The following is a 55813-nucleotide window of genomic DNA, read 5'->3' as shown; positions in this document are numbered from 1 at the left end:
CGCAGGTCCTCGGGGACCTCCTCCGCGCCCTCGGGCACGTAGGACTGCAGGACCCCGGCCTCCACGAGCTGTCCGGCGAAGGCGATGCCGGTGTAGGCGACGTCGGCGACGGGCGCGCCCTTCTCGGCCTGGAGCGCGGCCAGGGCCTGCCCGGAGTTCTTCGGGTCGTTGGGGGCCTGGATCCCGGTCTGCTCGGTGAAGGCGGCCAGGACCTCGCCGTAGTTGCCCCACTCGGCGGGGGAGTTGTAGGTGATGACGGTGCCGCCGTCGCCGGTGGCCGCGGCCGGGGGCAGGTCGGCGTTGCCGCAGGCGGTCAGGGCGAGGACGGACGTGATCGCGGCGGCGCTCAGGACGCCGCGTCCGCGGGTGAGGGTCATGGGGACTCCGGGTTCGGGGTCAGCGGTGCCCGCCGGACACCGCTGTGCGGAAGTGTGTGATTAAACGATTAATCAGTGCGGTGACCTGTTGTTTCGCAAACGGTGACCGGAGGCCGAACACCGGTGGAACAGCGTCCCGCGCCCTCGACCCGCCGGTGCCCGCCCCGAGCGGGCGCACGGTACTTTCGAGTCCACGGTCACAGTCCCCCCGAGGAGAGCCATGCCGGAACCGACCAAGCGCGCGACCCTGCGGGACGTCGCGGCGGGGGCGGGCGTCTCGGTCGCCCAGGCCAGCTTCGCCCTCAACGGCACCGGCCGCGTGGCCGCCGCGACCGCCGAGCGGGTCCGCCGGATCGCCGCGGAACTCGACTACCAGGCCGACGGCCGGGCCCGGGCGCTGCGCACCGGTCGGCGCTCCGCCTACGGCGTGGTGATCCGCAACATGCGCAACCCCTTCTTCCTGGACGTGCTGCGCGGCATGGAGACCGTCGCGCACCGCGAGGGAGCGCTCCTGCTGATCATGAGCTCGGACTACGACCAAGAGCGGGAGAGCGCCGCGCTGCGCAGGCTCGCCGCCGAGGCGGTCGCCGGGATCGCCATTGCGCCCATCGGGCGGCGCGACCGCCTCCTGGAGTGGATGGACCGCCACTCCCACGTCCCGGTGGTGGCCTTCAACTGCACCCCCGAACCCGACAGGGAGGGCACCGCCAGCCGCCTGTCCACGGTCGGCCCCGACGACGAGGAGGCCGTCGCCCGGGCCGTTGAGCACCTGGCGCAGCGGGGCCACCGCGAGGCCACGCTGCTGATGGCCCCCGAACACCTGGCCGCCGACTGGGGGCGCGAGGAGGCCTTCCAACGCCACTGCGCCGAGCACGGGGTGGCCGGTTCGGTGGCACGCGGACCCCTGGACTACGAGGCGGTGGCCCGCAGGTCCGCGGAGATGATGGCGCGCCCCGGGCACCGCGCCCTGGTCGTCAACTCCGACCACCTGAGCGCCGCCGTCTACGACGCCGCCCGCTCCCTGGGCCTGCGCGTGGGGCGCGACGTCAGCGTGGTGGGCCACGACGACCTGCCCACCTCGGCCCTGCTGGACCCCGGCCTGACCACGATCGCCGTGGAGCGCGAGGTGCTGGGGGAGCGGATCATGAGCCTGCTCGTGGAGGGCCCCGGCACCGCCGTGCGGCTGCCCGTGCGCCTGGTGGAGCGGGGGTCGGTCGCGGTCCTGGCGTGAGACAGCCGCCGCCCCGCCGTCGCGGACCGCCGACCGCCTTCCGTCCCCCCGCCGTCCGTGCCCACCGTCGCGGACCGTCTCCGCCGACGGCTTCCCGCACCCGTCCGCGGTCCTGCGGCACAGTGGAGGAAGCGGACACCGTGAAATCCGTCGGAAAAAAGTCACCGCGGGATGTCGAGAACCCGCGCGCGGCTCCGTCCCCGGAGTGAACACGGCCCGCGACGGGCCGCACCGCACCCGGCCCGCACGGGCCACGAGAGCGACCCACGGAGGACATCATGGCCAAGTACCTGCTGCTCAAGCACTACCGAGGCGCACCGGCACCGGTCAACGACGTGCCCATGGACCAGTGGACGCCGGAGGAGGTCTCGGCCCACATGCGGTACATGCGGGACTTCGCCGACCGGCTGGAGGGCACCGGCGAGTTCGTCGACGGCCAGGCGCTCTCCCCGGAGGGCGCGTTCGTCCGCTACGACGGCGAGGGACGGCCGCCGGTCACCGACGGTCCGTTCCCCGAGACCAAGGACCTGATCGCCGGCTGGATGGTGATCGACGTCGAGACCTACGAGCGGGCGGTCGAACTGGCCGGGGAGCTGTCGGCCGCACCCGGGGCGGGCGGGAAGCCGATCCACGAGTGGCTGGAGGTGCGCCCGTTCCTGACCGCGCCCCCGACCATCACGGAGTGACACACCATGGATGAGGCCCTTCTGCGGACCCTCACCCCCGCCGTGATCGCCGTCCTCGGCCGCCGCGGAGCGGACTTCGCCGCGGCCGAGGACGCCGTGCAGGAAGCCCTGGTCGAGGCCGTGCGCGTGTGGCCGGACCACCCGCCGCACGACCCCCGGGGCTGGCTGGTCACGGTGGCCTGGCGCAAGTTCCTCGACGCCGCCCGCGCCGACACCTCCCGACGGCACCGCGAGGTGCGCGTCGAGGCCGAACCCGCGCCCGGCCCGGGCGGGGCGGTGGACGACACGCTCCGGCTGTACTTCCTGTGCGCGCACCCGTCCCTGACACCGGCCTCGGCCGTGGCGCTCACGCTGCGCGCGGTCGGCGGTCTGACCACGCGCCAGATCGCGCGGGCCTACCTCGTGCCGGAGGCGACCATGGCCCAACGCATCAGCAGGGCCAAGCGGACCGTCGCGGGTGTCCGGTTCGACCGGCCCGGCGACGTCGCCACCGTGCTGCGCGTGCTCTACCTGGTCTTCAACGAGGGCTACTCCGGAGACGTCGACCTCGCCGGTGAGGCGATCCGGCTCACCCGCCAGCTCGCGGCCGCGATCGACCACGAGGAGGTCGCGGGGCTGCTCGCGCTGATGATGCTGCACCACGCCCGGCGCCCGGCGCGGACCGGACCCGAGGGCGGACTCGTGCCCCTCGCCGAGCAGGACCGGGACCTGTGGGACACCCGCATGATCGCCGAGGGCGTCGGCGTGCTCCAGGCGGCCCTGGCCCGCGACCGCCTGGGCGAGTACCAGGCCCAGGCCGCGATCGCCGCCCTGCACGCCGACGCCCGGACGGCCGAGGAGACCGACTGGCCGCAGATCGTCGAGTGGTACGACGAACTGGTGCGCCTCACCGACAGCCCCGTGGTCCGCCTCAACAGGGCCGTCGCGGTCGGTGAGGCCGACGGCCCGCGGGCGGGTCTGGTCGCCCTGGCGGAGGTGGACCCCTCCGTGCCCCGTCACAGCGCCGCCGCCGCGTACCTGCACGAGCGCGACGGCGACCCGGCCACCGCGGCGCGGCTCTACGCCGAGGCCGCCCGGTCGGCGCCCAACCTGCCCGAACGCGACCACCTCATGCGGCAGGCCGCACGGCTCAACGCGCGGCTGCGCGGTCGAGCGTCCCCCTAGGACGGTGACCCGGCCACCGACCTGGCGGGGGGAGGTCCGCCCAGCCCGTTGTCCGGTCGGGCGGACCGTGCCGTGCGGAGGCGTGGTCAGTCCAGGAGCCGTTCCCGGAGGACGGCCAGGTCCTCCTCCGCGACCCCCGCCGCCAACAGGTAGGCGTGCGCGTCCAGCTCGCGCAGGGCGTCCAGGACGATGTCGCGCAGGGTCAGGCCGCGCTCGGACAGCACGGCCTCGATCACGGGGCCCTGGTCCGGTTGGCCCATCGCGGCGAAGAGCGGGACGAGCTCGGTCGTGGACAGCTCGTAATCGTCGGCGATCGCCTCGGCTCCGACGTCGGCCAGGGCGAGCAGCAGCAGGGCGACCAGTCCGGTGCGGTCGCGTCCGGCCCCGCAGTGGAACAGGACGCCGCCCGGCCCGGCCTGGGCCAGGGCGGTGACCACCGCGGCGCAGCGTTCGGCCTTGCGGTCGAGGAAGGGGCGGTAGTAGAGCGGGCTCCCGTTCAACCGTCGGCGGTTGACCTCCTGCCAGAACCCGACGTCCTCGACATGGTCCAGGGCCACCTCCAGACGCGTCATCCCCGCCGGGAGGGGAGTCGGGGCCGCCTCCGCGGGGAAGGCGGCGGACCCGCCCCGGCTCGTGGGGCCCTCACCCGGAGCCGGACGGATCTCGTCGGGGTTGCGCAGGTCCACGACGGTGCGCACACCCGCCTCGTAGGCGGCCCGCCAGCCCCTGTCGGTGACGAAGCGCGGGTCGGCGGAGCGGATGAAGGCGCCCCGGCGGACACTGCGTCCGTCCCGGCTCGGCAGGCCGCCGAGGTCGCGGGTGTTGAAGAAGCCCTCCCAGGTGATCCTTCTGTCGCTCATGGACGAAGGGGTACTTCACCTGACGGAGGAAGAAAAGTTCCTTGGTCCCTTGCCTGGCGGCGGTCAGGCGGTCGGTGAGGAGGCCCCCGAGGCCGCGATGTGGTCCGCCAGCTGTTCGGCGGCGCTGCGGGGCTCGCGGCCGAGCAGCTCGGTCAGCAGCGGGTGGTGTCCCGCGAAGTACCCGTCGCGGGCGGCCCGCGACATCATGAGCGTCAGCCCGACCACGTGTTCCGGCACGCCGCTCGCGACCTGCTCGGCGCTCCAGCGCTCGTCGTCCACGACGACGCGTTCGATGTCGCGGCCGGTGAGTTCGGAGGCGATCCGGGCGAAGTCGTCGAAGGTGACGGGCTCGGGCGGTGTGAGGGTGACGGGTCCGTCGAAGGAGCGCTCACCGGTGAGGATGACCGCCGCGGCCTCGGCCAGGTCGGCGCGGTCGGCCCAGGGGAGGGGGCCGTCCGCCGGTTGGGCGATAACCCCGGTCCGCTGCCACGGGCCGAGCAGGAGGTCCAGGCTGCCGAAGAACCCGTAGCGCAGCGCGGTCCAGGCGGTTCCCGACCCGGCGAGGATCGCCTCGGTGGCGGCGTGCAGGCGCGCCGGGAGGTAGGGGCTGTCGGCGGCGGCGCCGTGCTGGCTGGTGTAGAGGATCCGCCGGGCGCCGACCGCGACGGCCGCCTCGATCGCGACGCGGTGCTGGCCGACCACGTCGGCCTCCGCGTCGCTGGAGGAGACCAGGAGCACCTGGTCGGCGCCCTCGAAGGAGTCGCGCAGCGCGACCGGATCGTCGTAGGAGCCCTGTCGCACACGCACCCCGCGGTCGGCGAGGTGCCGCGCCCTGGCGACGTCGCGCGCGCTGACGCCGATCCGGTCGGCCGGGACGCGCCTGAGGAGGTGCTCGACGGTGGCTCCGTTGAGGGCGCCGGTGGCGCCGGTGACGACGATCATGCTCGTGGTCCTTTCCACGTGTGTCCGTGCCCGGCCAGGTGGGCGGGTCGCGGCGGTGACGGGGCCCCGAGGCCCCGGTGGGACGCGCGTACGGCGGTCCCGGGCCCGGGCGGAAGCGGCACGGGCCCGGTGGTCGGCCGCCCGAGCTTAAGTTGACCAGGTCGGTCAACTTGGCTCGCGCCGACGACACTAGGTAAACTGACCATATGAGTCAAGTTGTTGTGTCGGCGGTGGGGGACGGTGGGCGGCCATGACCGGTGCGGCGTCTTCGGGGCCCCGCCTGCGGGCCGACGCCAAGCGCAACGCCGAGCAGATCCGCCGGGCCGCGATCGACGCCTTCCGGGGGCGGGGCCTGACCGTGCCGCTGGAGGAGGTCGCCCGGGCGGCCGGGGTGAGCAAGGCCACGATCTTCAACCGGTTCGGCGGCAGGGTCGGCCTCATCGAGGCCGTCGTCGAGGAGGTGGTCGCGGCCGAGCTGTACGCCGCCATCGACCGCACCCGGGCCCTGGACGACGCCGGGGAGCGGATCGCCCACTACGTCACCGCGATGCGCGACCTCCTGTACCGCCAGCCCGCCGCGGTCGACCTCCTGTTGCAGGCGTATCCGCACTCGCGGCGGCTCCTGGAGATCTGCCGGGCCGCGGGGGAGATCAACGGCGAGCTCGTCGCCGCGGGCCGGGCCTGCGGCGCGCTGCGCCCCGAGTTCGAGGCGGACGACCTCCACGCGATCGTCGTCGACACCGCGCTCGTCCTCAAGCACGGGACCCGCCCGCCGCGGGAGGACTACGACCGCCGCACCGCCTTCCTCCTCGACGGGATACGCGGGCGCCGGGAGTCCGCCTGACTCCCGGGGACGCACGCCCCGGGGGTCGGGGGAGCGAAACACCCGAGCGCGGGGTGCGACGCGCCCGGGCGATCCTATGAATCTACGTCGTAAAGGCCACGGTTCCCGACACCCGACTCCATCCGAACTCCCCGTCCCTCACCCCAGAACACCGAAGGCCTGCCCGTCCTCGGGCAGTACCTGGCCCCCGTCGACCACGATGCTCTGCCCGGTGATGAAGGAGGCGCCGGGACCGGCCAGGAACAGGCAGGCCGCGGCGATGTCCTCGACCTCGCCGACGCGTCCCAGCGGGATCGCCGCGCGCATGCGCTCCAGGTAGTCCGGACCCAACTCCTCCAGGCCCTCGGTGCGCACGTTGCCGGGCAGCACCGCGTTGACGGTGATGCCCCGGGGCGCGAGCTCCAGGGCGGCGCTGCGCATGAACCCCAGCTGGGCGGCCTTGGTGGCGCCGTAGTGGGACCAGCCCGCGTATCCGGTCAGCGGTCCGGTGATGGAGGAGGTGATCACCACCCGCCCCCTTCCGGAGGCGGTCAGGGCCTCCACCGCGGCGCGCACCGTCAGCACGGTGCCCTTGAGGTTGGTGTCCACGACCCGGTCGAGTTCGCCGGGGTCCATCGACACCAGCGGGGACGAGGGGAAGATCCCGGCGTTGGCGCAGACCACGTCCAGGCCGCCGGTGCGCCGCACGGCCTGCTCCACGACGCGTTCGCAGTCGTCGTCCCTGGCCACGTCGCCGACCACCCACTCCGCCCCCGGGACGCTCCGGGCGGCCTCGCGCGTCCGGGCCTCGTCGCGGCCGACGATCACCACCCGGTCCCCGGCCTCGGCGAACCCCTTGGCGATACCGAGCCCGATGCCCCGGGTCCCGCCGGTCACCAGAACTGATCTGTCCACGGTCGTCTCCTGCGCTCAGGCCGATCACTGCTCCGTCCCGCCCAGGATTCCGTACGGGGGCGCGCTCTCACCCGGCTTTCCCGGTGAACGGGCGGGGGCCGCGCGGCTACCGACGCCGACCCCCGGCCCCGACCGGCCGCGGTCCGCCGAGGGACGCCTGCGCCACCGACGCCCGGCTTCCGGCACACGGACTCCCGCCACCCCGGCCCACGGCGGGGCGGCCGGTGAACGCCGGGCAGCCGGCCCCCGCGTCAGCCGCGTGCCGCGCGCGGCGGCGCGAGGGAGTCGGTGATGCGCACCTCGGTGGGCAGCCTGCGCCCCCGGGGGCGGGTCCCCGCGGGCCCGTCGACCAGCTCGATCAGCGCCGACACCGCCGCGCGGCCCAGCTCGTCCGCCGGGGCCAGTACCGCCGAGATCGGCGGTCCCGGCAGGTCGGCCAGGGCGATGTCGTCGGCAGCGGCCACGCTGATGTCCTCGGGCACCCGCACCCCCATGCGGCCGAACTCGAACATGGCTCCCAGCAGCAACAGGCTGTTGTAGACCAGCATCGCCGTGCAGCCCGAGTCCACGATCTCCCGCGCCGCCGCGGCCCCCTCGGCGAAGGCCGGTCGCACGGGCCCGAAGACCCGCACCCGCAGCCGGGACCGGGCGGCGTGCTCCACCAGCTCCTCGCGCCTGCGCCGGTCCATCCACGAACTGGGCGGCCCCGCCAGGTAGGCGACGTCGCGGTGACCCAGCTCCACCAGGCGGTCGTAGACGGTGCCCAGGCCGCCGGGGGTGTCCACCGTGAACGAGGTCAGTCCGGGCACGCGGCGGTTGATCACCACCAGCGGCTTGCGCCGGTGCGCCTCCTTCAGGTCGGCGGCCGAGCCCACCGGTGACTGGAGCGCGAAACCGTCCACCTGGCTCTCCAGCTCGCCGAGCACCTCGGCCTCGCGGGCCGCGTCGCCCCCGGTGACGGCGATGATCACCCGGCGCCCGCTCCTGCCCGCCAGCTCCTGCGCGGCGGTGGCGGTGGTGGAGTAGAAGGGGTTGTCCAGGTCGGGGACGAGCAGGGCGAAGAAACCGCTGCGGCCCGTGGTCAGCGCCCGCGCGGCGGGGTTGGCCCGAAAGCCCAGTCTCTCCGCGGCGGCGCGGACCCTGAGCAGGGTGGGCTCGGAGACCATGGACGGCCGCGACAGGGCCCGCGAAACGGTGGACGCCGACACACCGGCCTCCCTGGCCACGTCGTCCAGACTCGCCATTGCAGCTCCTCACGCCCGGTGGTGCCCCCTGTCACACTCGCGACCCGGGGGTTGGCTCATGTCCCCGACACAGGCTACGGTGTGCAAGCGCTTGTGCAAGCGCTTGCAGGTGTTTTTGCAGATGAACCGCTGTTCGGATCAGGCATCGTGCAGGCGAATCCTCGCGTAGACACGGCACCGCGCAGCTCAGGCGCCATGCCGAACCCAGACCGTCCCCTCGACAGCGACCGGGAGTGGAATTGCCCCGCCCGTCACCCACCGTCGGCGCCGACGCGGCCGCTCCGCGCCGCGGCCGCCTCCCACGACCACCCGTCACGGTCCTGCTGGTCCCGGGGCTGGCCGTGGTCCTGTTCGCCTTCTGCTACCCGGTCGTGGCCACCCTGGCCTGGCCGCCCGACGGCGACCCCGCCACGGTCGCGCGCGAGACGGGCGGCCTGCTCACCGACCCCTACCTGCTCCCCGTGGTCGCGCGCACCGTCCGCGTCGCCGTGGTGACCACCGCGCTGTGCCTGCTCATGGGCTTCCCGGTGGCCTACCTCATCTCCCGGGCCCCCGGCCGCTGGCCCGGCCGCCTCCTGGCCCTGGCGATCTTCCCGCTGCTGCTCAACACCGTCGTGCGCACCTACGGCTGGATCATGGTCCTGGGCGGCAACGGCCTCATCAGCGGCATCAGCGAGGCCCTGGGCATGGGCCGGGTCCAGCTGCTCTACACCGAGACCGCCATCGTGCTCGGCCTGGTCCAGCTCTTCCTGCCGCTGATGATCCTGTCCTCCTACTCCAGCCTCGCCCAGCAGGACCACCGCCTGGAGGACGCCGCCCGCGGGCTGGGCGCCTCGCCCGGCCGGGCCTTCCGCACCGTGGTCTTCCCGCTCGCCCTGCCCGGGGTGCTGGTGGGCTGCACGCTCGTCTTCGCGGGCGCGGTCACCGCCTTCACCACGCCCCAGCTGCTCGGCGGGCCGCGCGAACGCCTTCTGTCCACCCTGCTCTACAGCCGGGTCAACGTCAGCCTCGACTGGCCCTCCGCCAGCGCCGTCGCCCTGGTGATGACGGTGCTGGTGCTGGCGGTCAGCGCGCTGTCCGGCCGGCTCGGCAAGATCGGGAGCACCACGTCATGATCCTGAGACGCCCCTTCCTGTCGCTGCTCGCGGCGGCCGCCTTCGTCCTCATGCTCGGCCCCGTGGTGATCCTGGTCGGGGTCGCCTTCACCGCCGGGAGCACCCTGGCCTTCCCGCCCGAGGGCCTGTCCCTGCGCTGGTTCGCCGCCGCCCTGGACTACGGGCCCTTCGTCGACTCCTTCGGCACCAGCGTCGCCGTGGCGCTGGCCTCCACCGCGATCGCCCTGCTCCTGGGCGTTCCGGCGACCCTGGCCCTGCACCGGGGCAACCCGCGCGGGCGCAGGGTGATGGAGAACCTCTTCTTCGCCCCGATCGTGGTCCCCGAACTCGTCCTGAGCCTGGCCCTGTTCCAGCAGCTCATGGTGGGCATGCGCGTCACCGCGCTGGGCGCGCTGATCGTCGGCCACACCGTCCTGCTGCTGCCCTACACCGTCCGCGTCGTGGGCGCCTCGCTGTCGCTGGCCGACGCGCGCCTGGAGGAGGCCGCACGGGGGCTGGGGGCCGGGCCGGTGCGGGCCTTCTTCACCGTGACCCTGCCGGTCATGGCGCCGGGCATCCTGTCCGCCACCATCCTGGCCTTCATCACCTCCCTGAACAACGTTCCCCTGTCCCTGCTGCTCACCGGCCCGGGCGTGGCGACGCTGCCGGTGGAGATGCTCAACTACGTCCAGTCCTCGTTCGACCCGGTGGTCGCGGCGGTCAGCGTGCTGCTCCTGGTGCTCAGCGTCGCGGTCGCCTTCGCCACCGAACGCATGGTCGGTTTCACGAAGGTCTTCGGCCGCTAACCGGGAAGAGAAGGACACACACCACATGACACCCGTCGTCGAACTCGACCGCGTCACCCACCGCTTCGGCGGACGCAAGGGCAAGGACGGCCCCGCCGCCGTCGCCGACCTGGATCTGGCCGTGCAGCGCGGCAGGTTCACCACCCTGCTGGGCCCCAGCGGCTGCGGCAAGACCACCACCCTGCGCATGATCGCCGGGTTCCTCCAGCCCACCTCCGGCAGGATCCTGCTGGAGGGGGAGGACGCCACCCGCACCCCGCCGGAGAAGCGCAACATCGGCATGGTCTTCCAGTCCTACGCGCTCTTCCCGCACATGACCCTGCGCGACAACGTCGGCTACGGGCTGCGCACCCGCAGGATCGCCGCCCAGGAGGTGGCCAGGCGCGCGGGCGAGGCGCTGGACCTGGTGGGCCTGGCCCACCTGGCCGACCGCAAGCCCGCCGAGCTGTCCGGCGGCCAGCAGCAGCGCGTGGCCCTGGCCCGCGCCGTGGCCATCCGACCCTCGGTGCTGCTGCTGGACGAGCCGCTGTCCAACCTCGACGCCCAGCTGCGCGTGCAGATGCGCCGCGAACTGCTGCGGGTCCAGCGCGAGACCGGGCTGACCGCCGTCCTGGTCACCCACGACCAGGACGAGGCGCTGGAGCTGTCCGACACCATGGTCATCCTCAACGAGGGGCGCCTGGAGCAGCAGGGCGCGCCCCGGGAGGTCTTCCCCGCGCCCGCCAACCGCTTCGTCGCCGAGTTCCTGGGCTACGACAACTTCCCGCGGGTGCCCGGGCACGGAGCCGTCACCATCCGGCCCGAACACGTGCGCCTGCTGCCCGCCGGAACCCGCGAGGGCGAGGGCGAGACCGGCCTGGACGGCACCGTCGGCGAGGTCACCTTCCAGGGCAGCAACTGCCTGGTCGAGGCCCGCATCGACGGCGTGGAGGGGCCCGGGGCGGTCCTGCGCTCCCTGCACCCGGCCGACGACCTGCGTCCCGGCGACCCCGTGCGTATCGCCCTGCCCCACCGCCACCTGGTGGAACTCGCCGAGGAGACCGGATGAGCCGCACCGCACGCCCGCGCCGCATGCTCGCCGCGCTCGCCGGGACGGCGGCGCTGGCCCTGGTGAGCGCCTCGTGCGCACCGGTGCGCGAGGACGACCCCGACACGCTGGTGGTGAGCACCTTCGCCTTCGCCACCGAGGAGTTCACCGAGGTGGTGGCCGACCCCTTCGAGGCCGAGACCGGGATCCGGGTGGTCCTGGACACCGGCAACAACGCCGGGCGGCTCACCAAGCTCAGGATCAACGCCGAGACGCCCGACACCGACGTCGTGCTCATCTCCGACTACTACGCCCAGATCGGCAAGGACATGGGGCTGTTCGCCCCCGTCGACCCCGCCGACGTGCCGGGCCTCGACGCCATCCAGCCCTGGGCGGTGGACCCGGACGGGTACGGCCCCGCCTACACCTTCCAGCTCCTGGGCCTGCTCTACCGCACCGACCTCGTCGAGGAGGCCCCCGACTCCTGGGACGACCTGTGGGCCAAGCCCGAGGGAGGGTACGTGCTGCCCGACATCTCGGTCTCGGCCGGTCCGATGTTCGTCCTGGCCGCGGGCGAGCACTTCGGCTCGGGCCCCTCCGACCCCGACGCCGGCTTCGAGGCGATGGGCCGGATCGGCTCGGACGCGCTCCAGTTCTACACCGGCTCCACCGAGCTCACCAGCCTGCTCGAACGCGGTGAGATCGCCATGGCGCCCGGACTGGACAACTTCGCCATGGGCTCGGTGGAGGCCGGGCAGCCGATCGGCTTCGCCGCGCCCGAACAGGGCCGGGTGATGACCGCCAACACCGTCCAGGTGGTCGAGGGGGCGCCCAACGAGGCCGGTGCCCTGGCCTTCGTCGACTTCCTGCTGCGCCCCGAGATCCAGGAGGGGATGGCCGAGGCCCTCTACGACAAGCCCGTGGCGCTGGAGGCCGACCCCACCCCGCTCATGGAGCGGGTGTCGGGGCAGGCCGCCTCCTCCCCGTCCGACAGCGGCTACCACCAGGGCGACCTGGCCCTCATCGCGCAGGAGCGCTCCACCTGGCTGGACCGCTTCACCGAGGAGGTGGCGCGGTGAGCGTGCCCATCGTGATCGACTGCGACCCCGGCGTCGACGACGCCCTGGCCCTGCTGCTCGCGCTGGCCTCCCCGGAGCTGGAGGTGCGGGGGGTGACCACGGTGGCCGGGAACGCCTCCCTCGCCGACGTGGACCGCAACGCCGCGCACGTGCTGGACCTGGCCGGCGCCCCGGCCGACCTGCCGCTGGTGTCGGGGCTGGCCGGGCCGATCTCGCGGACCGCGCGCCTGCGCGACGAGCCCATGCACGGGGTCGGCGGCCTGGGCGGGCTGGTCCCCGCCTCGCCGCCCCGGGCGTTCGGTCCCGGCCACGCGGTCGACTGGCTGGCGGAGCAGGCCCTGCGCTCGCCGGGGGAGCTGACCCTGGTGGCGATCGGCCCGCTGTCCAACGTGGCCGCCCTGCTCGCTCGCCACCCGCAGGCCGGACCGGCGCTGCGCGAGATCGTCGTCATGGGCGGCGCCGCCTTCGCCCAGGGCAACATCACCCCGGCCGCGGAGTTCAACTTCCACGCCGACCCCGAAGCCGCCCGCTACGTCCTGGAATCGGGCCTGCCGGTGCGGATCGTGGGCCTGGACGTCACCCGCGCCGCCCTGTACCCGCTGCGCGAGGCCGAGGAGCTGGCGGCGCTGCCCGGCACCGCCGGGATCGCCGGAGCACTGCTGCGCGACTACGCCCTGCGCTACCTGGACCGCTTCGGCGTCGCCGCCGTGCCGGTGCACGACGCGCTGGCGGTGGCCGCCGTCGCCCGTCCCGGACTGCTGGGCTGGGAGGAGGGCACCGCCTCGGTGGAGTGCGCCGGAGAACTCACCCGCGGCGCCCTCGTGGCCGACCTGCGCACCCCCGGCCGCGCACGGCACGTGCGCGTGGCCCGCACCGTGGACGCCGACGGGTTCGCCGCACGCCTCACCGAGGGCATCGCCGGCTACGCCGCAGAACCGAACGACAGCGCGAGGACGCCGTGAACCGCGACCGCGCACCGGAAGGGGAACCGACTCCGATGCTCACCGCAGACCTGCTCATCCGCGGCGGAGACGTCGTCTCCGTCCACACCGGCCAGGTGTGGCGGGCCGACGTCGCCGTGGTCGGCGACGCGATCCGCGCGGTGCTGCCGCCGGGAACCCCGGTCGAGGCCCGCGAGACCGTCGACGCCGACGGGCTCGTGGTCGCGCCCGGGTACGTGGACGCGCACATGCACATCGAGAGCTCCCTGCTGGCCCCGGCCGAGTTCGCCCGGGTCACGCTCGCGCGCGGCACCACGACCGTGCTCGCCGACGCCCACGAGATCGTCAACGTCGCCGGGCGCGAGGGACAGGCGTGGATGATCGGGCAGGGCGAGGCCACCGGGCAGACCATGCGCTGGGCGGTCCCCTCGTGCGTGCCCGCGCTCGACGGGTTCGAGACGGCCGGCGCCCGCCTGGACGCCGACGACGTCGCCGAGATGCTGGACTGGGAGGGGGTCACCACCCTCGGCGAGGTGATGGACTACCGCGCGGTGGTCTCCGGCGACCCCAGGATGGGCGCCATCATCGCCGCGGCCCGCAGCCGGGGCGTGCGCCTGGACGGGCACTGCCCCAACCTGTCCGGCGCCGAGCTGGGCGAGTACCTGTGGGCCGGTATCGACTCCGACCACTGCAAGAACACCGCCGAGGTGGCGGTGGAGAAGGCCCGCCTGGGCATGCTGCTGATGCTCCAGGAGAAGTGCCTGACCCCCGAGGTCGTGCGGGCCCTGCTGGACCTGCCGCACCTGCCCGACTTCTGCCTGGTCACCGACGACATCGTCGTGGACGCCATCGTGAGCACCGGCCACCTGGACCGGGTGGGGGCGGTGGCCCTCGAACGCGGACTGCCCCCGCTGGCGGTGCTGCGGGCGCTCACGCTCCAGCCCGCGCGCAGGCTCGGCCTCGACGACCGGGGGACCGTCACCCCGGGCAAGCGCGCCGACCTGGTCCTGCTGCGCTCGCTCACCGAGCTGACCCCCGTGGTCGCGATCGCCGGCGGCACGGTCGTGGGCCGCGACGGCGCCCCGCTCACCGGGCCCGGGCCCGCGCCGGAACACCCGTTCGGCGGCACGGTGCGCATCGGCGCGCCCGACGCGCAGGCGGCCCGCTGGCGGGTGGACCTGCCCGACGGCGACCACGCCTTCCGGGCGCTGCGGGTGAACCCGGTGGACACCTACACCGAGCCGGACGAGGTCGTGCTGCCCGTGCGCGGGGGAGTGGTGCACTGGCAGGGCAGGACCGCGGTGGTGGCGGTCTTCGAGCGCCACACCGGGGCGGGCGGGGTGGCGTTCGCGCCGGTCACCGGGCAGGAACTGGGCGCGGGGGCCTTCGCCACCACCTACGCCCACGACAGCCACAACCTCACGGTCGTGGCCACGAGCGAGGACGCGCTGCGCGAGGCCGCCGCGCGGGTGGTGTCCTGGGGCGGGGGCATGCGCCTGGTCCGCGAGGGCGGCGCGGGCGCCGGGATCGCCCTGCCCATCGGAGGGGTCATGTCGGAGAGGCCCGCCGACGAGGTCGCCCGGGCCACCCGGGAGCTGCGCGCGGAGCTGGCGGCGTGGGGCTGGGACAACCGCAACGCCTTCATGAGCCTGTCCACGCTGACCCTGGCGGTGTCCCCGAGCGTGAAGATCACCGACCGGGGCCTGGTGCGCGTGGTCGAGCGCGCCTGGGAACCGGCGACGGTGGGCTGACCCGTTGCGCAGGGCGGAGCCGCGTACCTTCCCCGGGTGCGCGGCTCCTCGTGCGAGCGCGGGTCCGCCACCGCGGCGGGAGCCGAACCGGTCCGGCGGGCCCGTCCGCCGAGGCTGTACCCGAGCGGACGGAACATAAATCTACGCCGTATAGGTGGGCTCTTTGATGGCAACGAATCCTGGACAGACCAGACACTGACAGGCCACCGGTCGCAATCAGCTCCGCCCGGAGAAACCCGCGCCGGGCCGCTGTCCTCGTTCGGGGTGCGATGGAGCCCGGGGTCATGGCGGGAGCCCAACGTCCCCCTGGGCGGGCCGCCCCGCCCTCAGTCGGTGCGGGTGTCCAGGGCCTCCCGGGGGAAGGCCGGAGGGCCCGGAGCCCCCCGCCTCCCGGTGGCCCAGGGCGCGCAGCAGGTAGGGCAGGAGCCGGTCGGCGATGTCGTGGCCGGGGGAGGCGCCGGGCGCGGGCGGCACCAGGAACGTGTGGCTGACCATCGGGCCGATCACCATCTCCGCCACCACCAGGGGGTCCTCCACCGGCGGGATCTCCCCGCGCGCGACGGCGCGTTCCACCACCGCCAGCACCCGTTCCTGGAGCGGCACCACGAAGTCGCCGAAGAGCGCGTCGGCGAGCGCCTGGTTGTGCGCGGCCTCGCCCAGCACCGCGCGCAGCAGCCTCCCGGAGGACCCCTCCAGGGCCGCGGCCTTGTCGTGCAGGAGCCGGGACAGGTCCGAGCGCAGCGCGCCGGTGTCGAGGTCGGGCCCCAGGTTCTCCGCCCAGTCCCGGGCGGCTCCCAGCACCAGGTCCTCCTTGGAGCGCCAGCGCCGGTAGAGGGTGGCGGTGGAGACGCCGGCCCGCCGGGCGACGGCGGCCGTGGTCAGGCCGCCGTACCCGTGCAGTTCGAGCTCGGCGAGGGTGGCGTCCATCAGCGCGCGGTCCCGGGAAGCGTCGCGCGGTCGGCCCCGGTGGGGGGCGCGCGAGGCGTCGGGCAGATGGTCGGTGGTCATGCCCGAATCCTATGTGAGCGAGGCCTAGGGAAACGAAAGCGTTTCGTTTAGTATCGCTCCATGACCGACACCCAAGGCGCCCCCGCCGCCGAGGCCGCCCCCCGGCCCCCCGCCGAGCCGCTCACCCTGACCACCGAGATCCCACCGGTGGTCGCCCGCCTGCGCGCCGCCTTCGCCTCCGGCCGCACCAAGCCCGTCGCCTGGCGCCGCGCCCAGCTGCGCGCGCTGCGCCGCATGCTCACCGAGGAGCGCACCGCGTTCGAACGCGCGCTCGGGGCCGACCTCGGCAAGAGCCCCATCGAGGCCCACACCACCGAGATCGGCTTCGTGGTCAACGAGATCGACCACACCCTCAGGCACCTGGCCTCCTGGCTGCGCCCGCAGCGGGTGCCCGTGCCCGTCGCCCTGGCCCCGGCCAGGGCCCGCCGCGTGCGCGAGCCGCTGGGCACCGTGCTGATCATCGCCCCGTGGAACTACCCGGTGAACCTGTCCCTGGCGCCCCTGGTCGGCGCCCTCGCCGCGGGCAACGCCGCCCTGGTCAAGCCCAGCGAACTGGCCCCGGCCACCTCCGCCGCCCTGGCCGAGCTGCTGCCCCGCTACCTGGACACCGAGGCGGTCGCGGTCGTGGAGGGCGGCATCCCCGAGAGCACCGCCCTGCTCGATGAGCGCTTCGACCACATCTTCTACACCGGCAACGGCGCCGTGGCCCGCATCGTCATGGCCGCCGCCGCCAAGCACCTGACCCCCGTCACCCTGGAGCTGGGCGGCAAGAGCCCGGCCATCGTCGAACCCGGGGTGGACCTGGCCACCACCGCCCGCCGCCTGGCCTGGGGCAAGTTCACCAACACCGGTCAGACCTGCGTGGCCCCCGACTACGTGCTCGCCGTCGGCGACACCGCCGAACCGCTCCAGCGCGAGCTGGCCGCCGCCATCACCGAGATGTTCGGCGAGGACCCCTCACGCAGCGCCGACTACGGGCGCATCGTCAACGAGCGCCACTTCGCCCGGATCACCGCCCTGCTGGACAGCGGCACCGTGGTCACCGGCGGACAGCACGACATCGACCGCCTCTACGTCGCTCCCACCGTCCTTGCCGACGTGGACCCCGACTCCCCGGTGATGTCGGAGGAGATCTTCGGCCCCGTCCTGCCGGTCCTGCGGGTCCCCGACCTGGACGCGGCCATCGCCTTCGTCAACGCACGTGACAAGCCGCTGGCGCTGTACGGCTTCACCGACTCCGAGGAGACCAAGCGCCGCCTGACCACCGAGACCTCCTCGGGCGGCCTGGCCTTCGGTCTGCCGATCGCCCACCTGGCCGTTCCCGACCTGCCCTTCGGCGGTGTGGGGGACAGCGGCATGGGCGCCTACCACTCCGCGGCCTCCCTGGACACCTTCTCGCACACCAAGTCGGTGCTGGACAAGTCGCTGTTCATGGACACCATGCGCATCGCCTACGCGCCCGTCACCGACCTCAAGCAGAAGCTGCTGCGTCGGCTCCTGTGAGTGGGGGAGCGGGGGCGGGCGGCCGTGCCCGCCCCCGCCCGCGCGGGTCAGCTCCTCGGGGCGCTCCCCTCGCGCCCGGCCTCGTCCAGGGCGCGCGCCGCCACATGCGGGTGGTTCAGGTCGAACGCGGGACGCTCGGAGCGGATCCGCGGCAGCGACGTGAAGTTGTGCCGCGGCGGCGGGCAGGACGTGGCCCACTCCAGCGAGCAGCCGTAGCCCCACGGGTCGTCCATCCCCACCTGGGGGGCGTTGCGCGCGGTCACGAAGACGTTCCAGAAGAAGATCAGCGTCGAGGCCGCCAGCACGAACGAGGAGACCGAGGAGATCTGGTTGAGCTCGGTGAAGCCGTCACTGGGCAGGTAGTCGGCGTAGCGGCGCGGGAAGCCGGCGGCGCCCAGCCAGTGCTGCACCAGGAACGTGCCGTGGAAGCCCAGGAAGAGCAGCCAGAAGTGGAACTTGCCCAGCTTCTCGTTGAGCATCTTGCCGGTGAACTTGGGCCACCAGAAGTAGAAGCCCGCGAACATTGCGAACACCACCGTGCCGAACACCACGTAGTGGAAGTGGGCCACCACGAAGTAGGAGTCGGTGACGTGGAAGTCGATCGGCGGGGAGGCCAGCAGCACACCGGTCAGACCGCCGAACAGGAAGGTCACCAGGAAGCCGATGACGAACAGCATCGGCGTCTCGAAGGTGATCTGGCCCCGCCACATCGTGCCGATCCAGTTGAAGAACTTCACGCCGGTCGGGACCGCGATGAGGAAGCTCATGAACGAGAAGAACGGCAGCAGGACCGCGCCGGTCGGGAACATGTGGTGGGCCCACACGGTGACCGACAGGCCGGTGATGGCGATGGTCGCCGCGACCAGGCTCTTGTAGCCGAAGATCGGCTTGCGGCTGAACACCGGGATGATCTCGGTCACGATGCCGAAGAACGGCAGCGCGATGATGTACACCTCGGGGTGGCCGAAGAACCAGAACAGGTGCTGCCACAGGATGGCGCCGCCGTGCTCGGCGTTGAACACCTGCGTGCCGACGATGCGGTCCGCGCCCAGCGCGATCAGGGCCGCCGTCAGCACGGGGAACGCGATGAGCACCAGCACGCTGGTCAGGATGATGTTCCAGGTGAAGATCGGCATGCGGAACATCGTCATGCCCGGCGCGCGCATGCACAGGGCGGTCGTGATGAAGTTGACCGCGCCCAGGATCGTGCCCAGACCCGACACCACCAGCCCCATGATCCACAGGTTGCCCCCCACCCCCGGTGAGTGGACCTCGTTCGACAGGGGCGTGTAGGCGAACCAGCCGAAGCTGGCCGCGCCGCCCGGGGTCAGGAACCCGGCCGAGACGATCAGCCCGCCGAACAGGAACAGGTAGTAGCCGAACAGGTTCATCCTCGGGAACGCCACGTCGGGCGCGCCGATCTGCAACGGCATGATCACGTTGCCGAACCCGACGAACAGCGGGGTCGCGAAGAGCAGCAGCATGATCGTGCCGTGCATGGTGAACAGCTGGTTGTACTCCTCGTTGGACATGATCTGCATGCCCGGGAAGAACAGTTCGGCGCGGATGAGCACCGCCAGGATTCCGCCGAAGACGAAGAAGGCGAAAGCGGTGATGATGTACATGTACCCGATGACCTTGTGGTCGGTCGAGGTCAGCCAGCTCACGATGATCGACCCCTTGGGGGCCTTCACGGAGGAGGACTCCTCTGCCTCGGTTTTCGCTGGTGCCACTGCTCGTGCCTCCGTGCGGAAGATGGGTGCGGGCGAATGGGAAAAACGAGGCTTTTCCTTTTGGGGGTGATTCGGGAAGGGAATGTCCCGGGCCTCGGAAACGCAACCTAGCCCATCGGGTCCGCCGGAGCCGGTAATCGCCACCAGCGTTTTCTTCGCCGGGCGGAGAATGTCCTCTTTGTTTGCGAAAAGGCGGCTGGGTCGAGCCCGCGCCCTTCCGGCCGGCCCCCGGCTGGCTTCTTCCGGGCACGGCCCCTCGGCGCCGCGGACGCTCGTGCGGGGCCCGCGGGCGCACCGTCCCCGCCGCCTTCCGGCCCCCGGCCCGGCCCTCCTCCCGGCCGGGGCCCGGCCGCCGCGCGGGCGTGGGGCCTACGAGAGCCGCGCGTCGGTGTACACGTCGCCCGACTCCATGCCCTGGTAACCGAAGATGTCGGTGACCGTCACGAAGTGGTAGCCCTGCCGGTGCAGCCCCGCCAGCACGTCCGGGATCGCCTTCACGGAGGTCTCGTGGATGTCGTGGAAGAGCACCACGCTCCCCGGCACGGTGTTGTCCAGCGCCGCCTCACTGACGTCCTCGGTGTCGCGGCTCCTCCAGTCCAGCGTGTCCACGTCCCACAGGACCAGGGGTTGTTCCACCGTCTTGCGCACCGTCCCGTTCAGCGACCCGTAGGGCGGCCGGATGGTCGGCGGTTCCACCCCGGTCACCTCGCGCACGGCCGCGTTGGTGCGTTCGATGTCCTTGCGGATCTCGTCGGCCGACATCTTCGCCAGGTCGTCGTGCTTCCAGGTGTGGTTGCCCAGCTCGTGGCCCTCCTCGGCCATGCGCTCCACCGGTGCGGGGAAGTCGTCCACGAGCGAACCCAGCACGTAGAACGTGGCGTGGGCGTCGTACTCGGCCAGGCTGTCCAGCAACCGGTCGGTGTGCTCGCCCGGCCCGTCGTCGAAGGTCAGCGCCACGCACTTGAGGCGCTGGCAGTCCAGGGTGTGCCCCTGGGCGCTCAGGCCGCCCTCGTCCTGCGAGAGGTCGTCGCCCAGACCGTCCCCGTTCAGGGCCGCCTCCCGGGCCCGGTAGCCCAGCTCGGACAGCAGCCCCTCGACGTCGGCGGCCTCCACCGGGACCAGCACCTCGCCGACCCGGCCCGCGCCGGGCACCGCGTCGGGGTCCATGCGCACGGCCAGGCCGCCCGCGGTGCTGAAGGCCAGGTCGCCCAGCGGCGAGCCCGCCCAGCGCTCGGCGGCCTTGCGGGCCTGGCCGGGCTCGGACAGGTCGAGCGGCTCGGAACCCCCGTCCGCCCCACCGTCGGCCGTCCCGTCCCGGCCGTCGGCGGACGCGCCGCCCTCCGGCGCGGTCCGCTCGCCCGAGGCGACCTCGCCGACCAGCCCGGGCAGCTGGTGCTCGGACAGGTCGTACCCCTCCTCCAGGACGTCGGCCAGGACCAGGTGGGCCTGCTCGATCGCCTCCTCGTCCCGGAACAGCGAGGTCCAGGGCAGCACCTCCTCGCTGCCCGCGTCGTACCACAGGGTGTCGGCCTCGAAGGTCTCGTCCCCGCCCGCGGAGGCGGTCGCGGTCAGCCGCGCGCCCACCACCTCCGGGGAGGCGGCGAGGATGACCGTGTCCTGGTGCAGCTCGGGGGATCCCCCCTCCGGCAGGTCCTCCAGGAAGGCGGTCTGGCGCGCGGCCATGGCGGTGCGCGCCTCCACCGTCAGCGGGTGGTTGTCGCCCAACCGCGGGTAGCGGTAGCTCACCACGCTGTCGTCGGTGGTCACCGACACGGTGCTCGCCTCCATCCCCGCCAGGTCGTCGGGCGAGGAGCGGACCGGTTCGGCGTAGGGAAGCTCCTGTTCCACGGCACGGCAGCCGGGGACCAGGAGCAGACCCACGGCGGCGCTGACGGAGAGTTTGCGTCGTAGTGAGGTGACAGCCACGAGGGGGACCATATCCGAGCCGCTCACCTCAGCGTGAATCGCCTCGCAGGCGTCCGCGTACTCAGCGTGTCCGGTGCACGGTCACGCTCCGTTCACCCGACCCGCCTCCGGTGGCCCCCTTGGTGTCTCAGGGAGGGCCCGGGAGGGGGATCGCGCGACCAGGTCCCCGGTGGGCCGGTGGCTCGGCTCCGGGCCCGTTTCCGGGGGTTTGCGGACCCGTGCCGACGCCGTCCGAAACCCGGTGCGGACACGGGGGCGCCGGTCCTCGGCGGGTCCGCGTTCCGGCCATACTGATCCCGAAGGGGCGTACACCGTGTTCCCCCGCGAATCCGGACGCCGGTGACACGCCCTCCTCCGTCGGAGCGCCCGCTCCGTCCACCCCTGAAAGGCACCCATGAGTTACGGTCCCGGAACCGGCGGCTACTTCCCCCCGAGCGGGGGAAGCGGTGGCCACCAGCCCCCTCCCGGAGGAGGCGGAGGGTATCCGCCGCCCGGAGGCGGCCTCCCCCCGCCCCCCGGAGGCTGGTACGGCGGCCCCGGTTTCCAGCCGCCGCCTCCGCCCGCGAGCCAGGGTTCGGCCATCGGCGCGCTCATCGCCAACATCTTCGGCCTGTGCCTGTGCTGGATGCTGTCGATCGTCGGCGTCATCCTGGCCATCGTCGCGCTGACCATGACCACCACCAACCCCCAGTCGGCCAGGACCTGCACCATCATCTCCTGGGTGCTCTTCGGAGTCGGGACCGCGCTGTACGCCGTGCTGTTCTTCGTCTACGGGGCTGCGGGGCTCATGAGCGTCTTCGCCGCGAACTAGGCCTACTGAGACGGGCGGGGGCGCCCACCGCCGCGGCCCCCGGCCCGACCCCGCGCGGCGACGGGCGCCCCGGGGAGGCGGGGGCGGGGGAGAGGGTCAGCCCCGCCCCGTCTCCTCCCGGGGCTCGGCCGCGTCGGCGGCCACGGCCGCCACGATCCTCCGGACCTGCGCCAGGACCTCGGCGTTCTCCCGCGGGGAGGCCACCTTGGGCAGGTGCACGTGCCCGGCCGCGATCCGCCGCCCCGCCCGGTCCCGCAGCAGCGTGTTGCGGTAGGCGATCTCGTTGGACAGGTAGTCCCCACCGCCCCCGCGGCGCGCCGCCGACCCCTCCGTGGGGCCGTCCGGGCGCACCACCACCCCGCGGCCGTCCGGCGCGGCCTCGGCCACCTCGGTGTTGACCACCACCGGGTAGGGGGCCTCCCGCACCGCCGCCAGGATCCGTTCGTGGGGCAGCGAGGAGAGCGTCCACTCCGGGACGCCGGGGCCCGGCACCGGTGCCCGGCCGGTGCGCGACACCCGCAGGTTGTCCTCGCCCCCGCCGCGCCAGACGCCGTTCCACACCTCCAGGTCGAAGCGGCCCGGCCGCCCGCGGCTGAGCGTGACCACCGCGTCCGCGCGCCGGTGCTGCTCGGCCAGCGCCTCCTCCACCAGCCCGGCGTCGAAGTCCGCCCAGCGCACCGGGAACACCGCGGTGCGCACCACGGCCGTGCGCCCGCCCACGGGGAACGTCCACCCGTTCAGGTCCAGCGCCGCCGCGCCGGAGGGGTTGGAGCACGCCGGGTCCTCGTCCAGACGGAAGGGGTCGAAGCCGGTCACGACCACCCGCACCCACCGGTCGCCCGGCGGGAAGTCGAGGTCGGCGATGCCGCGCGAGCCCGTCTCCAGCAGATGCAGCAGGTCGGCGCGGTCGGCGTCGGACACGGCGAAGTCCGGCCGCCAGGAGCGCAGCCGGGCCGAGAGCACCAGCCGCGCCCAGTACAGGGGGCGGTCGTCGGCGCCGTCGCGGGCGGCCTCCGTCCACAGCCGGGAGGCGTGCGCGGCGACCGCCTCCCGTGCCTGGGCGAGGTCGGCGCTCGCCCGCAGGTCGGCGCTGAACAGGGGCTCGGCCGCGCCGAAACCGGAGCGGGTCAGGACCAGGCGGGGCTCGGGGAGACCGGCGCGGTCCTCTTCGGGAGTGGTGTGGTGGTGCACGGGGGTCGCTGTCCGTCTCAGGGGCGTCGGGAGGGCCGCCGGGGGAGGGGCCAGCCGAGTCTAACGCCGCCCGCGACCGCCCCGGGGACGGCGCGTGCGGCGCGTCCGGCCGACGAGACACGGGGGCTGGACCGGCGGGGTCGGACTTGGCAGGGTGTGAGGTGACCGCCCGTTCCTCTCAACGGAGAGAGCAGCACATGCCGATTTCCGCCCTCCCCACCACCGCCTCCCTCGCCGACCGCGCGCGGGCCGCCCTGGACCGGTGCCGCGTCGCCGCGCCCCAGGAACCGGCCGGGGCCGGCGGCGCGGCGAGGTCGCCCATCACCGGCCAGGAGCTCTTCGCCCTGGGCCATGAGTCCGCCGCCGACGTCGAGCAGGCCGTCACCGAGGCCCGGGAGGCCTTCGCCGCCTGGCGCGACACCCCCGCCCCGGTGCGCGGACAGCTCGTCCACAGGCTCGGCGAGCTGCTGCGCGAGCACAAGGCCGACCTGGCCGAGCTGGTGACCATCGAGGCGGGCAAGATCCGCTCCGAGGCCCTGGGCGAGGTCCAGGAGATGATCGACATCTGCGACCTGGCCGTGGGCATGTCCCGACAGCTGTACGGGCGCACCATGCCCTCCGAGCGGCCCGGCCACCGGCTCATGGAGACCTGGCACCCGCTGGGCGTGGTCGGCGTGATCACCGCCTTCAACTTCCCGGTGGCGGTGTGGTCGTGGAACACGTGCGTGGCCCTGGTGTGCGGCAACACCGTGGTCTGGAAGCCCTCGGAGCTGACCCCGCTCACCGCGCTGGCCTGCCACGGCCTGCTCATGCGCGCGGCGCAGGAGGTCGGCGCGCCCGCCCGGGGCCTGCACCGGGTCGTGCTGGGCGGCCGCGAGATCGGCCGGGCCCTGGCCGACGACCCCCGGGTGGCCCTGCTGTCGGCCACGGGATCGACCGCCATGGGACGCGAGGTGGCACCCCGGGTGGCCGCCCGCATGGGCCGCTACCTGCTGGAGCTGGGCGGCAACAACGCGGCCGTGGTGGCCCCCTCCGCCGACCTGGACCTGGTGGTGCGCGGCAGCGTCTTCTCCGCCGCGGGCACGGCGGGCCAGCGCTGCACGACGCTGCGCCGCCTCATCGTGCACGAGGACGTGGCCGAGGAGGTCACCCGGCGGATCGTGGACGCCTACAAGCAGCTGCGCGACCGCGTCGGCGACCCCTTCGCGGAGTCGACGCTGGTGGGTCCGCTGGTGGGCGAGCGCGGGTACGCCGCGATGCGTTCGGCGCTGGAGCGCGCCGCGGCCGAGGGCGGCCAGGTGCTGGTCGGCGGAGGCCGCGTCCTGGAGGAGGAGGCCGCCGACGCCTACTACGTCGAGCCCGCGGTGGTGCGCATGCCCGGCCAGACCGCCGTCGTGCGCGAGGAGACCTTCGCGCCGATCCTGTACGTGATGCCCTACCGCACGCTGGAGGAGGCGGTGGAGCTGCACAACGGCGTGCCCCAGGGACTGTCGTCGTCGATCTTCACCCAGGACCAGTCCGAGGCCGAGCGGTTCCTGTCCGCGGCCGGTTCGGACTGCGGGATCGTCAACGTCAACATCGGCACCTCCGGCGCGGAGATCGGCGGCGCCTTCGGCGGGGAGAAGGACACCGGCGGCGGCCGCGAGTCGGGTTCGGACTCCTGGAAGGCCTACATGCGCCGGGCGACCAACACGGTCAACTACGGCGGCGAGCTGCCGCTGGCCCAGGGTGTGAGCTTCCTCTGAGGGCCCCGGTGTCCGCGCCCGGCTGGACGCGGACACCGGCGACACACCAAAAAAGTTGCGCGCGATCATGTTGCGTGCAACTTAATTCTGTTACGGTGGTGCCCACCGAACGGTTCCGCACGCGCAGGAGGGAACACCGTGGCCGACGAGCAAGGGGAGAACCCCCTCGCCCTGGACAACCAGCTGTGCTTCTCCCTCTACGCGGCCTCCCGGGCCATGACCGGGCTCTACCGGGAACTGCTGGGCGACCTGGAACTGACCTACCCCCAGTACCTGGTCATGCTCGTGCTCTGGGAGCGCGGAACGCTCACCGTCAAGGAGCTCAGCCGGGCCCTGCACCTGGACTCGGGCACGCTCTCGCCGCTGCTGCGCCGCCTGGAGTGCGCCGGGCTCCTGACCCGCGAACGCAGTTCCACCGACGAGCGCGTCGTCGAGGTCTCGGCCACCCCGAAGGGCGACGCGCTGCGCGCACGTGCCGAGGAGGTCCCCGAACGGGTCATGTGCTCGGCCGGACTGCCCCGGGAACGGGCCCGGGAGCTGCAGGAGGCGCTCGGCCTGCTCACGCGTTCGGTGGAGACCGCCTCCCGCCGGCACAGCCCGTGCTGAACGGGGCCGCGGGCCCCCACCCGTACCACCACACCGATCACGGACCACGAAGGAGAGAGGCAACCATGGCCTACGACGTGATGTACACCGCCAACGCCACCGTCACCGGAGAGGGCCGCAAGGGCACCGGTCGCACCGACGACCGCCGCCTGGAGGTCGACCTGTCCGTGCCCAAGGGCATGGGCGGCGACGACGGCCCCGGCACCAACCCCGAGCAGCTCTTCGCGGTCGGCTACGCCGCCTGCTTCCACGGCGCCCTCAAGGCCGTCGCCCGCAAGGAGAAGGTCGACGTCGACGGCTCCACCATCGACGCCCAGGTCAGCCTGGGCAAGGCCGACGACGGCATGGCCCTGGCCGTGGCGCTGACCGTCACCATCCCGGGCGTGGACCAGGCCAAGGCCGAGGAGCTGGTCGAGGGCGCGCACCAGATGTGCCCCTACTCCCGCGCCACCCGCGGCAACATCGAGGTGACCCTGACGGCCAAGACCGCCTAGCGACGCCTGCGCGGAGCCCCCCGAGGACATCCCCGGGGGGCTCCGTCCTGTCCGCCCGCCGCCCGCCACCGGCGCCCGCGGCGCGGTCCCGCCCCGCCGATCCGCCTCCGACACCTCTCCAGCCCCGAGGGCACCACGACCAGGGGGGAGGGCGCGCACCGCGCCCTCCCCCCTCGGCGTGCCCGGGGCCGAGGACGGCCGCTGGGCCGCACCATCTCCGAAAAAGTTCCCGTGGTGCGGCCTATGTGATAAAAACGATTCCTTTGTGATGCTTGTTACAGACAGCTGGCCCTGAGTGACAGGCGTCCGGCGGTCCTCGACCCGACCGGAGCCCCGAAGCCACGAAGAGAGAAGGAACGGATGTCCTCTGTCCCGACCCGCGGCCCAGCGGAGGCCGGGTCCCCCCGGCCGCGGTGGACGCCCCGCAGCATCGCCGTCTGGACCGCCGTCGCCCTCGTCGGCGCCGTCGCCTGGGGCATGATCGCCATCGGCCGCGGAGAGGAGGTCTCCGCCGCCTGGCTGGTCTTCGCCGCCCTGGCCTCCTACGCCATCGGCTACCGCTTCTACGCCCGGTTCATCCAGTACAAGGTGCTGATCACCGACGACACGCGGGCCACCCCGGCCGAGCGGCTCGACAACGGCGCCGACTACCACCCCACCGACCGCCGGGTGCTGTTCGGCCACCACTTCGCCGCCATCGCGGGCGCCGGTCCGCTCGTGGGCCCCGTGCTGGCCGCACAGATGGGCTTCCTGCCGGGCACCATCTGGATCATCGTCGGCGTGATCTTCGCCGGCGCCGTCCAGGACATGGTGGTGCTGTTCTTCTCCACCCGCCGCAACGGCCGCTCCCTGGGCCAGATGGCGCGCGAGGAGATCGGTCCGGTGGGCGGCGTCGCCGCCCTCGTCGCCGTCATGGCGATCATGATCATCCTGCTGGCCGTCCTGGCCATGGTCGTGGTCAACGCGCTGGCCGAGTCCCCCTGGGGCTCGTTCTCGCTCATCATGACGGTCCCGATCGCCCTGTTCATGGGCGTCTACCTCAGGTTCCTCAGACCCGGCAAGGTCATCGAGACCTCCGCCATCGGCGTCGTCCTGCTGCTGCTGTCCATCGTGGGCGGCGGCTGGGTGGCCGAGCACGCGGTGCTCAGCGAGCTCTTCCTCTTCAGCAAGAACGAGCTCACCTTCGGCCTGATCGTCTACGGCTTCGTCGCCTCGGTCCTGCCGGTCTGGCTGCTGCTGGCCCCCCGCGACTACCTGTCCACCTTCATGAAGGTGGGCGTGGTCGTGCTCCTGGCCGCCTCCATCCTCATCGTCGCCCCCGACCTGCGGCTGCCGCGCTTCACCGACTTCGCCTTCAACGGCGAGGGGCCGGTCTTCGCCGGGTCGCTGTTCCCGTTCGTGTTCATCACGATCGCCTGCGGCGCCCTGTCGGGCTTCCACGCGCTGATCTCCTCGGGCACCACGCCCAAGCTCATCGAGAAGGAGAGCCAGGTCCGGATGATCGGCTACGGCTCCATGCTCACGGAGTCGTTCGTGGCGATCATGGCGCTGATCACCGCCTGCATCATCGACCCCGGCGTGTACTTCGCCATGAACATGCCCGCCACCGCGCTGGGCGACACTGTCCAGAGCGCCGCCGCGGCGGTCAGCCAGCTCGGCTTCACCGTCGACGCCCAGACCCTGGAGCGCACCGCCGAGCTGATCGGCGAGGAGTCGATCCTGGCCCGCACCGGCGGAGCCCCCACGTTCGCTCTGGGCGCCGCGCAGATCTTCTCCGCGGTCTTCGGCGGCCAGGCCATGATGGCGTTCTGGTACCACTTCGCCGTCATGTTCGAGGCGCTGTTCATCCTCACCACCGTGGACGCGGGCACCCGGGTGGGCCGCTTCATGCTCCAGGACACCCTGGGCAACGTCTACAAGCCCATGCGCGACCCCAGCTGGCGCCCGGGCGCCTGGCTGTGCAGCGCCCTGATCGTGGGGGCGTGGGGCTACTTCCTGTGGGCCGGGGTCAACGACCCCCTGGGCGGCATCAACCAGCTCTTCCCGCTGTTCGGCATCGCCAACCAGCTCCTGGCGGCGATCGCCCTGGCGGTGTGCACCACGCTGATCATCAAGTCCGGACGCGCCAAGTACGCCTGGGTGACCCTGGTGCCGCTGGCCTGGGACGCGGCGGTCACGCTGACCGCCAGCTACCAGAAGATCTTCTCCTCCGACCCCGCCATCGGGTTCTTCGCCCAGCGCCAGCAGTTCTCCGAGGCACTGGCCGCGGGGGAGACGAGCGTGGGCGCCATCCAGGGCGTGGAGGACATGCAGAGGGTCGTGCTCAACACCACCGTCAACGGCATCCTGTCGGCGCTGTTCGCGATCCTGGTCCTCATCATCCTGGTCGACTCGGTCCGGGTGTGGATCAGGGCTCTGCGAGCGCCGGAGGGTACGCTGCCCACCAGCGAGGCGCCCCACGAGACGTCCCGGCTGTGGGCCCCCTCGGGGCTCGTGCCCACCCGCGAGGAGCGTGAGCACGCCCGCCGACTGGCCCCGGCGGGGGAGGGCGACGTCACCGCGCGCAGGGAGGAGTAGCCCATGGAGCGGGTACGTGCGCGGCTGGGCCCCACCCTGCTGCGGGGCCTGCGCGAGGCGTGGCAGATCGTCCGCGGCGTGGCCGGTGAGCGCGCCTACGAGATCTACCTCGACCACCACCGGCGCACGCACCCCGGGCAGGAGCCCATGGGCGAGCGCGCCTTCTGGCGCCAGCACGTGGACAGGGGCGACACCGACCCGGGGTCGCGCTGCTGCTGAACACGCGCACACACGAGGGGCCGGGAGGGGGATCCCCCTCCCGGCCCCTCACGGCCTCACGGCCCCGCTCAGGCGGCCGTGTCCAGCAGCAGCAGGCGGTCCAGGATGTCCTGGAGGGTGACCAGGCCGATCACCTCGCCGTCCGACTCCACCAGGGACAGGTGGCTGCGGCTCTCCCGCATGATGCCCATCGCCGCGTACATCGGCGTCTCCGCGGCCAGGGTGAGCACCGGCCTCATCAGGTCGGCCGCGGTGGTCCCCTCCGGACCCGTCAGCGCCTCGCGCACGTGCAGCACGCCCACGGGTTCGGTGCCCTCCATCACCACCAGGCGCAGGTGCGTGGACTCCCGCGACACCTGCTTGATGTCGTCCACCGTCGAGTTCGGGGACACCGACGCGATCTCCTCGCGCGGTGTCACGATCTCGCTCAGCGGACGGGAGTTGACCTCCAGCGCCGTGGCCAGCTGGGCGCGGCGCTCGGGGTCGAGCGCACCGGCCTTGGCCGAGTGCTCCACCAGCTCGCGCACGTCGTCGGGACCGTGCCCGGAGGACATCTCGTCCACCGCCTCCACGCCCAGCCGGTGCAGGCACCAGTTGGCCATGCCGTTGAGCATCAGCAGCAGCGGACGGGTGAACCACATGAACGCCCGCATCGGCACGGCCAGCATGATCGCCGACTTCTCCGGGTGCGAGATCGCCCAGGACTTGGGCGCCATCTCACCCACCACCAGGTGCAGGAAGGTCACCACGATCAGCGACAGCACGAAGGAGAGCACGTAGCCCACCGTCTCGGGCAGGTCGCCGAACAGCGGCTCCAGCATGTGGTGGAAGGCGGGCTTGGAGATCGCGCCCAGCGCCAGGGCGCACAGGGTGATCCCCAGCTGCGAACCGGCCAGCAGCAGCGACAGGTCGCGGGCGCTCCTGACCGCGGCCCGTGCCGAGAAGCTGGACTCGGCGGCCTCCTCCAGCCGGTAGCGGCGCGCCGCCACCAGGGCGAACTCGATCGCCACGAAGAAGGCGCTCAGCGCGATGATCACCGCGGTCAGCGCGAGCGCCACCCACACGTTCATGTCACTCATGCCGACGCCTCCTGCGACTCGTTGCCCTGGACCTCGTGCAGACGCAGCTCCACGGTGTGCGGAACGTGCCTCTGCACCGCGCTGACGACCATGGTCAGCCCCATGTCGGGGTCCTCGTCGTGCGCGCTGGGCGGTCGGGGCAGGGCGATGGAGACCCTGTCACCGGCCTCGGGGAGCCGGTGCAGCTCGTGCACCACCAGACCGCCCAGGGTCTCGTAGTCCCCCTCGGGCAGGTCGTGGCCGAGCAGCCGCTCGACCTCGTCGATGTGCAGAGCGCCCGGGACCAGGTAGGAGCCCTCGCCCTCCAGGTAGGAGGGGGCCTCCTCCGCGGGGCTGTGCTCGTCGGCGATCTCGCCGACCAGCTCCTCGGCCAGGTCCTCGGTCGTGATGACCCCGGCCAGGCCGCCGTACTCGTCCACCACGCAGGCGAACTCCTCGCCCGCCTCGCGCAGCTGGCTCAGCGCGGAGGGCAGCGGCAGCGACGCGGGAAGCATCACGGTGCGCCGCGCCACCTCGCTGACCTTGGTGTTGGCCAGGTCCCGGTCGCCCAGCGCGAGCACGTCGCGCAGGCAGATGACGCCGACGATGTCGTCCACGCCGTCACCCAGCACCGGGAAGCGCGAGTGGTCGGAGGCCATCAGCTCCACGACCCGGCTGACCGGGTCGCCCTCCTCCACCGTGGCCACCTCCGGACGCGGGATCATCGCGTGCCCGGCGGTGCGCTCGTGGAAGTCCAGGGTGCGGTCCAGCAGGGTGGACAGCTCCGGCGGCAGGTCGCCGCTGGCCTTGGACTCGGCGATGATGCTCTCCAGGTCGCGCGCGGTCGCCGCGTGCTGGACGTCCTCGACCGGTTCGATCCGCACCGCCTTGAGCAGCAGGATCGCCGCCTGGTCGAACAGCCAGATGACCGGGCCGAAGATCTTCAGGTAGATCCCCGTGGACAGCGCCAGCCAGCGCGCGACCGGCTCGGGCCGGGCGATGGCCAGGTTCTTGGGGAAGAGCTCTCCGAAGACCATCTGCACGACGGTGGAGAAGAGCAGGGCCAGGACGGTGCCGATGGCCACGCCCGTCCCCGTGGGGATCCCGGCGAGGCCGAGCAGCTCACCGACGCCCTCGCCGATCATGGGCTCGGCCACGTAACCCACCAGCAGGGCGGTCACGGTGATGCCCAGCTGGGCACCGGAGAGCATGAAGGACGTCCGGTTGGTGATGCCCAGGGCCCTCTGGGCCCCGGCGTCCCCGGCCGCCGCCTTCGCCCGCAGTCGCGAGCGGTCCACGGCCATGTAACCGAACTCCTGGGCGACGAAGTAACCCGTCGCCACGGTGATCAGGAAGACCACCACGATCCCGAAGGCGATACTGAGGATGGTGCTCATCATCGGGTACGCACCGCCTGGTTCCGCTTCGGGTTCGGACTCCTACGAGGGTGCGCACCCTTCGTAGAAGGGGGCTCGTCGTCTGTGTCGCAGCGTCCGTTCAGGACGCTGCCGGTACTTCGGGACGGGTCCACTGTTCCTCTCTCTGCGCCTGTTGCGCTTTGTGGTGATATGTGACTACCAGGGATAAAGACGATCGGCCTGGGGCGGTTGTTCCCCGGCGGCGGATGTTTCGGAGCGGTCAGCTCCCGGCGGGGGCGTCGGCCTCCCCGCCGAGCCCGGCCCACTCCCGGCGGCGGGCCTCGGAGAGAGCGATCGCGGTGGCCACGGCCACGTTGAGCGATCCCACCCGTCCGATCTGGGGAACGTAGGTGACGGCGTCCGCGCCCGCCAGCAGGGCGGGGGAGCATCCGTGGTCCTCGGCGCCCACGGCCAGGCACACGTCCGGCTCCAGGGGGGCCGCGTGCAGCGGGAGCGCGCCGGAGGCCAGCTCGACCGCGACCACCCGGTACCCGTCCGCGCGTGCGGCGGCCAGGGCGTCGGCGGTGGAGGCCATCCGGGTGTGCTCGACCTTGGCGGCGGTGCCCAGGGCGGTCTTGCCGACCTTGGGGTCGTCGGGGTCGGCGCTGTTGCCGGTCAACCAGAGCTGGTCGACACCGAAGGTCGCAGCCGTGCGCAGGATCGAGCCCAGGTTGTAGGGCTGGGTGACCGATTCGACGAGAAGGGCGAGTCGCCCCTCGGTGCGCCTGCGCCACTGGCGGTTCAGGCGTTTGACGTCCGTGGGACGCAACTGCGTGCTCAACTGCGGTGTTTTCCTCGGCGGGTGTTCCCGGGCTGGTCCCGGAGGCCATCTGTTCGCCACAGAGTACAGGTCACCGTGCGTGGGCGCACGCATGACCCGTGACACACTGCGGCAAAAGCCGCGTCAAGCCACGGAACGGCGCACCGCGAGCACCCGGAAACCCGCCCGGGAGGACACCCGTTCGGCGGGCAGACCCTGCTCGTCCAGCCACTTCTGCAACGAGTCCGAGCCCAGGTGGCGCTGGACCACGAGGTGGGCGACGCCCTCGGGGGTGAGCCGCCCCAGCCACGTGCGCAGCATGGAGTGCAGCACGCCCTTGCCCACCCGGATGGGCGGGTTGGACCACACCGCGGCGAAGGGGCCCAGCAGGTCCTGGGCGGCCACGTCCTCCCTGGCCGGCGCGTCCTCCCCGGACGGGCCCTGCTCCACCGACAGCCCGCCCTCGGGCCCCACCACCGCGAACCGCGCGTTGTCCAGCCCGTGCTCGGCGGCGTTGCGCCGCGCCAGCCCCACGGCCCGCGCGTTGACGTCCACGCCCAGCACCCGCGCCCCCGGCGCGCGTGAGGCCATCGTCAGGGCGATGGGCCCGTAGCCGCAGCCCAGGTCGAGCAGGCGCCCGCCCTCGGGCGGCGGCGGGACCGACTCCAGCAGCACCCGCGTGCCGAGGTCGACCTTGTCGGGGGAGAACACGCCCCGGTCGGTGCGCAGCCGCAGGTGCAGGTCCGGCAGGACCAGGTCGGCGGTGGAGGGGCGGCTGGCGGCGCCCGGATCGGAGTCGAAGTAGTGCTGAGCCACGCCGTGACGCTACCAGGGGCGGCCCCGGCCACGGCACACGGCAAAAACCTTCCAGCCCCACGCCAACAAAGGTCCAACCCCGGCGCCGTGGGGCGCCGGGGTGCCGAAGATGGAGGTAGCCGACGTTTGCGGGGGAACCCATGCGAGCACACGTAGGGGACCAGCTGGTGGTCGAGAGCCCGCGCGCCGACGCCCACCGCAGGACGGGCGTCGTCACCGGTATCGGGGGGTCCGACGGGGAGCCCCCCTACCGGGTCCACTGGGCCGGCGCCGAACAGGGCCACGACGACCTGGTCTACCCGGGTCCGGACGCGCACATCGAACACCCGCCCGGCTGCACGGGCGCCAACGCAGAGGGGGCCGATGCCATGCAGACGACCAAGCGCTGGAACGTCGACGTCGTCGTCGCCGAGGAGAACGAGGGCGACAGCGCGCGCACCTGGGCCGAGGTCGGCCTGGTCGCCGACGACGGGACGGCGCTGCGGGGACACGGGATGGCCCGCAAGCACCCCACGGACCTGGACGTCCCCGAGATCGGTGAGGAGCTCGCGGTCTCGCGCGCCCTGTCCGACCTCTCGCGCCAGCTCCGTCAGGTCGCGGCGGAGGACATCACCGACAACACCGGAACGCCCTGGCGCCCCACCTGAACCGGTGGCGGCCCCGCGGCCGACCGCGGGGGACGGGAGCGGGCGCGGGCCCGGAACGGCGGGGGCCGTTCCGGGCCCGCCGCGCTGCGCCGGGGCGGGCCGCGCCACCGCGTGGACACCGTACGGACCGATACCGGCCACCTTCGTCATGGCCGGACTGCTCCCGGTGGTCACCGGGATCGGGCACACTCGGAAGTCGGACACGACCGCCGCCCCGGCGGCGCAGCCGAGCCCCGGCCCCCGAAGCGCCGGGACCCCGCGTCGTGTCCGGTCAGGACGCGACGGGGGAGGGTGCGCCAGCCGGGCACACGAGGTCCGCCGTCACGTCCCGAGGTACCGCTGTGCTTTACCGGAGGCGTCCGGGGAAGGGAGCGTTGCCGCCCGGCGCGAGCCGGGAGTACTCACGCAAGGGAGACCCGTTGACCACCTCCTCCTCCGGCCCCCAGGCCAGACCCGCCCGCGTCCTGGGCACCGTCGACGCCGTCGCCATCGGCGCGGGCGCGATGCTCGGCGCCGGGGTGTTCACCGTCTTCGCCCCGGCGGCGCTCGGCGCGGGCGCCTGGCTGCCCGTGGCCATCCTCATCGCGGGGATCGTCGCCTACTGCAACGCCGTCTCCTCGGCCAGGCTCGCCGCCCGCCACCCCGAGTCCGGCGGCGCCTACGTCTACGGCCGCGAGCGCCTGGGCGACCTGTGGGGCTACCTGGCGGGCTGGTCCTTCGTGGTCGGCAAGACCGCCTCCTGCGCGGCCATGGCGCTGACCTTCGGTGCCTACCTCCTCCCCGGCTGGGAGAAGGCCCTGGCGGCGGCCACCGTGGTCGCGCTCACCGCGCTCAACTACCGCGGGATCCAGCGCTCCACGATGGTCATCAAGATCCTGCTGGCCGCGGTCCTGGCGGTCCTGGCCGCCGTGTGCGTTGCCATGCTCCTCAGCGGGCGCCTGGCCGCCGTCGCCCAGGTGGAGGGCCTGGGGCCCTGGCCCGGCTCCTTCGGTGTGCTCGGCGCGGCCGGGATGATCTTCTTCGCCTTCGCCGGGTACGCCAGGGTGGCCACGCTGGGCGGCGAGGTCCGCGACCCCCGGACCACGATCCCCCGCGCGGTCAACATCTCCCTGGGCGGCGTGCTGGTGCTCTACCTCGTCATCGGCACCGGACTGCTGATCGTGCTGGGCCGCGAGCGCCTGTCCACCACCGACACCCCGATGGTCGACGCCGTCCGGGTGGCCGGGTTCGACTGGCTGGCCCCCGTGGTGGTCGCGGGCGCGGCCGTGGCCAGCCTGGGCGCCCTGCTCTCCCTCATCCTCGGGGTCTCGCGCACCACCGCCGCGATGGCCGCCGACGGACACCTGCCCCGCTCCCTGGCCTCGGTCCACGAGCGCCACGGGGTGCCCCACCGCGCCGAGCTGCTGGTCGGCGCCGTCGTCATCGCCCTGGTCCTGGTCACCGACCTGCGCGGCGCGATCGCCTTCTCCGCCTTCGGCGTGCTGGTCTACTACGCCATCACCAACGCCTCGGCGCTGCGCCTGGGCCCCGACGAGCCCCGCCCGCCGCTGCTGGTGCCGCTGACCGGGCTGGGCGGCTGCGTCGTGCTGGCGTGCAGCCTGCCGCTGCCCACGGTCATCACCGGCATGGCGGTCCTGGCGGTGGGAGCCGGGCTGTGGTGGCTGCGCGAGCGCTTCGACCTGCGCTTCTAGGAGTGCGGGCGGGGAACACGCCGGCCCGGAGGGGTGGAGCGCGGGTTCCTCCGCGGTGAAGTCGCGGCCGAAGGCACCGCGTTCGGCGACGAACACCTAGCGCCGCTCCGGTCGCGGCCGGTGTGCTGGTGTGTCCGGAGCGGACCTGGCCCGCGCTCTCGCGGGCGGTCAGCCCCGCCGACGGGCCGCCGTGGCGTGGTCAACCACGAGGGGGCTCCTCCGGGGTGACCAGGCGGCGTACGGCGTCGGTGACGATAGCGCGTCGCTGCGCGTCGGTGACGAGGTGGCCGACGTCCTCGGTGTGGTGCTGCCACATGTTGGCCAGCGTCAGGACCAGGGCGAGGATCTCACCGGCCGGTCTGTCGGATCTGACGGTGCCGCTCCGCTGTGCCGCCTCGATGGCCGTGATCTTCTCGTCCATGGAGCGGGCGACGATCTCGGAGACCGGTCGTTCCGCGCGTTCGAGCGCGTACCACGTGAGGAACCGCATGACCTGCGGGTGCTGTGCCGCGGCGTCGTGCAGGCGGCCGGCGTATCCGGGCAGGTCGTCGGCGTCGATGGGCACGGCGCCCACCGTCTGCTCGACGATCGCCTCGTGGACGGCCTCGAACAGGCCCTCCTTGCCGGCGAAGAACGAGTACACGAGGCCGGGGCTGATGCCGGCGCGTTTGGCGAGCCGGTCCACCCGGGCGCCGGCCACGCCGTACTCGGCGAACTCGGCCAGGGCCGCTTCCATCAACTGCTGCCGTTTGCGGTCGGGATCGCGCGTTGCCATGCCCCCATCCTCCCTTAATGAACGTTCATTTGACAAACCCGCCTCGCGTGAGCATGCTGAGCGTGATAAATGAACATTCATTTAAGAGGTGTGTGATGACCGCGCAGCACTGGACTCCCGCCGACATTCCGCCGCTCGACGGCCGGACCGCTCTGATCACCGGCGCCAACAGCGGCATCGGCTACCGCACCGCCCGGGTCCTGGCCCGGCACGGCGCCCGTGTCCTGCTCACCGGGCGCCGTCCGGACGCGCTGGTCGAAGCCGCCGCCCGCCTGCGTGCCGACGTGCCCGGCGCGCGCCTGGAGACCGTGGAGCTCGACCTCGGCGACCTGGCCGCGATCCGCGACGCGGCGGCCCCGCTCGCCGCCGAGGAGACGATCGACATCCTCGTCAACAACGCCGGAGTCATGAACGTCCCCGAACGCCGCACCACCCGTGACGGCCTCGAACTGACCGTCGGCACGAACCACCTCGGCCACTTCGCGTTGACCGCCCATCTGATGCCCGCCCTGACGCGTTCGGTGGCCGCGCGGATCGTCACGGTCAGCGCCATCGCCGCCACCTGGCGCTCAGGCGACCTCACCGACCTGATGAGCGAACAGCGCTACCGCCCGATGGGCGCGTACGCCAAGTCCAAGCGCGCCAACATCGTCTTCACCCGGGAACTCGCCCGCCGCCTCGACAACAGCGCGCACCGCGCCCTGGCCGTGCACCCGGGTTCGGCCGTCACCAACCTGCAGCGCCACACGTCCGCGGGGCGGGCGGGGCGGCTGTTCGTCGCCCTGGCCGCGCGCACCCTGATGGGCTCACCCGAGGGCGCCGCCTGGCCCTCCCTGTACGGCGCGACCCACGCCGCGGCCGCCAACGGCGCCTTCCTCGGTCCCGCCGGACGGGACCAGACCTCCGGGACCCCCGAGCCGACCCCCCTGCCCGCCGGGGCCGACAGTCCCGAGCAGGGTTCCCGGCTGTGGCGTGAGAGCGAACGGCTGACCGGGGTCACGTTCCCGGTCCCGCGGACCTGACCCCCGCGCCGCACGGTGCGGCCGGGCGGCTCCCCGTGCCCGACGGTGCCGCTGCTCTCGCAGCGCACTCCGGCCGTCGGCCGGGGCCTCATCCGCGCTCGCGCAGGTACGCCTCCAGCTCGGCGGCCCCGGCCAGCATCGCCCGCCCGCGCGCGGACAGCCGGGCGCGCCAGTCGCGCAGCGCGCCCTCCAACGGCTCCAGCCCGCCGGCCGAGCGCACCTGGGCGATCAGCGGGGCGATCTGCTCCAGGAGGTAACCGCCCCGCCTGAGCTGGTGGACCAGCAGGGCGTCGCGCACGTCGGCCCCGCCGTAGACGCGGTACCCGGTCCGCGGGTCGCGGCGGGGCCGCACCAGCCCGGCGCGCTCCCAGGCGCGCAGCGTCGCGGGCCGGACGCCGAGCCTGCCCGCCAGCGGCCCGATGAACGTGGCGCCGGGCTCCGCCGTCCCGGGCTCCTCGGCCGGTCGTGGGGGCGGAGCCGCCCCGGCTCGCCCACCGGAGCCGGTCCGCCCACCGGATGCGATCCGGTCGGCGGACCGGGGCCGCGCGCCGGTCTCCAGGCCGCGCAGCGCCTCCTCCACGGCCCGCAGGGTCCGCCGGTCGTCCAGGAGTTGGGCGTGGCCCTCGTCGATGAGGCGCAGCGCCTCATCCACCCGGCCCCCGTTCACCGCCCGCATGATCGAAGCCGCCCCCTGGTGGCCGTGGCCGGGTATCAGGGTCACGAACGCGCTCAGGGCCCGCGCGTGCAGCGGGGTGTAGGTGCGGTAGCCGTGGCGCGTGCGGTCGGCCGCCGGAAGGATCCCGTCCTCCTCGTAGTTCCTGACCGCCTGCGTGGACAGGCCGTGCCCGCGCGCCAGGTCGATCGGCCTGAGCCGATCACCGCTTTGAAGGTTCTTAGCCATATCCCCGCCGCTGTACCGGAAAAGTCTCAACCGTTACTTCAACGATACCGTTGAAGGTATGGACACTGGCACCACGATCACCGCACACACCTTCGAGGCCGCCGCCGTCATGGGGCTGCTCCCGACCCGGCCGCGACTGCTCGCCCTGGGCGAGCCCACCCACGGGGAGGACGCCCTGCTGGACCTGCGCAACGGGCTCTTCCGCCAGCTCGTCGAGCAGGAGGGCTACCGGACGATCGCCGTCGAGAGCGACTGTCTGGCGGGCCTGGCCGTGGACGCGTACGTCACCTCGGGCACGGGCACCCTCGACGAGGCCATGGAGCACGGGTTCAGCCACGGGTTCGGCGCGTCGGCGGCCAACCGCGAACTCGTACGCTGGATGCGCGCCCACAACGACGGCAGGCCCGCCGCCGAGCAGGTGCGCTTCGCCGGTTTCGACGGCCCGCTGGAGATCACCGGCGCCCAGAGCCCCCGGCGGGCCCTGACCGCGCTCCACGACTACCTCGCGCGCTGGGTGGAGGCGGACCAGCTCCCGTGCGACGCGCGGACCCTGGACCGCCTGGTCGGCGACGACGCGCGGTGGACCAACCCCGACGCGATGCTGGACCCGGCCGAGTCCGTGGGGCGCTCGGACGAGGTCCGGGAGCTGCGCATGCTCGCCGACGACCTGGCGGCGCTGCTCGACGCGCACACGCCGCGCCTGGTCTCGGCGACCTCGCGCGAGGACTGGGACCGGGCGCGCCTGTACGGGCGCACCGCCACCGGCCTGCTGCGCTACCACTTCTGGATGGCCGACACCTCCTCGCGTCGCATGACGCGGCTGGAGGATCTGGGCATGACGGTCGACACCTCACCGAGCAGGATGACGCGGCTGCTGGGCCTGCGCGACCAGATGATGGCCGACAACCTCTTCGCCCTCGCCGAGCGGGGCCCGGTGCTGGTCCACGCCCACAACTCCCACCTCCAGCGCGGCATGAGCACGATGCGGATGGGCGGGCCGCCGCTGGACTGGTGGGGCGCCGGGGCGATCGCGGGCGCCCGCCTGGGGCCCGAGTACGCCTTCCTGGCCACGGCCCTGGGCACGATCCGGCACCGGGGCGTGGACACCCCGCCCCCGGACACCGTCGAGGGCCTCCTGTACGCCCTCGGGGAGGAGCGCTGCGTGGTCGACGCGCCCCGGCTGGCCGCGGACCTGGACGGCGCGAGCCCCGCACCCCGTGTGTCCCCCTGGTTCGGCTACGCCCCGCTCGACCCGGCCCGTCTGGCCGACAGCGACGGGATCGTGTTCGTCAGGGACCTCCGGCAGAGCTGACGGTCCGCCCGGTGGGGTCGCCGGTGCGACGCACGAGGCTCCGACCTGCGGTGATCCTGTACCTGGGGCGCGTTCGGCCGCCTTGCTGCCAAACGGCTGCCGCGACGAACACGAGATCACGGCGTCCGCGGCGGTCCTGTTCGGGCACCGCGGGGGAGCCGGTGCCCGGCCGAGGGCTCAGGCCGTGCCGGACAGGCCCAGGTAGGCCAGACCGCGCCGGGCCGTGGTGGACAGCCGCAGCCCGGCGACCTCACCGGGGGCGAACCAGCGCGCGTCGGCGGTCGAGCCGCTCTCCTCCAGTACCCGGGCCGGACCCGGGTCGCGGACCAGGACGCGGAAGAACGCCCACACCGCGTAGATGTCGTGGCCGCCGGAGCCCTCACGGCGGTGGCTGGACACGGTGACCAGCTCTCCCACCAGGCCGTCCTGGCCGGTCTCCTCGACCACCTCGCGGCGCAGCGCGGCCCGCACGTCCTCGCCCGCGTCCACGCCGCCGCCCGGCAGGTGCCAGGTCCCGGCGCCGGGGAACCCCTCGGCGATCAGGCTCAGCAGCACGTTGCCGTCGGGGTCGGTGACGATCCCGTAGGAGGCGAACCGGCGCAGCGGCGTCAGCCCGTTCTCGGGCGCGGCCTCCTCCACGGCCAGTTCGGCGGGGGAGGGCCGCAGACCGGCGCTCGCGGCCGAGGGCCAGGAGGCCTCCGCTCCGGCCCCGGCGAACACCACCCGGTCGATGTGCAGCGGGGCGCCGCCGGGCGTGGACGCCAGCTCGGTGAGCACGTCCAGCGCGCGCAGGGGAGCGTCCGGGGCCAGGCCGCCCAGGCCGCGGACCACGTCCGCGGGGTCCTGGCCGAACAGCACGCGAGCCCCGAGCACCGCGGGCGCACCGGCGGTGACCAGGTGCGCGGTGACGCGCCGCCCCGGAGCGCCCGGGGAGGCGGTCACAGCGATCCGGCGGCGGGGGCCGCGCTGGGCAGGCCCACCAGACGCAGCAGTTCGTCCAGGTTGGCGATGGTGGTCACCGACTCGAACCGCTGGTGGCCCCGGCGGTCGATCATGATCGGGCGCATGCTCGCGGCGGCGGCGCCCACGCCGTCGGCCTGGATCTGGTCCCCCACGTGCCAGCACGCGGTGGGGTCCACACCCAGGCGCTGGGCGGCGGTGTGGAAGATGCGCGGGTCCGGCTTGCCCGTTCCGACCGTGTCGGTGCACACCACGGCGTGGAAGTAGGGGGCCAGCTCCATGGACTGGAGCTTGGCGTGCTGGAGGGACTCGATGCCGTTGGTCACCACGGCCAGGCGGTATCCGGCCGAGGCCAGCGCGTTCAGCGCCGGGATCGCGTCGGGGAAGACCTGCCACGCCGAGCGGTGGGCCTCCAGGTAGATCCGGTACAACTCGTCGCAGTGCTGGTCGGCGAGGTCGGGGTGACCGGCCTGGACGGCCAGGGCCCGGATCCGCTCGCGGCGCTGCTGCTCCAGGCTCAGGCGTCCGCGCAGGTAGGAACCGAAGGAGATCTCGGTCTGCACGTCCCACAGACTGCGGGCCGCTCCGAAGTCCGGGTGGCCGAGCCGGTCCATGACCGCGCGGAGCCCCGTGGACGACGCGGCGAGATCGTCGATCAGGGTGTCGTCCAGGTCAAAGCAGATCGCCGTCGGCACTGCGGGTGTGTTCGGCATCGTTCCTCATGTGATGGGCAGGACAAAACATGCCCACGCTAACCCGTGGACATAACAGGAACGGTGTAAACCCCACCTAAAGGGATGTGGCCCACGTCACCCGATACCCGTGCGGGAGGGGGTCCGCGGACCCCCTCCCGCTCACGGGAGCCGCTGGAACCACAGGAGTGACGTCACGGCGGTGGCCATCGCCAGGACGATCGCCGCCAGCACGAAACGTGTGACGATTTCCTCGTGCACCAGCTCGGTGCCCAGCGACGAGCCGATGTCCTCGTAGACCTCGTCCAGCTCCGTCTCGCTCTCCGCCTCGTAGAAATGCCCCCCGGTGTCCGAGGCCAGACCGCGCAGCGCCTCCTTGTCGATGTCGGCGGGCACCTGGTAGCCGTCGATCTCGATCATCGCCGCGCCCGTGCCGAACGCGATCGTGGAGACCGGGACCTCCTGCTCCGCCGCCATGGCCACGGCCTGCGAGATGTCGCGGCCACTGGTGTTCTCCCCGTCCGAGAGCAGCACGATCGCCGACGGCGGCGGGTCCACGTCCGCGTCCTCGTCGAAACTGCTGATCGACTCCAGCGAGGCGAACACCCCCTCGCCGATCGCCGTGCCCGGACCCAGCTGGAGGTTCTCGATCGAGCCGATCACCGCCTGGTGGTCATGGGTGGGGGAGGAGACCACCGTCGCCGTCGAGGAGAAGGCCACCAGGCCCACGTTGAACCGGTCCGGCAGCGTCTCCACGAACCCCTGGGCCGACTTCTTGGCCGCCTCCAGCCGGTTGGGGTCGATGTCGTTGGCCGCCATCGACAGCGACACGTCCACCGCCACCATGATCGTCGCCCGCTCACGCGGCTGCTGCACCGGCATCGCCGGCAGCGCCATCGAGGCGATCAGCACCCCGATCGTCACCGTGAACAGCACCGCCGGCACGTGCCTGCGCACGTCCGGGCGGTGCGGCGCCACCTGGTTCAGCAACGCCAGGTTGGTGAAGCGCATCGTGTACTCGCGCCGCCGGGTCTGCGCGAACACGTACGCGGCGACCAGTACGACGACGAGGAGCAGCCACCACAACCTCTGGGGCTCCAGGAAGGTCATGACTCAATCCCCCGTGCCTCGGCTCTGTCCCGCGGGTCCGCGCCCGCGCCCTCGTTCGGTTCCTCGGTGGGGCCCGCCGCGCTCACCGGGGCGTTCCCGGAGTGTGGCGGGCCAGGTGGTGCGCGGTACGCCTCTGGTGGATAACGAAGCGTGCCGTATCCAGTACCCAGTCCCGGTCCGTCCGTAGCATCAGGTGGTGCACCCCGCACCGGCGCAGCGCGTCGCGCACCGCGCGGCGCTGCCCCTCGGCCGCCTGACGGTAGCGCTCGCGCACCGCCCGCGTCAGCCGCACGTCGCGCACCATGCCCGTGCCCGGATCGCGCAGCGTCACGTCGCCCACCTCGGGTATGTCCAGCTCGCGCGGATCGATCACCTCCACCACCAGCACCTGGTGGCGCGCGGCCAACTGGCGCAGGGGGCGCTCCCAGGTCACCTCGCCGCCGAAGGCGGGGGTGTCCAGGAAGTCGGAGATCACCACCCGCAGGCCGCGCCTGCGGCGCACCCGCACCAGGTCACCGATGGCGTCGGCCAGGGACACCCGGTGCGGCGAGGGCTCGCGCTCGTCACCGGTCGGCGCCGCGGCCACCGTGGCCAGCAGCGCCAGCAGGGCCTCCTTGCCCGAACGCGCGGGCCAGCGCCGAATCGTGCCCCGGTGCAGGAAGTGGGCGCCGAAGCGGTCGCCCACCCGCTGGGTGAGGAGGTTGGCCGCGACCATCGCCCCGACCGCCACCTCGTGCTTGGAGCGCAGGCCCGTGCCGAAGTCCATGCTCGGCGACAGGTCCAGCAGGGTCCAGCTCTCCAGCTCGCGGTCGGCGACCAGGTCGCGCACGTGCGGGGTGTCGGTGCGCGCGGTCACCGACCAGTCCATGAGCCGCACGTCGTCCTCGCCCGGCTGGTACAGGCGCGCCTCGGCCGCCTCCGAGCCGGGCCCCAGGCGCAGCCCGAGGTGCTCACCGTGCAGCAGCCCCTCCAGGCGGTGCACGATGCGCAGGTCCAGACGGCGCAGCGCGGCGCGCAGCCGGGGGTCGGTACCGATGGCGGGTGCGTTCACCGGCTCACCTCGCGGAGGCGAAGGAGGCGGTCTCCCCGCTGGGCGGCTCGTCCCAGATCACCCGCGGCGCCAGCACGGTCGACAGGATGCGGTCCACCACCTGTTCGGCGGTGATCCCGTCGGCCAGGGCGTCGAAGGTCAGCACCAGGCGGTGGGCGATGACGTCGTGGGCGAGCACCCGCACGTCGTCGGGGAGCACGTAGTCGCGCCCGCGCAGCAGGGCCAGGGCCCGCGCGGCCGAGACCAGCCCCAGGGTGGCGCGGGGGCTGGCCCCCATCTCCAGCACCTGGCGCAGGTCCGGCATCTGGTGGTTCTCCGGCTCGCGCGTGGCCATGACCAGCCGCACCACGTAGTCGGCGATGAGCTGGTGGACGTGGACGCGCTGGGCGTCGGACTGCAGCTCGCTCAGGGTGACGGGGTCGAGCACCTGGTGCGCGGTGGGCGGGGTGGTCGACATCCGGCGCAGGATCTCCATCTCCTCGTGCGCGCGCGGATGGCGGACGTTGACCTTCATCAGGAACCGGTCGCGCTGGGCCTCGGGCAGCGGGTACACGCCCTCGGACTCCACCGGGTTCTGTGTGGCGATGACGATGAACGGGGAGGGGAGCGGGTGGGTGGTCCCGCCGAGGGACACCTGCCGCTCGGCCATGACCTCCAGCAGGGCCGACTGCACCTTGGCCGGGGCCCGGTTGATCTCGTCGGCGAGCACGAAGTTGGCGAAGACCGGCCCCAGCTCCACGTCGAACTGCTCGGTGGAGGGATGGTAGATGCGCGTGCCGACGATGTCGGAGGGCACCAGGTCCGGGGTGAACTGCACACGGGCGAACGAACCCCCGGTGACCTTGGCCAGGGTGGACACCGCCAGGGTCTTGGCGATTCCGGGTACGCCCTCGATCAGGCAGTGCCCTCCCGCGACCAGGGCGATCAGGGAGCGCTCCACCATGCGCTCCTGGCCCACGATCACCCTGGACACCTCGTGCAGCGCGGCGCGCAGCAGCCGGGTCGGTTCGCCCGGAGCGCTGTCCGGGCCCGCGGAGGGCGCTGAGCCGTTTCCGCTCTCTGCCATGTGCCGCCTTCCTAGCAGGGAGCCCCGACGCGGGGGCACCGGATAGGTTGTGGATCACTCACCTGTGGTGACACTACCCGTTTCGCGGGCACCAGTCCGGTACACAACGCGGCGAAGCGGACGGCCGGAGTGGAGGGCAAGGGGGATGACATGGCGGTTCCCACGATGGGGCTGAACGAGGGTGATCCACGTCAACTGGGCGGTTACCGCCTGCTGGGGCGGGTGCGCGACTCCTCCCTCGGCGTGGTCTACCTGGGCAGGGACGGGTCCGGGAACCGGGTGAGCGTCGCCGTGCTCGACTCCGGCGCCGCGGGTGACGGCGGCGCGCGCGAGCGGTTCGCCGAGGCGGTGCGCCGCAGCCCCGACGTGGTCGCGGCCCGCACGCACGGGCGGTCGGCGCTGTGGGTGGCCCTCGCCCACGACGGGACGGGCGCGGCGGCGGAGGACTTCCTCAAGGTGGCGGCGCGCTCGGGCAGGGCGGCCGCGCGCGGCCCGGTGGTGATGCCGCACTGGGCGGGTTCACGCGGCCCCGTCTCGGTGCGGTGGGCGCCCTGGGCCGGGCGCAGGGACAGCGCCGTGGCGGCGGGGGAGAGCAACTGGTGGCTGATCGGCGGACTGGGCCTGGTGCTGGTGCTCATCCTGCTGCTGGTGTCGCTGCTGTACTGGTGGATGCTCCAGTTCCCGCCGCCGGAGATGCCCAGCCCGGCGCAGCCCCCCGAGGCGCAGGAGAGCCCGGAGAGCCCGCAGGGGCCGGGGACGCTCCCGGGGGAGGGCGACGGTGAGGACGGGGGAGCGGAGCCGACGCCGGTCATGCCCACGCCGGGGGAGGGCGACGGCGAGTGGGGCGACAGCCCCGAGGACAACCTCTAGCGGGGAGGCGTGCGGCTCGGAAACGCGTGAGGGGTCCGGTTCCGACGCCGGGCCCCTCCTTCGTTCCCATTAAAAATCTACGTCGTACAGATGGCGGTTCTTTTCTTCAAAAAGAGAAAAAACAAGAGATCGCGCGGCTACGCCGCACCCTCCTCACAGATCTCCCTTCCGGAAGCGGTTCGGCGTGTCGCGGCGGACGGGGACGTTGCCTAGAACGTGTTCAGCGTCCTTTAGTGGCGGTAGTGGGGGCGGTTCCGGTGCGGTGGAGGGGCGGCGGGTCGCGGCCCTGTGCGTCCGGCTCAGCGGCGGGCCCGTCGAGGCGGCGGTGCGCGAGCGCTCCGTGCGCTGCCTATGCTGGTCCGCGTGCTGAGAAAGGTGGTCGCGACGCGGTACGTGCTGCCGCTGCGCGAAGGAGGTTCGCTCCCGGGGTTGGTCGAGGCCGACGACCTGGGGATGTACGTGGTCAAGTTCCTCGGGGCGGGGCAGGGGCGCAAGACGCTCGTGGCCGAGGTCGTCGCGGGGGAGCTGGGCCGCGCCCTGGGACTGCCCGTTCCGGAACTGGTCACGGCGGAGTTCGACGCGGTGATCGGCCGCAGCGAGCCCGACCCCGAGGTGCAGGAGCTGCTCAAGGCCAGTGGCGGGCTCAACCTGGGGATGGACTTCCTCCCCGGTTCGCTGGGCTTCGATCCGCTGACCTTCGAGGTGGACCGGGGGTTCGCCGGGCGGGTGCTGTGGTTCGACGCGCTGACCGGCAACGTCGACCGGTCCTGGCGCAACCCGAACATGCTGCTGTGGCACGGGCGCCCCTACCTGATCGACCACGGTGCGACGCTGATCTTCCACCACAACTGGGCCAACGCCGAGCGGTTCGTGCACCGCCCCTACGACGCCTCCGACCACGTGCTGTCGGGTGCGTCGCCGGACCTGGCCGCCGCGGACGCGGACCTGGCGCCCTTGGTGGATGAGGATCTGCTGCACCGTGTGGTGGAGTTGGTGCCGGACGAGTGGCTGGTGGACGAGCCCGGGTTCGACGGTCCCGGGGATGTGCGTGCGGCGTATGTGCGGTACCTGCTGGCCCGGGTGGCCGAGCGTTCCTGGCTGCCGGAGGTGACGGGATGAGCGCCCCGAGGCGTTACAGCGACGCGGTGACGACCGGTCGTGTGGGTGAGCGGCGTGAGCGTGCGGTGTTCGAGTACGCGCTGTTGCGGGTGGTGCCGCGGTTGGAGCGCGGTGAGTGTGTGAACGCCGGGGTGATCGTGTACTGCCAGGAACGGGGGTTCCTGGGGGCTCGTTCGGCGTTGGACGAGCGGCGGTTGCTGGCGGTGGACGCTGAGGCGGACGTGGCGGGTGTGCGGCGTGCGCTGGAGGCGGTGGAGGTGATGTGCCGTGGTGGCGCGGGGGCGGGTGCGGCCGGTCGCGAGCGCCCCGGTCAGCGGTTCCGGTGGTTGACGGCTCCGCGGAGCACGATCGTGCAGCCGGGGCCGATCCACGGTGGTCTGACGGAGGATCCGGAGGGCGAGGTCGTGCGGTTGCTGGACCGGCTCGTAAGGTAACCGTTCGGGTCGTAACGGACATCACAGGCGTTCTGGGGGATAAAGAGGAGGCGATCCGCGGGGTCGGGATGTTGGGATGGAAGTGTCCGTCGTCGGCGGGGTTCTTCCTTCCGGCGCTTTTCCCGTTCCTGAACTGGAGTGCCTGTGCAGTCCCCGAACTCCCCCTCCGCGGTCCCCGACCGGGAGGCGGTCGAGAGGTCCTCTTCCCCTGTCCCGGTTTCTTCCCCCGCCCCCGAGCCGGAGGCGGGTGAGCGCTGGACGCCCTCGCGCAAGTCGGTGGCGCTGCTGGTGCTGGTGCTGGGTGTGCTGACGGCGACCGGGCCGTTGGCGACCGACATGTACCTTCCGGCCTTCCCCCAGATCACGCGGGATCTGGGGACGAGCGAGGCGCAGATCCAGCTGACGCTGACGGCGATGATGCTGGGCCTGGCCGTGGGTCAGCTGGTGATCGGGCCGTTGAGTGACGCCGTGGGGCGTCGTGGTCCGCTGTTGGTGGGCGTGGCCCTGTTCACGGTGACGTCGGTGCTGTGCGTGTTCGTGCCGGACGTGACGTTGTTCATCGTGCTGCGGTTCGTGCAGGGTGTGGCCGGTGCCGCGGGTGCGGTGATCGGTCGTGCGGTGGTGCGTGACCTGTTCGCGGGTGATGACGCGGTGCGGTTCTTCTCGCGTCTGGCGCTGGTGATGATGCTGGCTCCGCTGTTGGCTCCGTTGGCGGGTGCGCAGTTGCTGCTGGTGGGTCCGTGGCAGTTGAGTTTTTGGGTGCTGGCGGTGATGTCGGCGCTGAGCTTTGTGCTGGTGTTGGTGTGGTTGCCGGAGAGTCTGCCGGTGCAGGATCGTCGTCGGCAGGGTCCGCGTCAGTTGGTGGCGACGGTGGGTGGTCTGCTGCGTCAGCCGCGTTTTGTGGGTCCGGTGCTGACGATGGGGCTCAGTTTCGGGATGTTGTTCACGTACGTGTCGGCGTTCTCGTTCGTGTCGCAGACGGAGTTCGGTGTCTCGCCGCAGTTGTACGCGGGGCTGTTCGCGGTGAACGCGCTGGGGATGATGGCGGGTACGCAGCTGAACGGTTTCCTGGTGGGTCGTGTGGAGACGCTGCGGCGGCTGGGGATGGGTCTGGTGCTGGCTCTTGCCTCGGTGGGTGTGCTGGGTGTGCTGGCGGTGCTGGGTGCGGCCCAGTTGTGGATGGTCGTGGCGCTGCTCGCGCTGATGATGCTCAGTGTCGGTTTCATCATGCCGAACGCGACGGTGACGGCTCTGGACGGGCAGCCGGCCGCGGTGGCGGGTACGGCTTCGGCGTTGATGGGTGCGTTGCAGTTCGCGCTGGGCGGTGGTGTGGCGTCGCTGGCGGGGCTGACGGAGACGGGTGAGCCGTCGTTGGTGAGTATGGCGGTGGTGATGGTGTCGGTGGCGGTGCTGTCGCTGCTGGCGTATGTGTGGTCGGTGCGTACGAAGGTGCGGTGAGTGTTTTTCGGTGGTGTGGGCCCGGGCGCTGTGGGGGTTGTGCCGGGGCCCTGGGGGTGCCGGGTCGGGTGGGTTGTGGCCGTGGTGTGTGCTGGGGCGTTGCGGGTCTGCGTTCCGGGTTGCCGTGTGGTGGGGAAATGGGCACAGTAGGTCGCAATCCCCCGATTGAGGTGGGCCTGTTCGGCCTGTCTTCCGATGCGGCAAGAGGATGAGTGGGTATGGGCGGTCCGAGTGTCACTCCTGGTATGTGGGCCCGGGGTCTTTCCGGGCTGAGCGACCTGGTGTACGGGGTGGCCACGGAGGAGGCCCATGCGGAGGTGTTCTCCGTGCGCGGTGAGCGCGGCCGGTGGGAGCGGGTGAAGGCCGGTGGGTTCGCCACGGAGGTGACGGCGGTCGCCAAGGGTCTGGTGGCGGCCGGTGTGGGTGAGGGCGACCGGATCGTGGTGGTGTCGGGGTCGCATCAGGACTGGGTGCGGTTGGCGTTCGCCGTGTGGTCGGTGCGTGCGGTGTTGGTGCCGTTGCCGGAGTCGGTGTCGGCGGAGCGTTTGACGCATGTGGTGCGGCAGACGCGTCCGGCGGCTGCGGTGGTGCAGGGTGAGCGGTTGTTGCGCACGGTGTCGGGTTTGCAGCGTGAGTTGCCGGACCTGGGTCGGGTGTGGCGGATGGACGCGGGTCTGGCGGGTGTGGTGTCGCTGGGTGCGTACATGGACGCGTCGTCGGTGCGGTTTCGTCGGGACGGGGCGGTGGCCGAGGATGTGGCGGTGGTGCTGTATCCGGTGAGTACGGTGTCGCGGTTGACGCGGGGTGTGGTGTTGTCGCACGGGGCGTTGTTGTCGGCTGCGGCGGATGTGGTGGATCGGATGTGGCCGCGGTTGTCGGAGTTGCCTGAGGGTCGGGCGAGCACGTTGTTGGATCTGCCGTTGTCGCAGATCTCGGGGTTGGCTTCGTTGGTGGCGTGCATGGTGGGGCGTGTGCGTGTGGGGTTGGCGGGCCCGACGGGGTTGATGCGGCAGATGGAGGCGTTCAAGCCGACGGTGCTGGTGTGTTCGGCTCGGGTGTTGCAGGGTGTCTTCGATGTGGAGCGGGGGAGTGCGCGTTCGACGGGGTGGGACTCGTTGGGCACGTTCAACGCGGCGGTGGAGTCGGCGGTGCAGTTCGACCGGTCGCCGCGCAGGAGTGCGTGGCAGCGGTTGTCGCGGACGATGTATGACTGGCAGTTCTCGCGGGTGCGGGAGTTGTTCGGTGGCCGGGTGCATCTGGCGGTGTGCTGGGGCGGTGGGTTGTCGGACCGGTTGGACTCCTTCTTCGGTGGTGTGGGGATTCCGGTGGTGCAGGCGTTCGGTACGGCCGAGGCGGCGGGTGTGTTCACGGCCGGTGCTGTGGGGGACCGGGTTCCGGGGACGGTGGGGCGTGCCCTGGAGGGTCGTGAGGTATGGGTGTCGCGTGAGGGCGAGATCCACGTGCGCGGCGGTGCGGTGTTCTCGGGGTACTGGGGTGAGGGTGAGGCCTCGCGGAGTGCGTTTCGTGAGGGGTGGTTGGCGACGGGGTACGCGGGTGAGGTGGACGCGGACGGGGTCGTGAGTGTGGCGGGCCGGTTGCGGGTGCAGGCGGCGACGGAGGAGTTGGCGGGGCGGTTCGTGGCGCGCGGGGCGGATGAGGCGCCTGCGTTGGAGGGCCGTGTGCTGCGGGAGCCTGAGGGGCGTGCGCTGGAGGGGCGTCCGGTGCAGGAGCAGCGGCGTGAATCCGAGGAGGGTGTGCGTCGGCGGGATGCGCGTGCGTTGGAGGGCCGCGCGTTGGAGGCTTCGGTGGAGCAGGAGCCCGGTGCGGCCTCGGATGAGGGTTCGGGGGAGATGTTGGCGGTGACGGCGGCGTTCGCCGCGGTGGATCCGGCCGGGGGCGGGGAGCCCGCCGTGGTGGAGCCGCAGGACCAGCGTGTGGAGCGGGGGGACGCGGAGCTGGTGGCGGAGTTCGAGGCGCGGTTGCGTGCTCATCCGTTGATCAGCCAGGTGTTGGTGATTGTGGAGGGGCGGCCGTTCGCGAGTGCGTTGGTGACGTTGGTGCGTGACCAGTTGGAGTACTGGCGGTTGGTGAACGGTCGGCCGTTGGCGATGGCGCCGGAGGAGATCGCGGGGGACCGTGAGCTGCTGCGTGAGGTGCAGGGGTTGGTGTACGAGGCCAATCGGAGTGTGCCTCGTCATCTGGCGGTGCGGTCGTTTCATGTGTTGGCGGAGGAGTTCACGGTGCAGTCGGGGTTGGTGCACGCGTCGGGGGAGTTGCGGCGCGAGGCGGTGTTGCGGGCGTTCGCGGAGGAGATCGACGGGTTGTACCGGGTGCGGCGTGAGCAGCAGTAGGGGGTAGTAGGCGGCGGTGTCGGTGGCCGCGGTCCGGGCCGGGTGGTCTGGGCCGCGGCCTTTGGTGTGTGTATGGCCGGTCGGTGCGGCCGCGCCGGTGTGTGCGTGGAGTGCCTGGGCCGGGGGTCGGGTGCGGTGGCCGCCGTGCTGGTGGTGCGGTGTCCGGTGTTGGGCGCTGTGGGTGCACACGCGTGGTCCGGCCGGGCGGGTGTTGTGCGCCGAAGGGGTGTGACCGGCGGGTGGTTACTGGCCGTTGAGGAAGGCCAGGACGGCCAGGACGCGGCGGCTGTCGTCGGAGGAGGGCGGCAGGTCGAGTTTGGTGAAGATGTTGTTGATGTGCTTGCTGACGGCTTTTTCGGTGATGTAGAGGCGTGCGGCGATGGCGGAGTTGGAGCGTCCTTCGGCCATTTCGGACAGGACCTCGCGTTCGCGGGGGGTGAGTTGGGCGAGGGGGCCGCTCTGGTCCTGGCGGGCGAGGAGTTGGGAGATGACGGCGGGGTCCATGGCGGTGCCGCCGTCGGCGACGCGGCGGACGGCTTCGATGAACTGGCCGATGTCGAAGACGCGGTCCTTGAGGAGGTAGCCGACGCCGCCGGTGTCGTCGGAGAGCAGTTCGCGGGCGTAGAGCTGTTCGACGTGCTGGGAGAGCACGAGGATGGGCAGGCCGGGGATCTGGGTGCGGGCGGCGATGGCGGCTTGGAGGCCTTCGTCGGTGAAGGTGGGGGGTAGGCGGACGTCGACGACGGCGACGTCGGGTTTGTGTTCGGTGAGGGCGGTGTGCAGGTCGGGGCCGTTGTCGACGGCGGCGACGACGGTGAAGTCGTGTGCCTGGAGGAGGCGGATCAGGCCGTCTCTGAGGAGGGCAAGGTCTTCGGCGATGACAACACGCACGGGATCTCCAGGGTCACGATGGTGGGGCCGCCCGGTGGGCTGGTGATGTTCATCGTGCCATCAAAGGCGTCCAGGCGTCTGCGGATGCCGGCCAGTCCGCTGCCGGGGGCGGGGTCTGCGCCGCCGGTGCCGTTGTCGGTGACGGTGATGACCAGGCGGTTGCGGCCGTGGTTGATGTGGATCCAGGCGTGGGTGGCGTGGGCGTGTTTGGCGGTGTTGGTGAGGAGTTCGGCGATGGCGAAGTAGGCGGCGGACTCCACGGGGTCGGCGGGGCGGCCGCGGAGGTCGATGGTGACGGTGATGGGCAGGTGGTGGGTGAGGGCGAGGGCGTGGACGGCGCCGTCGAGGCCGCGTTCGACGAGGACGGGTGGGTGGATGCCGCGGACGAGGTCGCGGAGTTCGGTGAGGGCGTGGCGGGTGGTTTCGCGGGCTTCGGTGAGCATGGCGCGGGCGGTTTCGGGGTCTTTGTCGACGATCTGTTCGGCCATGCCCAGGTTCATGCCCAGGGCGACGAGGCGGGCTTGGGCGCCGTCGTGGAGGTCGCGTTCGATGCGGCGGATCTCGGAGGCCTGGGTGTCGATGGTGTGGGCGCGGCTGGTGGCCAGGTGGGCGACGCGGGCGGTGAGTCGGGTTTTTTCGGAGGGGGAGAGCAGGAGGCGGTTGAAGCGTAGGTAGGTGTCGGCGGCCAGGGGGATGAGGAGCCAGCCCAGGGTGATGAGGGCCAGGGCGGGGATGAGGATGATGAGTTGGTTGAGGGTGGTGGTGGGGGTGTAGGTGTCGTAGAGGGTGGGGCCGGTGAGGTTGAGGGCGAAGAGGAGTTGTTCGATGCCGTGGGCGATGAGGGTGAGGGGGATGGCGACGAGGAGGAAGCTGGCGGCTCCGGAGATGAGCCAGAGCAGGTCTCTCCAGGTGGCGGGGTCGGTGATGATGGCGGTGCCGCGGCGGGTGATGCCGGTGGGGGGGATGGGGCGGTAGGCGGAGACGATGGGGCGGCGTAGGGGGCGGGTGGCGGGGGTGGGTAGGCCTGGGGTGGCGGTGCGGCCTCGGGGGGGTTTGCTGTTCTTGATGAGTAGGTGGCTGAGGGTGCGGCGTTGGCTGTCGGCGAGGGTGCGTAGGAGGAGGGCGGTGAGGATGACGAAGGGGAGGCCGACCCAGGTGAGGGTGAGTACGGCCGAGAGTAGGACGAGGGGGAGCAGGAGGAGGGCGGCGATGTTTTGGGAGAGCAGGAGGAAGAGGTAGGCCAGGGTGGTGAGGCGGCCTGCGCGGTGGTGGGGTGCGGTGGCCATGGGTGGTCTCTTCCGTTCCTGCGTGTGCGTGTGCTGGTGTCTATTGTGTCCTGTTCGTGGGTGTGGGTGCGGTGGTGAGGGCTCCCCTGTCGGGTGTGGTGGCGTGGGGTGGGGGCACGCGTGAGGGAGGGCCTCCGCGGTGCGCGGGGGCCCTCCTGGCGGGTGTGGGGGTCTGTCAGGGCCAGCGCATGTCGGTGGCGGGGCCCAGGTCGCTGACGCGGGTGCTGCTGTGGGCGTCCAGGGCCTTCTTGAGTTGGTCCCAGGACTGCTGGGGGGTGTTGTCGGTGTTGTTGCAGGTGCGCTGTTGGCAGGCGGTGTACTGGGACATGGCTCCGGCGAAGCGCAGGGGGTCGTTGGCGTTGGTGTGGCCCCAGCGGCTGATGTTGGCCCACTGGTCGGCCTGGATGCCGTCGGTGCGGTAGATCTGGGGGATGACGTGGACGCGGGGGTTGCCTCCGCCGGCCATGTGGTGGACGTCGGCCAGGCGCCAGCCGTTGGCGCAGTCGCCCGAGCCGGTGGTGGGGCAGGAGTCGGCGGAGTTGGCGGCGTAGAGCGGTGTGGTGGTGGCCTGGGTGTAGGCGGCGAGCCAGTCGCGGGCCCAGGCGGGGGTGGACCAGGAGGGTTCGGCGTCCAGGGCGGCGGTGATGGTGACGGCCTCGGTGGTGGAGGCGTCCTTGACGGTGGTGACCAGGTCGGCCCAGCGCTGTCCGGCGTGGGTGCCGGTGATGCCGCCGTCGTCCTTGTTGTTGACGCCCAGGGCCAGGTGGGCGGTGGCCTGGTCGGTGCGGCACTCGGTGAAGCCCTGGGCCCAGTGGTGGGCGTAGGCGGCGGCCTTGCTGTAGGCGGAGCGGGGTGTGGTGGAGTTTCCCGCCCTGCCGGGTTCTCGGAGGGTGTCGTCCTTTTCCTGGGTGCCGAAGAAGAGGATGCGCGGGCCGGTGGCGCCGGTGCGTCCTTCGGTGCATCCGGCGTCGTGGGCCTGGGTGGAGGTGGCGTCGGTGAGGGGGACGTAGCGGCTGGTGGTGTGGCCGGGGTAGGCGGCGGTGGTCGCGGTGGTGGCGTGGGCCGGTGCGCCCAGGGCGGTCAGGGCGGCGGCGAGCGCGGTGGTGGCGAGCATGCGTGCGGTGGAAGCCATGGGGTCATTGTGTGGGATAGTGATCGGTTGTGCACGCATCGTGATATGGGTGGCGTGTTCGGTGTTTGGGGCGGTGCGGCGGGTGCGGGTTCGGGTTTTTGGCGCAACTCGCCGCCGACGATTTCCCGTGGGTTGCCACGACCTGTGATGATCAGGAGTGTGTGGCGTGAACTGATCCTGGAGATGTATCCCGAGGCCGATCTGAGCGATCCGGCCGATGAGGTGACCCTGGCCGAGGTGGAGAAGCACTTGATGCTGCCCCTGCCCTTCGAGCTGGCCTCGTTGCTGCGTGAGACCGATGGGGTGACCAACGAGTACGGGGACGCGGTGGTGTGGAGTGCGCGGCGTTTGGTGGAGGACAACCTGGCGATGCGCCGGGAGCCGGACTATCTGGAGCTGTACGCGCCCTTCGACGAGATGATCTTCTTCGGTGATTCCGACATGGGGCCGCAGTTCGCCTACGTGCACACCGACTACGGTCCGGGGATCGTGGTGTGGGACCATGAGAGTGACCGGCGACGCCTGGTGGTGGTGTCGTTGCGCGACTACCTGGCGCGGTGTCTGATCCAGGGCAACTCCTGGTTTCGTTGAAGTGTGGTGAGAGTAGGACCATGTCGGAGCATGGCGGGGTTGGCGTCGTCGTTCAGGGCCGGGAGGTCGCGGATTTTCCCGCGTGGGCTCCGGAGGCGGCGCGCGGCCGGGTGCGGCGGATCACCGTGACGGGTGAGGAGGTGCTGCACCGGCGTGGTGTGGATGTGGCGCCGCAGATGTGGGGTTCGGCGGAGTTGGCCGGGCTCATCGACGACATGTTCGTGACGATGTACGCGGCCGAGGGTGTGGGGTTGGCGGGCAGCCAGGTGGGTGTGGACCTGCGGGTGTTCGTCTATGACTGCCCTGATGATGACGGTGTGCGTCATGTGGGGCATGTGGTCAACCCGGTGTTGGACGAGCGTGACCCCGATGACGCGGTGGTGGTGGAGTCGGAGGGGTGTTTGTCGGTTCCGGGGCCGCACGCGGATCTGGGGCGGGCCGAGCACGCCACGGTGCGGGGGGTGGACCGGGACGGCAATCCCGTGGTCGTCAGCGGTAGCGGGTACTTCGCCCGGTGTTTGCAGCACGAGACCGATCACACGCTGGGGCGGTTGTACGTGGACCGGTTGAGTGCGCGTGAGCGCAAGCGGGTGTTGAAGAAGATGAACGAGATGGCCAACGACGTGTTCGCGCGTCGTGAGGAGCGGGCCGAGGAGCTGGCGCGGGAGCTGGCTGGCTGAGCGGGGCTGTGTGCGGGGGTGTTCCGGGTGCGGAACGCCCCCTTTTTTTGTGGGGCGGGGTGGTTGGTTGGGGTGGCTGTGGGGGGTCCTTTGGCTGGGTTGACGGGCCGAAGTGGCGGGTGTGGGGGCTCCATTGGGGGCGATTGGCTCCTTTTGTGGCCCCGTTGGCGGGGGTTGTGGCCTTTTCGTGACCGTGGGGGGCGGTAGATTGCCCGGCATGCGTAACGGGGACGAGGTCGGCCAGGAGCCGACGCAGCGGGTGGTCATCTACACCGACGGGGCGTGCAGCGGCAACCCCGGTCCGGGCGGGTGGGGGGTGTGGCTGCGCTACGGCGGCCACGAGAAGGAGCTGTACGGGGGTGAGGCGCAGACCACCAACAACCGGATGGAGCTGATGGCGGCGATCCGGGCGCTGGAGAGCCTGCGCCAGCCGCTGCCGGTGCTGGTGCACACCGACTCCTCCTACGTGCGCAACGGGATCACCTCGTGGCTGCACGGGTGGAAGCGGCGGGGCTGGCGCACGGCCGACAAGAAACCGGTCAAGAACGTGGACCTGTGGCAGCGCCTGGACGAGGTCGCCTCGCGCTATGAGGTGGAGTGGCGCTGGGTGCGCGGGCACAGCGGGGACGAGGGCAACGAGCGCGCTGACGCGTTGGCGCGGCGCGGACGCGACGAGGCCGCCGGGGTGTAGGGGCGGTACGGCAGGCGGCGGACACCGGGTGTTCGCCGCCTGTGTCGTGTGTTCAGCCCGTTTCGCGTGCCAGGGCGTTGACCATCAGGCGGCGCGGGCCGGGGCCGGCGGAGGCCAGGGCGTCGTCGGGGTTGGACAGGGTGCAGGTGTCCAGGGACAGGCAGCCGCAGCCGATGCAGTTGGTCAGGTCGTCGCGCAGGCGGATGAGTTGGCTTATGCGGGCGTCGAGTTCGGTGCGCCACTGCTGGGACAGGCGGGCCCAGTCGTCACGGGTGGGG

Annotated in this window: 53 protein-coding genes (2 of these 53 only partly in view); 29 read left to right on the top strand and 24 right to left on the bottom strand. The window is 72.3% G+C overall.

Translation table 11 applies throughout. The annotated features are described in order from the left end of the window. Positions 1–377, bottom strand: partial view of an ABC transporter substrate-binding protein gene (locus tag G011_RS0104405; protein ID WP_019607419.1) — the beginning only. It extends 670 nt beyond the left edge of the window; only the first 377 of its 1047 coding nucleotides appear in the window; it begins with the start codon at positions 375–377; its stop codon lies beyond the left edge, outside the window. A 220-nt stretch (positions 378–597) separates the two neighbouring features. Here G011_RS0104405 and G011_RS0104400 point away from each other — a divergent pair, with 220 nt between their 5' ends. The 3 genes from G011_RS0104400 to G011_RS0104390 all read left to right on the top strand — a co-directional run bounded on the left by G011_RS0104400 (position 598) and on the right by G011_RS0104390 (position 3458). Further along, a complete protein-coding gene (locus G011_RS0104400; RefSeq protein WP_019607418.1) occupies positions 598–1608 on the top strand; it encodes a LacI family DNA-binding transcriptional regulator in 1011 nt (336 codons plus the stop codon). A gap of 278 nt (positions 1609–1886) precedes the next feature. Then, positions 1887–2294, top strand: a complete 408-nt coding sequence (locus G011_RS0104395) for a YciI family protein (protein ID WP_013152949.1) — start codon at positions 1887–1889, stop codon at positions 2292–2294. Between the two features lie 6 nt (positions 2295–2300). Beyond that, the gene (locus tag G011_RS0104390) at positions 2301–3458 is read left to right on the top strand and encodes an RNA polymerase sigma factor (protein ID WP_019607417.1); all 1158 of its coding nucleotides are present in this window, start codon (positions 2301–2303) and stop codon (positions 3456–3458) included. An 86-nt stretch (positions 3459–3544) separates the two neighbouring features. On the opposite strand, the gene G011_RS0104385 is transcribed toward G011_RS0104390, so the two are convergent. Next, on the bottom strand, positions 3545–4318 hold the full coding sequence (locus G011_RS0104385) for a tyrosine-protein phosphatase (RefSeq protein WP_019607416.1): 774 nt from the start codon (positions 4316–4318) through the stop codon (positions 3545–3547). Between the two features lie 63 nt (positions 4319–4381). Next, positions 4382–5260, bottom strand: a complete 879-nt coding sequence (locus tag G011_RS0104380; protein ID WP_019607415.1) for an NAD(P)H-binding protein — start codon at positions 5258–5260, stop codon at positions 4382–4384. 250 nt (positions 5261–5510) lie between these two features. Between G011_RS0104380 and G011_RS0104375 the strand changes: the two genes are divergently transcribed. After that, complete coding sequence (locus tag G011_RS0104375; protein ID WP_019607414.1) at positions 5511–6104, top strand: TetR/AcrR family transcriptional regulator; 594 nt, start codon at positions 5511–5513, stop codon at positions 6102–6104. Positions 6105–6242: 138 nt separating this feature from the next. Here G011_RS0104375 and fabG read toward each other — a convergent pair whose 3' ends face one another. Then, on the bottom strand, positions 6243–6998 hold the full coding sequence (gene fabG, locus G011_RS0104370) for a 3-oxoacyl-ACP reductase FabG (protein ID WP_036552194.1): 756 nt from the start codon (positions 6996–6998) through the stop codon (positions 6243–6245). A gap of 251 nt (positions 6999–7249) precedes the next feature. Beyond that, positions 7250–8242, bottom strand: coding sequence for a LacI family DNA-binding transcriptional regulator (locus tag G011_RS0104365; RefSeq protein ID WP_019607412.1), 993 nt, complete (start codon positions 8240–8242; stop codon positions 7250–7252). Positions 8243–8481: 239 nt separating this feature from the next. Between G011_RS0104365 and G011_RS0104360 the strand changes: the two genes are divergently transcribed. From G011_RS0104360 to G011_RS0104335, 6 genes are read left to right on the top strand one after another with little or no spacing between them, the layout of a single operon-like run. Next, the gene (locus tag G011_RS0104360; protein WP_013152956.1) at positions 8482–9357 is read left to right on the top strand and encodes an ABC transporter permease; all 876 of its coding nucleotides are present in this window, start codon (positions 8482–8484) and stop codon (positions 9355–9357) included. Then, a complete protein-coding gene (locus G011_RS0104355; RefSeq protein ID WP_013152957.1) occupies positions 9354–10142 on the top strand; it encodes an ABC transporter permease in 789 nt (262 codons plus the stop codon). The genes G011_RS0104360 and G011_RS0104355 overlap by 4 nt, the downstream gene beginning before the upstream one ends. Before the next feature lie 25 nt (positions 10143–10167). Next, positions 10168–11190 carry an ABC transporter ATP-binding protein gene (locus G011_RS0104350; protein WP_019607411.1) on the top strand — a complete coding sequence of 341 codons (1023 nt, stop codon included), beginning with the start codon at positions 10168–10170 and terminating at the stop codon, positions 11188–11190. Beyond that, positions 11187–12248 (top strand): ABC transporter substrate-binding protein, encoded by a 1062-nt coding sequence (locus tag G011_RS0104345; protein WP_019607410.1) that lies wholly within the window; start codon positions 11187–11189, stop codon positions 12246–12248. Before G011_RS0104350 ends, G011_RS0104345 begins: the two co-directional genes overlap by 4 nt. Next, the gene (locus tag G011_RS0104340; protein WP_019607409.1) at positions 12245–13210 is read left to right on the top strand and encodes a nucleoside hydrolase; all 966 of its coding nucleotides are present in this window, start codon (positions 12245–12247) and stop codon (positions 13208–13210) included. The genes G011_RS0104345 and G011_RS0104340 overlap by 4 nt, the downstream gene beginning before the upstream one ends. 35 nt (positions 13211–13245) lie before the next feature. Continuing rightward, positions 13246–14940 (top strand): adenine deaminase C-terminal domain-containing protein, encoded by a 1695-nt coding sequence (locus G011_RS0104335; RefSeq protein WP_019607408.1) that lies wholly within the window; start codon positions 13246–13248, stop codon positions 14938–14940. A gap of 282 nt (positions 14941–15222) precedes the next feature. On the opposite strand, the gene G011_RS0104330 is transcribed toward G011_RS0104335, so the two are convergent. After that, entirely contained in the window at positions 15223–15948 is a 726-nt protein-coding gene (locus G011_RS0104330; protein WP_019607407.1) for a TetR/AcrR family transcriptional regulator, read from the bottom strand. A 60-nt stretch (positions 15949–16008) separates the two neighbouring features. Between G011_RS0104330 and G011_RS0104325 the strand changes: the two genes are divergently transcribed. Continuing rightward, positions 16009–17451 carry an aldehyde dehydrogenase family protein gene (locus G011_RS0104325; protein WP_019607406.1) on the top strand — a complete coding sequence of 481 codons (1443 nt, stop codon included), beginning with the start codon at positions 16009–16011 and terminating at the stop codon, positions 17449–17451. Positions 17452–17498: 47 nt separating this feature from the next. On the opposite strand, the gene ctaD is transcribed toward G011_RS0104325, so the two are convergent. Together ctaD and G011_RS0104315 are read right to left on the bottom strand one after the other, a co-directional pair. Next, entirely contained in the window at positions 17499–19145 is a 1647-nt protein-coding gene (ctaD, locus tag G011_RS0104320; protein ID WP_019607405.1) for a cytochrome c oxidase subunit I, read from the bottom strand. A 408-nt stretch (positions 19146–19553) separates the two neighbouring features. After that, positions 19554–21122 carry a polysaccharide deacetylase family protein gene (locus G011_RS0104315; protein WP_019607404.1) on the bottom strand — a complete coding sequence of 523 codons (1569 nt, stop codon included), beginning with the start codon at positions 21120–21122 and terminating at the stop codon, positions 19554–19556. 382 nt (positions 21123–21504) lie between these two features. Here G011_RS0104315 and G011_RS32000 point away from each other — a divergent pair, with 382 nt between their 5' ends. Continuing rightward, positions 21505–21921 (top strand): hypothetical protein, encoded by a 417-nt coding sequence (locus G011_RS32000; protein ID WP_019607403.1) that lies wholly within the window; start codon positions 21505–21507, stop codon positions 21919–21921. Positions 21922–22017: 96 nt separating this feature from the next. Here G011_RS32000 and G011_RS0104305 read toward each other — a convergent pair whose 3' ends face one another. Continuing rightward, positions 22018–23112, bottom strand: a complete 1095-nt coding sequence (locus G011_RS0104305; RefSeq protein WP_019607402.1) for a pyroglutamyl peptidase — start codon at positions 23110–23112, stop codon at positions 22018–22020. 197 nt (positions 23113–23309) lie between these two features. Here G011_RS0104305 and G011_RS0104300 point away from each other — a divergent pair, with 197 nt between their 5' ends. The 5 genes from G011_RS0104300 (at position 23310) to G011_RS0104280 (ending at position 28753) form a co-directional block, all read left to right on the top strand. Then, positions 23310–24857 (top strand): aldehyde dehydrogenase family protein, encoded by a 1548-nt coding sequence (locus G011_RS0104300; protein ID WP_019607401.1) that lies wholly within the window; start codon positions 23310–23312, stop codon positions 24855–24857. Between the two features lie 138 nt (positions 24858–24995). Then, entirely contained in the window at positions 24996–25463 is a 468-nt protein-coding gene (locus tag G011_RS0104295; protein WP_013152970.1) for a MarR family winged helix-turn-helix transcriptional regulator, read from the top strand. A 65-nt stretch (positions 25464–25528) separates the two neighbouring features. Further along, positions 25529–25957: an organic hydroperoxide resistance protein gene (locus G011_RS0104290; protein ID WP_019607400.1), complete on the top strand. Its 429-nt coding sequence runs from the start codon at positions 25529–25531 to the stop codon at positions 25955–25957. Positions 25958–26317: 360 nt separating this feature from the next. After that, positions 26318–28534: a carbon starvation CstA family protein gene (locus G011_RS0104285; protein WP_019607399.1), complete on the top strand. Its 2217-nt coding sequence runs from the start codon at positions 26318–26320 to the stop codon at positions 28532–28534. A 3-nt stretch (positions 28535–28537) separates the two neighbouring features. After that, positions 28538–28753, top strand: a complete 216-nt coding sequence (locus G011_RS0104280; protein WP_019607398.1) for a YbdD/YjiX family protein — start codon at positions 28538–28540, stop codon at positions 28751–28753. 68 nt (positions 28754–28821) lie between these two features. Here the strand turns inward: G011_RS0104280 and G011_RS0104275 are convergent, their stop codons facing one another. The 4 genes from G011_RS0104275 to G011_RS0104260 form a co-directional block, all read right to left on the bottom strand. After that, positions 28822–29832, bottom strand: coding sequence for a hemolysin family protein (locus tag G011_RS0104275; protein WP_026338008.1), 1011 nt, complete (start codon positions 29830–29832; stop codon positions 28822–28824). Then, on the bottom strand, positions 29829–31211 hold the full coding sequence (locus G011_RS0104270) for a hemolysin family protein (RefSeq protein ID WP_019607396.1): 1383 nt from the start codon (positions 31209–31211) through the stop codon (positions 29829–29831). Before G011_RS0104270 ends, G011_RS0104275 begins: the two co-directional genes overlap by 4 nt. Before the next feature lie 238 nt (positions 31212–31449). Beyond that, entirely contained in the window at positions 31450–32010 is a 561-nt protein-coding gene (locus tag G011_RS0104265) for a TrmH family RNA methyltransferase (RefSeq protein WP_051104316.1), read from the bottom strand. A 123-nt stretch (positions 32011–32133) separates the two neighbouring features. Next, a complete protein-coding gene (locus tag G011_RS0104260) occupies positions 32134–32805 on the bottom strand; it encodes a class I SAM-dependent methyltransferase (RefSeq protein ID WP_019607394.1) in 672 nt (223 codons plus the stop codon). A gap of 140 nt (positions 32806–32945) precedes the next feature. Between G011_RS0104260 and G011_RS30905 the strand changes: the two genes are divergently transcribed. Then, positions 32946–33452: a dsRBD fold-containing protein gene (locus G011_RS30905; protein WP_081642916.1), complete on the top strand. Its 507-nt coding sequence runs from the start codon at positions 32946–32948 to the stop codon at positions 33450–33452. A 419-nt stretch (positions 33453–33871) separates the two neighbouring features. After that, positions 33872–35143, top strand: a complete 1272-nt coding sequence (locus tag G011_RS0104250) for an APC family permease (protein ID WP_019607392.1) — start codon at positions 33872–33874, stop codon at positions 35141–35143. A gap of 199 nt (positions 35144–35342) precedes the next feature. Here the strand turns inward: G011_RS0104250 and G011_RS0104245 are convergent, their stop codons facing one another. Then, positions 35343–35918: a TetR family transcriptional regulator gene (locus tag G011_RS0104245; RefSeq protein WP_019607391.1), complete on the bottom strand. Its 576-nt coding sequence runs from the start codon at positions 35916–35918 to the stop codon at positions 35343–35345. A gap of 95 nt (positions 35919–36013) precedes the next feature. Here G011_RS0104245 and G011_RS0104240 point away from each other — a divergent pair, with 95 nt between their 5' ends. Then, positions 36014–36940 (top strand): oxidoreductase, encoded by a 927-nt coding sequence (locus G011_RS0104240; RefSeq protein ID WP_019607390.1) that lies wholly within the window; start codon positions 36014–36016, stop codon positions 36938–36940. 88 nt (positions 36941–37028) lie between these two features. On the opposite strand, the gene G011_RS0104235 is transcribed toward G011_RS0104240, so the two are convergent. Then, entirely contained in the window at positions 37029–37841 is an 813-nt protein-coding gene (locus tag G011_RS0104235) for a TioE family transcriptional regulator (protein WP_019607389.1), read from the bottom strand. Positions 37842–37899: 58 nt separating this feature from the next. Between G011_RS0104235 and G011_RS0104230 the strand changes: the two genes are divergently transcribed. Then, complete coding sequence (locus G011_RS0104230) at positions 37900–39153, top strand: erythromycin esterase family protein (protein WP_019607388.1); 1254 nt, start codon at positions 37900–37902, stop codon at positions 39151–39153. Between the two features lie 177 nt (positions 39154–39330). Here G011_RS0104230 and G011_RS0104225 read toward each other — a convergent pair whose 3' ends face one another. The 5 genes from G011_RS0104225 to G011_RS0104205 form a co-directional block, all read right to left on the bottom strand. Then, on the bottom strand, positions 39331–40095 hold the full coding sequence (locus G011_RS0104225) for an NUDIX hydrolase (protein ID WP_019607387.1): 765 nt from the start codon (positions 40093–40095) through the stop codon (positions 39331–39333). After that, positions 40092–40826, bottom strand: coding sequence for an HAD family hydrolase (locus tag G011_RS0104220; protein ID WP_026338007.1), 735 nt, complete (start codon positions 40824–40826; stop codon positions 40092–40094). The genes G011_RS0104225 and G011_RS0104220 overlap by 4 nt, the downstream gene beginning before the upstream one ends. Before the next feature lie 141 nt (positions 40827–40967). Continuing rightward, on the bottom strand, positions 40968–41915 hold the full coding sequence (locus G011_RS0104215; protein ID WP_019607385.1) for a VWA domain-containing protein: 948 nt from the start codon (positions 41913–41915) through the stop codon (positions 40968–40970). Between the two features lie 82 nt (positions 41916–41997). Continuing rightward, positions 41998–42966, bottom strand: a complete 969-nt coding sequence (locus G011_RS0104210) for a DUF58 domain-containing protein (RefSeq protein WP_019607384.1) — start codon at positions 42964–42966, stop codon at positions 41998–42000. Positions 42967–42970: 4 nt separating this feature from the next. After that, positions 42971–44032, bottom strand: a complete 1062-nt coding sequence (locus tag G011_RS0104205) for a MoxR family ATPase (RefSeq protein ID WP_013152988.1) — start codon at positions 44030–44032, stop codon at positions 42971–42973. A 150-nt stretch (positions 44033–44182) separates the two neighbouring features. Here G011_RS0104205 and G011_RS0104200 point away from each other — a divergent pair, with 150 nt between their 5' ends. The 5 genes from G011_RS0104200 to G011_RS0104180 all read left to right on the top strand — a co-directional run bounded on the left by G011_RS0104200 (position 44183) and on the right by G011_RS0104180 (position 50264). Continuing rightward, positions 44183–44902: a hypothetical protein gene (locus G011_RS0104200; RefSeq protein ID WP_026338006.1), complete on the top strand. Its 720-nt coding sequence runs from the start codon at positions 44183–44185 to the stop codon at positions 44900–44902. Positions 44903–45253: 351 nt separating this feature from the next. Continuing rightward, positions 45254–46021 carry a HipA family kinase gene (locus G011_RS0104195; RefSeq protein WP_019607383.1) on the top strand — a complete coding sequence of 256 codons (768 nt, stop codon included), beginning with the start codon at positions 45254–45256 and terminating at the stop codon, positions 46019–46021. After that, positions 46018–46455: a DUF3037 domain-containing protein gene (locus G011_RS0104190; protein WP_013152991.1), complete on the top strand. Its 438-nt coding sequence runs from the start codon at positions 46018–46020 to the stop codon at positions 46453–46455. The genes G011_RS0104195 and G011_RS0104190 overlap by 4 nt, the downstream gene beginning before the upstream one ends. Before the next feature lie 144 nt (positions 46456–46599). Continuing rightward, positions 46600–47913, top strand: coding sequence for a multidrug effflux MFS transporter (locus G011_RS0104185; protein WP_019607382.1), 1314 nt, complete (start codon positions 46600–46602; stop codon positions 47911–47913). Positions 47914–48158: 245 nt separating this feature from the next. After that, the gene (locus G011_RS0104180) at positions 48159–50264 is read left to right on the top strand and encodes an AMP-binding protein (RefSeq protein ID WP_019607381.1); all 2106 of its coding nucleotides are present in this window, start codon (positions 48159–48161) and stop codon (positions 50262–50264) included. Positions 50265–50507: 243 nt separating this feature from the next. On the opposite strand, the gene G011_RS0104175 is transcribed toward G011_RS0104180, so the two are convergent. From G011_RS0104175 to G011_RS0104165, 3 genes are all read right to left on the bottom strand, one after another. After that, entirely contained in the window at positions 50508–51155 is a 648-nt protein-coding gene (locus tag G011_RS0104175) for a response regulator transcription factor (RefSeq protein ID WP_013152994.1), read from the bottom strand. Beyond that, positions 51107–52441 (bottom strand): sensor histidine kinase, encoded by a 1335-nt coding sequence (locus tag G011_RS0104170; RefSeq protein WP_019607380.1) that lies wholly within the window; start codon positions 52439–52441, stop codon positions 51107–51109. Before G011_RS0104170 ends, G011_RS0104175 begins: the two co-directional genes overlap by 49 nt. A 175-nt stretch (positions 52442–52616) precedes the next feature. Further along, positions 52617–53555 carry a hypothetical protein gene (locus tag G011_RS0104165; RefSeq protein WP_019607379.1) on the bottom strand — a complete coding sequence of 313 codons (939 nt, stop codon included), beginning with the start codon at positions 53553–53555 and terminating at the stop codon, positions 52617–52619. A 165-nt stretch (positions 53556–53720) separates the two neighbouring features. On the opposite strand from G011_RS0104165, the gene G011_RS0104160 reads away from it, so the two are divergent. The 3 genes from G011_RS0104160 to rnhA all read left to right on the top strand — a co-directional run bounded on the left by G011_RS0104160 (position 53721) and on the right by rnhA (position 55535). Then, positions 53721–54164: an SMI1/KNR4 family protein gene (locus G011_RS0104160; RefSeq protein WP_013152997.1), complete on the top strand. Its 444-nt coding sequence runs from the start codon at positions 53721–53723 to the stop codon at positions 54162–54164. 20 nt (positions 54165–54184) lie between these two features. Beyond that, complete coding sequence (gene def / locus G011_RS0104155) at positions 54185–54844, top strand: peptide deformylase (protein WP_019607378.1); 660 nt, start codon at positions 54185–54187, stop codon at positions 54842–54844. Positions 54845–55061: 217 nt separating this feature from the next. Then, entirely contained in the window at positions 55062–55535 is a 474-nt protein-coding gene (rnhA, locus tag G011_RS0104150; protein ID WP_019607377.1) for a ribonuclease HI, read from the top strand. 52 nt (positions 55536–55587) lie between these two features. On the opposite strand, the gene soxR is transcribed toward rnhA, so the two are convergent. Further along, on the bottom strand, positions 55588–55813 hold the 3' end of the coding sequence (gene soxR, locus G011_RS0104145) for a redox-sensitive transcriptional activator SoxR (protein ID WP_019607376.1). Its footprint extends 242 nt past the window's final position; the window shows 226 of its 468 coding nt (coding positions 243–468); its start codon lies off the right edge, out of view; its stop codon occupies positions 55588–55590.

The sequence above is a fragment of the Nocardiopsis sp. CNS-639 genome (assembly GCF_000381685.1).
Classification (GTDB): domain Bacteria; phylum Actinomycetota; class Actinomycetes; order Streptosporangiales; family Streptosporangiaceae; genus Nocardiopsis; species Nocardiopsis dassonvillei.
Note: the sequence above shows the minus strand (reverse complement) of the source record. Positions and strands in the feature narration are given on the sequence as shown.

Excerpts from the sequence above, each read along its gene's own strand:
- G011_RS0104400 (WP_019607418.1), top strand. The coding sequence starts at position 598 with ATGCCGGAACCGACCAAGCGCGCGACCCTGCGGGACGTCGCGGCGGGG.
- G011_RS0104395 (WP_013152949.1), top strand. The coding sequence starts at position 1,887 with ATGGCCAAGTACCTGCTGCTCAAGCACTACCGAGGCGCACCGGCACCG.
- G011_RS0104390 (WP_019607417.1), top strand. The coding sequence starts at position 2,301 with ATGGATGAGGCCCTTCTGCGGACCCTCACCCCCGCCGTGATCGCCGTC.
- G011_RS0104385 (WP_019607416.1), bottom strand. The coding sequence starts at position 4,318 with ATGAGCGACAGAAGGATCACCTGGGAGGGCTTCTTCAACACCCGCGAC.
- G011_RS0104380 (WP_019607415.1), bottom strand. The coding sequence starts at position 5,260 with ATGATCGTCGTCACCGGCGCCACCGGCGCCCTCAACGGAGCCACCGTC.
- G011_RS0104375 (WP_019607414.1), top strand. The coding sequence starts at position 5,511 with ATGACCGGTGCGGCGTCTTCGGGGCCCCGCCTGCGGGCCGACGCCAAG.
- G011_RS0104365 (WP_019607412.1), bottom strand. The coding sequence starts at position 8,242 with ATGGCGAGTCTGGACGACGTGGCCAGGGAGGCCGGTGTGTCGGCGTCC.
- G011_RS0104355 (WP_013152957.1), top strand. The coding sequence starts at position 9,354 with ATGATCCTGAGACGCCCCTTCCTGTCGCTGCTCGCGGCGGCCGCCTTC.
- G011_RS0104350 (WP_019607411.1), top strand. The coding sequence starts at position 10,168 with ATGACACCCGTCGTCGAACTCGACCGCGTCACCCACCGCTTCGGCGGA.
- G011_RS0104345 (WP_019607410.1), top strand. The coding sequence starts at position 11,187 with ATGAGCCGCACCGCACGCCCGCGCCGCATGCTCGCCGCGCTCGCCGGG.
- G011_RS0104335 (WP_019607408.1), top strand. The coding sequence starts at position 13,246 with ATGCTCACCGCAGACCTGCTCATCCGCGGCGGAGACGTCGTCTCCGTC.
- G011_RS0104330 (WP_019607407.1), bottom strand. The coding sequence starts at position 15,948 with ATGACCACCGACCATCTGCCCGACGCCTCGCGCGCCCCCCACCGGGGC.
- G011_RS0104325 (WP_019607406.1), top strand. The coding sequence starts at position 16,009 with ATGACCGACACCCAAGGCGCCCCCGCCGCCGAGGCCGCCCCCCGGCCC.
- G011_RS0104315 (WP_019607404.1), bottom strand. The coding sequence starts at position 21,122 with ATGGTCCCCCTCGTGGCTGTCACCTCACTACGACGCAAACTCTCCGTC.
- G011_RS32000 (WP_019607403.1), top strand. The coding sequence starts at position 21,505 with ATGAGTTACGGTCCCGGAACCGGCGGCTACTTCCCCCCGAGCGGGGGA.
- G011_RS0104300 (WP_019607401.1), top strand. The coding sequence starts at position 23,310 with ATGCCGATTTCCGCCCTCCCCACCACCGCCTCCCTCGCCGACCGCGCG.
- G011_RS0104290 (WP_019607400.1), top strand. The coding sequence starts at position 25,529 with ATGGCCTACGACGTGATGTACACCGCCAACGCCACCGTCACCGGAGAG.
- G011_RS0104285 (WP_019607399.1), top strand. The coding sequence starts at position 26,318 with ATGTCCTCTGTCCCGACCCGCGGCCCAGCGGAGGCCGGGTCCCCCCGG.
- G011_RS0104280 (WP_019607398.1), top strand. The coding sequence starts at position 28,538 with ATGGAGCGGGTACGTGCGCGGCTGGGCCCCACCCTGCTGCGGGGCCTG.
- G011_RS0104275 (WP_026338008.1), bottom strand. The coding sequence starts at position 29,832 with ATGAGTGACATGAACGTGTGGGTGGCGCTCGCGCTGACCGCGGTGATC.
- G011_RS0104270 (WP_019607396.1), bottom strand. The coding sequence starts at position 31,211 with ATGATGAGCACCATCCTCAGTATCGCCTTCGGGATCGTGGTGGTCTTC.
- G011_RS30905 (WP_081642916.1), top strand. The coding sequence starts at position 32,946 with ATGCGAGCACACGTAGGGGACCAGCTGGTGGTCGAGAGCCCGCGCGCC.
- G011_RS0104245 (WP_019607391.1), bottom strand. The coding sequence starts at position 35,918 with ATGGCAACGCGCGATCCCGACCGCAAACGGCAGCAGTTGATGGAAGCG.
- G011_RS0104240 (WP_019607390.1), top strand. The coding sequence starts at position 36,014 with ATGACCGCGCAGCACTGGACTCCCGCCGACATTCCGCCGCTCGACGGC.
- G011_RS0104235 (WP_019607389.1), bottom strand. The coding sequence starts at position 37,841 with ATGGCTAAGAACCTTCAAAGCGGTGATCGGCTCAGGCCGATCGACCTG.
- G011_RS0104230 (WP_019607388.1), top strand. The coding sequence starts at position 37,900 with ATGGACACTGGCACCACGATCACCGCACACACCTTCGAGGCCGCCGCC.
- G011_RS0104220 (WP_026338007.1), bottom strand. The coding sequence starts at position 40,826 with ATGCCGAACACACCCGCAGTGCCGACGGCGATCTGCTTTGACCTGGAC.
- G011_RS0104215 (WP_019607385.1), bottom strand. The coding sequence starts at position 41,915 with ATGACCTTCCTGGAGCCCCAGAGGTTGTGGTGGCTGCTCCTCGTCGTC.
- G011_RS0104205 (WP_013152988.1), bottom strand. The coding sequence starts at position 44,032 with ATGGCAGAGAGCGGAAACGGCTCAGCGCCCTCCGCGGGCCCGGACAGC.
- G011_RS0104200 (WP_026338006.1), top strand. The coding sequence starts at position 44,183 with ATGGCGGTTCCCACGATGGGGCTGAACGAGGGTGATCCACGTCAACTG.
- G011_RS0104195 (WP_019607383.1), top strand. The coding sequence starts at position 45,254 with ATGCTGGTCCGCGTGCTGAGAAAGGTGGTCGCGACGCGGTACGTGCTG.
- G011_RS0104190 (WP_013152991.1), top strand. The coding sequence starts at position 46,018 with ATGAGCGCCCCGAGGCGTTACAGCGACGCGGTGACGACCGGTCGTGTG.
- G011_RS0104180 (WP_019607381.1), top strand. The coding sequence starts at position 48,159 with ATGTGGGCCCGGGGTCTTTCCGGGCTGAGCGACCTGGTGTACGGGGTG.
- G011_RS0104170 (WP_019607380.1), bottom strand. The coding sequence starts at position 52,441 with ATGGCCACCGCACCCCACCACCGCGCAGGCCGCCTCACCACCCTGGCC.
- G011_RS0104165 (WP_019607379.1), bottom strand. The coding sequence starts at position 53,555 with ATGCTCGCCACCACCGCGCTCGCCGCCGCCCTGACCGCCCTGGGCGCA.
- G011_RS0104160 (WP_013152997.1), top strand. The coding sequence starts at position 53,721 with ATGATCAGGAGTGTGTGGCGTGAACTGATCCTGGAGATGTATCCCGAG.
- def (WP_019607378.1), top strand. The coding sequence starts at position 54,185 with ATGTCGGAGCATGGCGGGGTTGGCGTCGTCGTTCAGGGCCGGGAGGTC.
- rnhA (WP_019607377.1), top strand. The coding sequence starts at position 55,062 with ATGCGTAACGGGGACGAGGTCGGCCAGGAGCCGACGCAGCGGGTGGTC.